Raw genomic sequence first — 57,671 nt, forward strand, 5'->3', positions numbered from 1 at the left:
AGCCATTCACGCCAAATCGCTAACAGGATGGCTAAAATCACTGGGCCAATGAATAGGCCGACCAGACCAAAGCTGGCAATACCGCCTAATACCCCGAACATGATCAAGATAAATGGAATCTGGGTTGCGCCTGAAATCACCAATGGACGAATCACATTGTCTGAGCTACTCACAATCACCACACCCCAAACCACAACCCCAATGGCTTCCATGGTTTGCCCCTGAGCAAATAACCACAGGCCTACTCCAAGATATGAAACAGGTGTTCCAAAAGGAATCAGCGCCAAGATAAAGGTGACCATAGTCAACAGCATTGGATTTGGAACGCCTGCGACAAAATAGCTAAGGCCGGCCAATAGAGCTTGTGCAACTGCAGTTAAACCAACGCCGTATACGACAGCACGAGTCGTTTCCGAAATGGTATCCAAGTAATGATGGACACGTGGGCCAATCACCATTTCTAAGGCACGGCTGACTTGTGCCAAGATCATTTGTCCATCACGGTAGAAGAAGAACAAGGTCATCAGTGCAAAAGTCAGTTTGACCAAGTTACGGCTAATTTCACTCAGGACAAAACGACCATAGCTGAGATGGCTTTGAATCCATTCAGCAATATTCTTGGTGATACTGTTTGGATCACTACTCAGTTCATTAACGGTACGACTGATGTCTTTGCCAATAATCGGTAGATTTTTGATAAATTCAGGAACTTGAACATGACCTGAAAACAGTTGTCGTTGTAAATTAAAATATAAATTACGACCTTCAAGTTGCAACATAAAGATTGCACAGATAAACGGCACACCAATCACGATAATCACCAAGCTAATCATCAGTGTGGCATTCAGTGTCGGTCGGTTTTCACCAAAGAAACGACGCTGTACCCATAGATATAAGGGCCAAGTCATATAGGCAATAATTGCGGCCCAAAGGACAGGGACAATAAAGTATTTGAGAATACTGAATCCCAAAAAGAGCAGGACAAAAAATAGTCCAAACAGCAAAACGCGTTGTAATATGGGAGCGTATTGTTGCACGATAGTATTTCTCAAGTGCTAGAAATTGAATAAAACCATCTTAACTGAAAAAGTAGGCGAGGGAAATTTTCATTTCCCCATTTTAAGATTTGATATCAAAAGATTACGTTTCTTTGCAAAGTCTTAGAACCACTCGCTGGGATCATCGACCAACTGGTTTAAAACAGGCTGCCATTGGCTTTGGATGCTGACAAAGTTTTTCTGGGTCTTATCAAACACACTCAGCCCTTGCATTGCCAATGTACCATAGGCACTACGCTCTGAAATCCATGCCACAGGGTCTTGCTCAATCTTGCTAAAGAAGTCTTGAATATCTTTGGAACTGGCACTGTTCGGTTTGACACGATTGGCGATCAACAAGATTTGTACCTTGCCTTTACGAATACGCTTAATGTCTTGTAAATGTTTTAAGAAGCGGCGAGTACTGTCGATATCAAAGAATGATGGTTGTAATGGCGTTACAATGGCATGTGCTTCGCTGACCAATTGCTCGGCATGTTCGCCTGAGAGTGCACCAGGGGCATCAATAATCAAATAATCTAAATTCTTGGGTGCTTCGCCAATGGACTTTTCATGTCGCCAATCTAGGCTCTGAATACCTGTGACCGTTTCAGGGCGTTGCTTGAGCCATTGCAAAGACGATTTTTGGTTGTCAGCATCTGCTAGCGCAACCTTATATCCTTTTTGCGATAATGCGGCAGCGAGTGTAATAGCTGTCATGGTCTTGCCACAGCCACCTTTTTGATTTGCGATTAATATGGTTTTCATGAAATTAGATTTATTAACTAGGCTCTCGTATTCGTTTATACCTTAGCATCTTTTTCGGTCAAGTGTGTTACACATGACAAAAGTTTCATGTTGCAGTTAAATAGCTGCATTCAAGCAAAGGAAAGTGACTATGTCGGTTTGGTTAGCGATGCTGATTGGTGGTTGTATTGGTGTCGTGATCACCACGATTATTTTATCCAGCACTCGTAATGGGCGGATTCAGGCGGAGTATGAGAAATATATTGCTGAATTGGAGCTGGAACATAAGCAAGCTTTACTCGATGCGCAGAAGCGTAGTGTCAATACCAGCCGTGCGGTATTGAAAGGTAAAATGGCGGAGCAGTTTGCACCGATTCTGCCTGAGTTTCGTTATTTACCCAGTGATGCTAAATTTTTAGGTGATCCTGTCGATTACGTGGTTTTTGATGGTTATACCGACTTTCGAGATGGCGATGGTACAGCCGAAGATATTGAAGTGATTTTACTGGATATTAAAAGCGGTGGCGCACGCTTAAGCAAAGGGCAGCAGGCGATTGCTCAAGCGGTCACTGAAGGGCGTATTCGTTTTGAAACCTTGCGAATTGATTTTGAAGATCAATGAGGCGTTTCTAATTTTTGTACGCGTGCCAACAGCATTGTTTGCGCCACAGATGGGATTCCTTCTGCATCAAAATATTGCTTTTCGATCAATTTAAATTTGGCTTGTAAGAGCTGGCGTTCAATATCCCGATTTAAGTGGCAGCCATCGGCTATCCGTTTCTGAATTGGGGTTAGTAGCGTCTGCAAGGACTGTATTTTTGCCGAGTTTGGATGTTTGACATGCTCAACCAGATGGAAGGTGCCTGTTGGTTTGAGTACCCGATGTATTTCGGCTAAGGCCTGTTCAAGATCAGCAATGCTACACAGTGTCCACGTCGACACAATATGATCTAAAGAAGCGTCGGCAAAGGGGAGTTTTTCTGCACTGGATTGCACATGTTTAATAAAGAAAGGTGCATGTTGTACCCGTTCAACGGCCAATTGATAAATATCAGGATTGGGCTCTAAGGCGTACACTGAATCAACATTGCCATAAAACGGAATATTGAGCCCTGTACCAAAACCAATTTCGAGTACTTCACCTTCGAGTGGTAGTAATAATTCACGACGTCGATCCATCAAGCTAGCGGTTTGCATGACCTGATTGAGCAAATGAGGAAAGATATGACGTTGGTAAAATTGGTAAATCATAGAGATCCATTCGTTGGTTTTAATAAAGAGGATACTTCACTAACAGCACAAAAATATGACTAAAGTGAGTTTGATTGTTACCAAAAAAAGCACTTTTTTTCACCATCTCAGCATACTATCAACAGAAAGGCTTTTCTAATATTTTCGAGGATAATCGAGCCATGAAAAAACGTCTATGGATGAGTTTATGCATGGTGGCTGCAATTGGGCAAACACATGCATCAACGGGTCAGGCAGAATATAATATTGCCAATGGCTTAGCGCCTGTTGTGGAATATCAATCGATTTCGGTATTAAAACCTTTTGATGGTAATTTCCGTATTCTTGGTTCAAAAGTTTATCATGACGATGAGCAAGCCAAATTTTCTCCGATCGACTATGCGGTGAGTTTGGGAGCATTTACTGATCCTGCAATCGCTCGAACGATTGATGTACGTCAATATGATCGTTATTTGAATTGGAAAATGAATACACTGCCTGTGCCACCCGATCAAGCGATCAAACTGGTGTCCAATATGCACATTATTCCTGCCAATCCAGAGATTGCCAAACAAATCAAGCAAGTGAAACGCGGTGACTTGGTTCAACTCAAAGGTGAGTTGGTTGAAATTCGAGATAAGGACTTGGTGTGGAAATCTTCTTTAACCCCAGGTGGGGTAGGCGATGGTGCTTGTGAATTATTTCGTGTGAGTTCAATTCATTGGATTGAGAAGCAGAATATCTAACAATGAATGTGAAATAAAAAAGGGGCTGATGCCCCCTTTTTTTATTTATTTCAGTTACTCAGCTTGCATTTTGCTTTCAGCTGTTTGCGCATTTCTCCAGTGATGCAACTGGCTTTGCGCGTGTAGATATTCATTCAGCTGATTGACCTGCTGATTCGCATCTGTTGTTTGGGCGGTATTGGCTTGTTCCAAGACTTGGGCTTGATGCTCCCAATAATCATAAAGCAAACCTTGAATATAGCGACCCTGTTCAGTTTTGAGTTCTAGCTCTTTGAGCATCTTCAACGCTGAGTTCACATTATCTTTTTGACGTTGCTGCTCGAATTCAGGTGTGAGGCTATTGGCTTCTTTCATCTTGGCCAATTCCATTTCCATACTATCGCTCATGTCGGTAAAACGATGATCATAGTCTTCTAATACGGCAATATCATGCCCATCATCTGCTGTGGCAGGGAATTGCTTGATCGGTGTTTGATTGAGTTGACCAATCGCGTCATTACTTGCGCTGCTTTGCTGTTGTTGCTTTGCAGTTGGCTCTTTGTCCTTATTACACGCACTGAGCACCAGCGCTGAACTGAGTACACAAGTAAGGGCAAATGTGGTTTTTAGATTAGGCATAGCAGAGCTCGTTCAAGAATTAGTTGGATATTTTCTGAAAATGGTAGGCAAAAGTCGTATAGGGGAAACTAATCTGATCTTGCGCAGTTAAGCCTGTAAAATCAAATACAATTTGTTCAAACTTTGCTTTGAGTTGTTGTTGCTCTGTTGAAGGCATTGCGGCAATAAAACTAGTAGACAGCAAGCGTTTACTCACCACCTGTTCGACAGTGCCCTGATGCGCCTGTTGAAAGGTGGTTAATCCATCCAGTTTAAATAAGCTTTGCTCCTCGAACACTTGTTTCCATAACTCACTGTGATAACGAGGGGTATCACCTTCTAAAAGTGCAATTTCATCGGCCAAAGCTTTGACCCAATCGACCGAGGTATCGCGCTGATTCCAGATTAAACCAAGACGCCCTGTGGAACTCAGCACACGATGCATTTCTGTTAGGGTTTCAATATTGGCAAACCAATGGAACGATTGCGCACAGAGAATGGCATCAATTGATGCATCGGCGAATGGTAATTCGCTGCTGAATGCCTGTCGACAATCGATAGTCGGATAAGCTTGTTGAAGCTGCTGTAACATTTCCGTGACAGGCTCGACCGCAATCACTTTTGCCTGTGTCTCAATCAAGTAGGGTAAGAATTTGCCAGTCCCAGCACCGAGGTCAACAACAGTGGAATTTTCACCTATTTGGAGCCGATCTTGCAGCCAAACCGCTATTTCTTGCGGGTAACTGGGGCGAACTTGCTGGTACAGTTCAGCCCCTAAACTAAAGCCTTTTTGAGCAGCAGGATGTAAGGATTGTGTCATTTTTTGCGCTTTTTAATCTGTCTTATCTCTATAAAATAAGATACTCCGCAATTATGGTTTGGCAAAGCCATCATTTGGTGACTTTTTGCTACAGACCTAGGATCAACTTTTCAGTGTGAGCATGGATAAGCAAATAATATTTGAAGATGAGCATATTCGCGTTATTTTTTTAAAAGGTTCAAGTGACACTTTAGTGATTTCGTTTGGCGATTTGATTAGTCGCGCTAAAGGCATGTCAATTAATGCTGAAAAATCCTTAATAAAATATCAATACAATGTGATCGGCATTATGCCGAAGCAAAAATCATGGTTTCCGAAAAGTAGTATGTTGCAGATGCAGCAGCAGATTCAACCGATTTTGCAGCAATTTAAAGGCATTGTTGGCTATGGCGGCTCTATGGGGGGCTACGCAGCAATCAAGTATTCAAATTTATTGGATATGCAAAAGATTGTGGCTTTTGTACCACAATTCTCGATTGATCCTGATGTGGTTGAAGATCGCCGTTACGCCGAATTCTTTGATGCATCTATCCATCAAGATATGCAGATTCAGGCAGATGAGGTTGATTCATCGCGTGAATACATCATCGTCTATGATCCATACTATGCAGAAGATAAAGAGCACTTTCTAAAGATCCAGCCTTTACTGCCTAACATGCATGTGATTCATTTGCCATTTACAGGCCATGAAGCACTTTCGGTGTTGGCAAGTTCTCAGTTGCTGAATGATTTTGTGGTTAAACCATTTGAAATCACTTATTTCTATCAGCGGGTTCGAGAGGTTAAAAAGCAAAGCAAGTTCTACTATCGACATGTGTTGGATGCTTTGTTGCCGCGTCATCATCAGGCTTTATTAAAAATTCTGCAACAGAACGACATTGCCTTAGATGAGCGTTATTTTGATGCGGTACTTAAACAAAAACTGGTACAGCAGCTGTTTAATCTCAAACAAGGCACTGAACAGAATTTATATAAGCTCGGCGTACATCTGCATTTTGTGCAACATACCGAGACCCAAGCTGCCAATGTGGTCAATGCACAGAATCAGTTTTTGGTCTTTAATTTGGCAAGCTTGAAATTAGAGTGCTATAGCACTGAGATTATTGCGGCCAATTCCGCCTATCTATTGCCTTTAAATCTGACGGCCAATAGCTTGGTCAAGCTGAGATTGAATGATGAATACTACTTCCTCACGATGAATGATCGTGGTATTCATAAACTGGTCAAAGAAGGTGAGCCCTTTGCACTGGATCAATCGCCGTTGGTGTTTAAACACTATGCCGATTTTTATAGCCTGAGCTATAAACAACTGAGCCTATGTTGTGATGCACAAGGTTTGACGCATTTCATCGAAAATAATGCAGATGAACAGACCAAACTGCAATTATGTTGAATGACCTTATTTCAATAAAAAAAGCCCTTTGAATATTCAAAGGGCTTTTTTAGATCAGATTTAAATTAGTTGGTACCAATTTTGGCATTGGTATTGACGTTGGCATTCACGCCTAATACTTTCACGCCCACATTTGCACCCGTTTGAAGACTCTTTTTATCTGCATTTAAGCCGGTTTGTGCATTCACGGCTGAAGTTTTACCATTCACTTGCGCCTGAGCATTGGTTTCAGCACCTAAATTTAAGGACTTAGATTGAGTTGCAGTTTTCTTGTCTGCAATGCGCTGTTTCACGTTGGCTGTGGTCTCCGCAGCTAATTCCTTACCATCAACAGCTTTGTCTACTGCATAATGGGTTGTGGTTTTTACCGCTTCACCAGTTTTATTTGCGACCTGTGAACCCACCTGTGTTGCTGTGCTTACGGTTTTTTGAGTTGCTGCAACGCCAGTATTTAGCGCGGTATGACCGACATTATGTGCAGTATGACCAACACCTTGAGCCACTTGACCGACGCCTTGTGCTGTGCCTTTCACTGCACCTGTGACACCTTTAAGCAGGCCACCAGATTGTACATTGACTTGAGCTGAGCCACTGGCATTTGCGCCTACGTTCTGCGCGAAAACTGAAGCAGAAGCAAGGATAGAAGTTGTCACGATAGCTGTTTTGATCATTTTTTTCATTGCGATTTCCTTAAGCGATGTACCGTATTGGGGTACTTCATTAACGCAACTGCATCATAGCGAGCAAAAAATCAGAAATGTGTGATTTTCATCAAACGTTACAACCAGATTACAGCTTAAAAACAATCTGGAGATAAATTGTGGAGAACCGTTATTTTTATAAGAACATGAAAAGTATAGTTTTTTAATGAATATAAATAACTGTGAAAATTCAGTTTTAAAAGCATTGATGGATAACAGTTTGACTATTTTACGGGTTATATTTTATCGCAATGAATATGAAAATTAAGAATATATAAATTGATTTAAAGCGCTTTTAAAAAGATTAAAAAAATGGCATTTTTATTGCTTGGTATATTTATATGGAATAAATATTGCACTTTTTTAATGCAATTTATTTATCCCATCAAGATCATTCTTTGTGCATTAAGGATACTTTTTAAAGCGCAAGCCTGAACCAAAACATCACTGTCTTTTTTGATAGTACGATGACTCCTATCGTATTTTATTTAAAAAAATAGGTGAAATTTAAAGTGAATCTTAACTTGTATTCGTATTATTTATAGAAAAAGAATTGAAAACCAAGTAATGGCCAGTAAATAACGCACTGGAGAATATGAATGAAACAGATTGCAGCATTTCTGCTGGTATTGATCGCGCTGGGCGTGGTGGTCTTCTATTTTGAACCTGCAGAACCGAACAGCTCAACCGATGATACTGCGGTATATCAAATCCATCCTGAACCTTCAGGCGGTATTTCAACTGTATTACATCAAGAGGAGGTGAAAACCACAGAACATACCACATCGCATATGTTAAAAAAATTGGATAAAACGCAAGAAAACAACCAATTTTATGACACCAAAAGTGATCCTTCGATACAACCGATTGATCCTGAAACTGATCCAGCCAATGAAATTAAAAAACTTTAAATCGTCTGGGCTTCTTTTATCCAAGAAAAACAGATATTAAGAACCGTTCTTTATCCAAGAACGATGGAGATCAATAGTGAACAATAAAACCTTACTACTTTTAAGCCTATGTGCTTTTATCACCACAACTACTTCAGCTGCGACACTCAACGCGGTGCAACTCAAACAAAGCCTCAGCTCGGCAGCGTTAAACAAAGTAGAACAAGGCAAAATTAATATTAATGCCTTGGTCGATAATGATTCGAATGATTTATTGATCGAGTATGAAACCAGTGCGGCCAGTTCGGGTTTTGGGCGAGAAAAGCGGAGTCTGATTGCAGATGCTAAAAGTCAGTTTAAAAATAAATTTAGCAAAGCGGCAGGCTTTCAAACCTTGCGAGAATTTAATGGCCTACCTTTAGGTCTCTATCGTATTCAGAATCGGGAGACGCTGGCACAGGTCTTGAATGATCCAAATGTCAAAGGTGTTTATCCAAACCGTAAAAATATCCCGACCACAATGGAAAGCCTCCCTTTAATTAACCAGCCACAAGCGCTCACAAATGGTTTTACTGGAGAAGGCTCAAGCGTGGTGGTGATTGATACTGGGGTGAATTATAAACATGCTGACTTTGGTTGTACTGCAGTCAATACTCCAGCTTCGACTTGTCGTGTGGTTTATGCCTTTGATAGTGCGCCCGATGATAATAGTTTGGATGATGATGGGCATGGCAGTAACGTGTCTGGGATCGTTGCTAAAGTTGCGTCTAAAACCAAAATTATTGGGATCGATGTGTTTAGAAAAGTTCGATCACAAGGGCAATGGGCGAGTACGGCTTATGACAGCGATATTTTGGCGGGGATTAACTGGGCAGTGAATAATGCACAGACTTATAATATCAAAGCCATTAATTTGAGCTTGGGTGTACCCGGTGTGAAATACACCTCAGAATGTAGTAACAGTAGTTATAGCACGGCTTTTGCTAATGCACGTGCTGCAGGTGTTGTCCCTGTGGTGGCTTCAGGCAACGATGCTTTTGCTGATGGGATTTCTTCACCGGCCTGTGTGAAAGGTGCAGTACGAGTAGGTGCGGTGTACGATAGTAATATTGGTGGGGTGTCTTGGGGCAATCCATTGAAATGCTCTGATCCAAACACAGCTGCAGATAAAGTGACCTGCTTTAGTAATGGTGGCTCATTAGTGACTTTACTGGCACCTGGGGCAATGATTACTGCAGGCGGTGAAACTCAGGGCGGTACCTCGCAAGCAGCGCCTCATGTGGCAGGGGCAATTGCCTTATTACGTGCCAATGCTGTGACACCAACAGAGACTATCGATCAAACCGTAAATCGTTTAAGAGTGACAGGTAAGCCGATTACCGATACGCGTACAGGTTTGGTGTTCCCACGCATTGATTTACTGGCTGCAACCAGCGGACTCAGTTCGAATTAAGATGATTTTATAGTTGAAAGATCGATCCAAAAATATTTTAAAAGCCATGACGCGTTGCAACTAGAGATAGATGCAACGCGTTCTTTATTGGCTTAATGACATTGTGTTAGTTTATCCGCACTAAAGTTACTTTGCAGTTTTTGAAAGTTGGCTTGAACAGTCGCATCTTGCACATCAAAAGCAGTTGCGGTTGTGGGCTGAGCAAGCGTTTTATCTTGATAGTGTTGGGTGGTAGAGCTTGCTGAAATTAAACCATTTTGGTTAAACACCCACTGCTCAACGGCCTGACCACCATCAAAATAGCCCGTAAATTCAATGTTGCAGTGTTGACCTTGTTTGCTCAGTTTTGCAGTATTGCCTTCAGTTGAAGGCGTGGCGCCAATATTCTTCACTTGTTGTAATGTTTGTGTGCCATTGTTGGGCGTGGATAATGATGAGCAAGCAGTGAAGCTGATTGCACTGATGCAGGAAAATAGAATGGTTTTAAATTTTTGTTGCGTCATGTGCAAAATTCCAGTCCGATGAATTTATACCATTGAGTCTGTCGATAAAACTCGTGAAGTTCAATAAATGTTTTGAGCGTACACTGTAAATTTAAAGCCTATTTTTCAAATAACTATAACAAATCCGCTGTATATAAATGATATTTTATAGCCCGAAAAAATCTTTATTCTAATGAATCGGCCGCCATAAAAAACCTCTACATGGTAGAGGTTCTTGGGTTTAGTTACTTGAAGGTTGGCTGAGTTCAGCTCGTTCGATCGGGACATTGCCTTCATTGGTGCCAACCACTGCATCTTTAGTGTCTTGCCATTTTTTGGCCGTGTACTGTTTGGCTTTTTCGGTTTGGGCTTGAACAACTTCAGACTGCTCTTCCGTATATTTCTTGGTGTCTTGCCATTTTTCACTGATCTTTTGTGAGGTGTTATCAGATGCACCTTGGATTGAATCGCCTAAATTCTGCATGCCTTTGCCCGTTTTATACAATAAGACACGTCCTAGACTTGGATTATCGCCATAGGGCATGGCTTTTTCAGGGACAGCATTAGAAGCAGTGCTTGTGGTGCTAGTTGGGTCTGCTGCCCAGAGCGAAGACGATGCAATCAGTGCAGTCGCTAAACAGAGTGCGGGTACTTTTTTGATCATCTTTTTGTCCTTTCCGCGATATTGTCGCAATCGAGATTTTATATCTTATCGTTGGTTCGAAGAAAAGAGTTAAGATGATATGAAATTGATACGGTAAGTAACCTTTAACTAAAACTTATGCAGAAAAAGAAGAGAAATAAAAAGCCAAAAATGCCTAAAACAATGAAGTAATCTTGTTTGCGTATATGTGCGAATCGTATGACGGATAAATAGATTGAGCCTAAAAAGATAAATGAGAAAATAAGGATACAAGGGAGTGGCTGATTAAAGAGCAATAGCGTATTGCCAAATAAAATAAAAATGATGCTGCTGCTGATCCAGTAGAGTAAGGCAAATAAAAATTTCTTGAGTGCTAATTGACTGACAGATTGATCTAAACGAGGTAAGACAACTGCCAAAAGAATTAGTGCAATCATTCCACCCAAAATCGAAATGATCATAAAAAACAGGCCACTCATATCGGGTTTGGTTCGAATAAATGGAAATACTGTGTAGCTTGTCCAACTGATTAAGAGTAAAGCGGCATGTATAACGGTCAGAATGATATCGATACGATAATAATTTTTAGGTAGCGTCATTTTTATTAATCAATGTTTATTAAAAAACTGCTATTACTAGCAGGTTTGTTGAATAGCTGCAAATATCAGCTTAACCTTACATACACTTAGCTGCGTCAGCACGATGGCACTTTGAATGAATGCATTCATTGATGAACGAGGTTGAGCAAATTGAGACAGTACTCATTTTCAAAGTTGATTTATTGGATTCTTACAACTTTTTCCACGCGATCAGATGAGTCATAGATCACTTGAATAATTGCTTTGTCTCCTCTAAGCGCTGAGTCTGGGATTGATACCTTTTCTATTAATGCATCAAAGGGCAATGTACTTGCGACTAAACCGTTATATAAAGCTTGTCCGTACATCTTAGCGCTGTTCTCTCTTTTATAGAATATAAAAGTATCAATTCGTTGATCACCGATTAATTTACTTGAGCTTGGTGTAATCACTTTGGTAATAAATTCACTTCGAGCCATGCCAATCGCGATAGGATTCTGTATATTTTGATGGTTTTCTATCTCTGGCTGAGCCCTAGAACTAGGATTTAAAGAACAAGCACTTTGTCCAATCGCTAAAAGAGTAGAGAGCAATAAAGTGTATTTTTTCATGTCGTTATAGTCTTATAAAAAGTGTAAATAAAAAAACCTGCTATTTTTAGCAGGTTTTTTTAAGAGTTTCAAATAAATACAGGTTTAGCCTTGCAATACACTTACATCTGCAATTGCCGTGAATAAATCACGTAATTGAGCGAGTAAACGTAAACGGTTGGCTTTTAACTCTACATCATCTGCCATTACCATCACACCTTCAAAGAAGGCATCAATTGGTGCACGAAGCGCAGCCAGCTTAGACAAGGCTTCTGTGTAGTTACGTGCAGCAAGCAAAGGCTGAACCACAGGCGTGAGTGCAGACAACTCTGCATAAAGTGCTTTTTCAGCAGCTTCAACCAGATTGGCTTCAACCACAGCACCTTCCGGTGTCGCTTCTTTGGCAAGAATATTGGCAACACGTTTATTGGCTGCGGCCAATGCTGCCGCTTCAGGCAATGTACGGAAATGGTTGACCGCAGTTACACGCTTGTCAAAATCAAGTGGCGATTTTGGTGCAAGTGCTTGTACCGCTTGAATCACATCAACCGCAACGCCTTGGTCTTCATATTTGGCACGGTAACGACCTTCAAGGAATGCAACCGCATCCGCACGGGTTTTATCGTGATCTTTAATGATGTCGCCATAACCTTGTAAGGCAAAGTTCACCAATTCTTCAATGGTCACATCAAGTTCATTTTCGATGATTAAACGCAAGATACCGATTGCAGAACGACGTAATGCAAATGGGTCTTTTGAACCTGTTGGTGCTTGACCAATACCGAAAATACCGACCAATGTGTCTAAACGGTCCGCAAGCGCAATGGTTGTACCTGTCTTGGTTTGCGGTAATACATCACCAGCAAATTTTGGTAAATACTGCTCACCTAACGCTTCGGCAACTTCATTATTCTCACCTTCAAGGCGTGCATAGTAAGTACCTGCAATCCCTTGAAGTTCTGGGAATTCACCCACCAGTTCAGAAGTTAAGTCACATTTCGCAAGTAATGCTGCTTTCTCAGCATCAGCAACATTGGCACCCGTAATTGGAGATAATGCCACAGCCAGTTTCGCAATACGTTGTGATTTATCCCACAGCGTACCCAATTGTGCTTGGAACACCATATTGGCTAATTTTTCTTTACGAGACGCAAGCGGTTGCTTTTGGTCTTGTAAGAAGAAGAATTCCGCATCAGACAAACGAGGACGTACAACTTTCTCATTCCCTTCAATAATTTGAATCGGATCTTTCGACTCAATATTTGAAATGGTAATGAAGTAAGGCTGTAATTTACCTTCGGCGTTGATTAAGCAGAAATACTTTTGGTTATCCTGCATGGTGGTAATCAAGGCTTCTTGTGGAACCGCTAAATAACGTTCTTCGAAAGTTGCACGTAAAGCTACTGGCCATTCAACCAGACTGGTGACTTCATCAAGCAAGTCTGCTGGCACAATAGCAGTCGCATTGACTTCATCTGCCAATGTCTTCACTTGTGCTTGAATGGTTGCTTGACGCTTTTCAAAGTTCGCAACCACATAGGCTTGTTCTAGAGTTGCCAAATAGTCATTTGCATGTGCCAAAGTCACAGCTTCAGGCGCATGGAAACGATGACCATAAGTCACATTCCCTGCTTTGTGATCTTGAATGGTTGCGTCAACCACTTGATCATCTTTGAGCAATACCACCCATTTTACTGGACGTACGAATTCAGTACGGCTTGCTGCTGAACGCATACGTTTTGCGATTGGTAAGTTATCCAATGCAGTCTGTAAAATTTGCGGTAGTAAAACATCAAGACTTTGACCTTTGACATCTTTCAAGAAACAAACTTTTTCAACTTTACCTGCTTGGAACGTCGAAAGCTGATCAACCGTAATGCCTTGACCACGCATAAAGCCTTCAAGTGCTTTGGTCGGTTTGCCTTCAGCATCATAAGCCGCTTGCACAGCAGGGCCATCAAAACGTTTTTGTGTATCTGCCTGAGCAGCATCGATATCAACAATTTTCAATGCTAAACGACGTGGCGCAGCATAGGCTTCGATAGAGGCGAAATTTAAGCCAGCCTCTTTTAAGCCTTTTTCAGTTTCTGCTTTAAGTGCATCACGTAAGGTTTTTAAGCTTTTGGGTGGAAGTTCTTCACAACCCAATTCAAATAGTACGGTATGTGTCATTTCCATGTATCCGAAAAAATATGGTGTGGTTGTACAAAGTTGGTTTGGGGTGGAAAATCTGTTTCATCTTTGGGCAGGTATCCCCAAATTCGAATGACATCTTCACGTTGTTCAAACTCTAAACCAATCTTTATCAATAAATTTTTAAATCGAGCCGAGTGGTCAATGATTTTCTTATGTCCCCAAGGCTTTTCCACCTGATGCTCTAAAGTACTTAAGTCTAGCCATAACACCCCTGCAAATGGATAGGGTAAATGACCAAACCATTCAACATCCCAATTGCTGATAAATTTATTGCTGATCCAGCAATAACGATAACTAGGACCCCAGTCATCGTTTTGCATGAATGTGATCAGCTCAGACCACTTGGTATTGTTGGCAGCACTCACCCATTGACCATTTTGAACAGCGTTGGCAATGCTTTGTTGCTGATCGTCAATACCATAATGGACAATAGAGTGCGGATTTTGCATCAGACAGATAACTTTAGTCTTTTGCTTTTAATGAAGCTTCTGCTTCAACTTGTGCTTTAAGTTGAGCCAATACTTCATCACGCAAATGTGGTTCTGCCATCGGGAAACCAAGTTTGGCACGGGCAGCCACATAACTTTGTGCAATTGAACGCGCCAAAGTACGAACACGTAAAATATAACGTTGACGTTCAGTTACCGAAATTGCACCGCGCGCATCCAACAAGTTAAAGCAATGCGATGCCTTGATCACTTGCTCATAAGCAGGAAGTGGCAATTCAGCTTCGATTAAACGAGAGGCTTCAGCTTCATAGAAGTCAAACAATTCAAACATTTTATCGACTGGCGCGTATTCGAAGTTATAGGTTGATTGCTCAACTTCGTTTTGATGGAATACATCACCATAAGTTACGGTACCGAATTGACCTTTGGTCCAAACCAGATCGTAAACTGAGTCTACACCTTGCAAGTACATCGCCAGACGTTCTAGGCCGTAAGTGATTTCACCTGTCACTGGGTAACATTCAATACCACCAACTTGTTGGAAGTAAGTGAACTGAGTCACTTCCATACCATTTAACCAAACTTCCCAACCTAAGCCCCATGCGCCGAGGGTTGGAGATTCCCAGTTGTCTTCGACGAAACGAATGTCGTGAGTTAGGGTATCAATACCGATGGCTTTTAGTGAATCAAGATAAAGCTGTTGAATATTGTCTGGGTTTGGCTTAAGTACCACTTGGAACTGATAGTAGTGTTGTAAACGGTTCGGGTTTTCACCATAACGACCGTCTTTTGGACGACGTGATGGTTGAACATAAGCCGCGTTCCAAGTTTCTGGCCCCAATGCACGTAAGAAGGTCGCAGTGTGGAAAGTACCTGCGCCCATTTCCATATCATATGGTTGTAATACGACGCAGCCTTGCTCCGCCCAATAGTTTTGTAGGGCAAGAATTAAGCCCTGAAAGGTATCAATATGCGATATAGCACGACTCATGGTGCATCCACTGGAATCAAACAAAAATTGTGCTTAAGTATAAGGATTTTGTAGAGGAGTGGCAAAGGCTAGTTGGGGAATTTCAGCTTTGAACAGCTTTTAGATTTATTTGCTGTTCTGACTAATAGGATCCAATTGGTCACGGCAAATGTAAGAGAGAAAAAACAGAGAATAACAAAGAATCTGAATGGGATAATATTGATTTGGGCTGTGTTTAAAATAATGATCAAGCTCGGGACAATAACAGTAAATAAAAGGGCATAAGCCATAATGGAAAAGAAATTCAGCACTTGGTATTTTTGTAGCAACAGTTGCACAAAATAGCTTGGAAGAAAAACAAGAATGAAATAGATCAAGGCAATGTACAGGACAACCAAGAATATCTCATACAATACTTTGAATATTTCTGTGGAAAAGTAATGATCAGGCGCAAAAAAAGCGACAAATATAAAATAGATGGGAACACCTGCATAGAAGGGTGTTTGGATCAAACAGCGCCAAATTTGTGCTTTGCTGACAATCAGTTTTTGAGTGAATGGTTGTGCAAGTTTTTGAAGTATGGGGTTCATGGTATTTTAATCTTTATTTATTTCAATTGTTTATATTTAGGCTGTAGAGTTAATCAAGCCATTGCATTGAATTATCTTAATTTTTGCTTATAACAAGTTCTCGACCCACAACTATACGTCAGCTCATGACGTATAGCATCTCACATGCGCTTAATTTCACAACTTTGAAATGTTAATTTTTAAACGATATTCTCTGTTCTTCTCAGGTCGTTTGAAATGTCTGATCGCATTCGTGAAAAGCTGCAAATTTTAGCGGACGCTGCCAAATATGATGTGTCCTGTTCCTCCAGTGGCAGTGACCGTAAAAATAAAGACAAAGGTCTAGGTGATGCCAGTCGGGCAGGGATTTGTCATAGCTATACCGAAGATGGACGTTGTGTTTCTTTGTTGAAAATCCTGTTCAGCAATGTCTGCATTTTTGATTGTGCCTATTGTGTGTCACGTCGTTCCAATGATGTCAAACGGGCGGCATTTACGGTACAGGAAGTGGTTGACTTGACCATTAATTTCTATCGCCGTAACTATATCGAGGGGCTATTTCTCAGTTCAGGCATTTTCAAGTCCGCCGACCATACCATGGAACGTATGCTGCAAGTGGTGAAGAAACTCCGCTTGGAAGAAAACTTTAATGGCTATATTCATCTTAAAACCATTCCAGGTGCTTCCCCTGAATTAATTCATGAATCGGGCCTGTATGCTGATCGCATGAGTATTAATTTAGAAATGCCTACAGAAGTAGGATTAAAAGCCTTTGCTCCTGAAAAGTCACATCAAGAAGTACAAAAGGATTTGGGGCTGGTTCGGGATCGTTTGATTCAACTTAAAGATGAACGTCAAATTATTAAGCATGTGCCGAAATATGTCCCTGCAGGGCAGACTACACAAATGGTGGTGGGTGCACATCAGGAAACGGATCAAGATGTGCTGTTTATGGCAGATCGGCACTACAAAGAATTTAAATTGAAACGGGTCTATTTTTCAGGCTATATCCCGATTAATACCGAGAATAACTATCTACCTTCGGTGGGTTCTGCACCGCCTTTGCTACGCGAAAATCGACTTTATCAGAGCGATTGGTTGATGCGTTTTTATGGCTTTCAGGTCAATGAAATCGTCAATGAACGATTCCCACATTTGGATTTGGACGTTGACCCGAAACTCAGTTGGGCATTGCGGCATCCTGAACAGTTTCCTGTGGATTTAAATCGAGCTGATTACCTGATGATTTTACGCGTGCCGGGTATTGGAGTGAGATCCGCCAAGAAAATTGTACAGGCGCGTCGTTTTGGCAAAATTCATGTCGATTTATTAAAGCAGTTGGGTGTGGCTTATTCACGTGCACAATATTTTATTCGTTGTGAAGACAGTCCTCGCTTTCGGAAAGAACTTTCTGCTGGTTTTATCCGTCAGCAGATTTTAACCCAAGGCACATCCAAATATATTAAGCCACTTTCTCCACAGTTGAGTTTGGGGTTTTAATGATGTTGAATCAGAAACTCAATTATTGTTTTGATGGCTCAATGTTGGGGTTATTGAGTTGTGTATTTCGCGCATTTCAGTTTAAAGAATTTGAGGTACAACTGTGTTTATTGGGTGAGACACAACATGGTTTATTTTCCGATGTTGTTGATGTCGCCAATCATGAGCCACATGCCCAGCGGGTATGGTCTGCTTTACAACTAAAGCTTTCTCCAGCTGCGCTAAAGCAGATTTATTTTGCTTCATTGTCGGAGTCACTAGAGGCCTATCAGCATCTCTTTAATTATTGCATCTATGTGTTTCAGCAGTCCTATTCGATTGAAAAAGATTATTTACATCCAAGTGTGTTGGCGATTTCACAGTGGACAAAAAAAGTCGGGCGAGAAAAGCATCGGATGGAGGCTTTTGTACGGTTTAAGAAAACCACGGATGGGCTGTTTTTAAGTTTGGTTCGTCCCGATTTTAATGTACTGCCTTTGATTCAACCGCATTTTAGACGCCGTTATCAGGATCAGCGCTGGCTGATTTATGATGAGCAGCGTAACTATGGTCTTTATTACGACCTCAAGCAAATCCACGAAGTGTTTATGGATGCTGATAAGATTGATTGCAATCTGCAAAAGGGCGGTAGCCAAAGTTTTCAGTTAGAGTTGGATGAACAAGAGATCTTATATGATCAGCTTTGGAAAGATTATTTTCAGAGTATCAATATTAAAGAACGGCAAAATATTAAATTGCATGTGCAATATCTGCCGAAACGTTATTGGCGTTATCTGAATGAAAAATATGTTTAGCCTAGTTGGATCCTTGCAAAATAGATTGCTTCACAACCGTGACCAGCCGTATGTGGAAGAATAAAAAAATCAGCATCAGCGTAATTTTTGATTATGATTTGAAAAGATGACAAAAAACAAAAGAGCCAATCAATGACAAAATTAATGTTTAAAGTCGCATTACTGATAATGACCTGTTTGAGTGCTCATGCTTTTGCCAAAGCACAGGATAAAACCATAGATTCTTATAGCCAATGTGTTGACGAAACCATTCAAGAGCTAAAATTGGGTAATATCAACAATGCAGTGGTGGAAATCTGTAGTACCAGAACTAAAACCTTATATACCAAGCAGATTGTACAATTATTGGATCGGATTAAAAAACAGAGTCAGGAGTATAAGCAGCCTGAACGTTATAATGATATTATGAAATCGCAGCAACTCTGGAAAAATTTTGTGGATCAGGAATGTCGTAATGCGGGTGCCTATATCGGTTCACCAATGTATGAATTTTGTCCGATGCAAAAATATGCTGAGCGATTGGAACAGCTAAAAGAATATTTAAATTGATCAGCTTCCTTATTTAATCGTTTTAGTCATTATTTAAAACTGTAATTTAAATACATCTTAAGCTTGAGTAGGCGTATACTGCTGCATCGAATAAAACAACACGATTCCAGCAAGGTGCATTGTGAGCTTGACCCGATCAGACTGGCTAAATTTTCTAAAACCCAACTATAAAGTTCTACCTTTAAAAGAGAGGGGGCTTTCCGCGCTTGGTGCATTATGCGGCTTGGCGATTTCATCACTGATCAGCTGGTATGTGCTGGGTGGGATGAATGCATGGTATATCGCACCGATGGGCGCATCTTCGGTACTGTTATTTGCAGTACCCAATAGTCCTTTGGCACAACCATGGAATGTGATTGTCGGAAATACCTTGGCTGGGTTTATTGGTGTGGTTTGTACGCAATATCTACCCGACTTAACTGGTGCTTTTAGCGTTGCTGTCGGTTTGGCGATCTTCCTGATGATGACAACGGACTCCTTACATCCACCAAGTGGTGCGGTTGCGATTACCGCAGTATTAGGTGGGGATGCGGTGCATCGATTGGGCTTTCATTTCATCTTATATCCAGTGTTATTGAACTCTATTTTATTACTCGTATTTGCGGTGTTCTTTAATCGTTTGATTGGTCGACATTATCCACTCACAGCCCATGTGAATGAGCGTTCTAAAGATCCGACACCGACCCAGAAAGTTTCGATTCAACCCAAAGATATTGAATATGCCTTAGAGCATCACACGGAGCTGTTGGATATTAGCCAGTACGATTTAGAAAAAATTATTCTGGAAGCGCAATCGCATGCCAATGAACGCTTGGTGAATACATTCGTTTGTCAGGATATTATGAGTCGTGATGTGATTAAGCTACATGAGCATGATGACATTCATCAGGCCTTAGATAAGTTTAAGGCGGTGAATTTAATGAGTTTGCCAGTCGTGAATGCCGATGATCATTTGGTTGGGACTTTGGCCTTATATGAAGTAGTTGAATGGTTTAAGGGTGCAACAGATCCACGCAACTCTTGGCAGCATTATGTGCGACAAATCATGAGCCATACAGTCGTGACGGTCAGTCCTACGCAGCCGATTCAGGATTTGGTGCCTTACTTTGTCGAAAAGTCGTTTAACTATATTCCCGTGGTTGAAGAGCAACGCTTGATTGGGATAATCAGCCGTGCGGATATGATTGCAGCCTTGCAACAACAACTGAATCGTCAAGCCTAAATTTTAGCTAAAAAAAAGCTACGGTTGGATTAGGGGTAATTTCAACCGTAGCGACCAAAAAGGTAAAAGAGAATTAACGTTTTATGCTTTGGTCTTCATAAATCGTTTTTACAGGTTGGTTATAACCTTGCACATGATCAACACGGGCTTGCTGTTGTTTTGGAATCACCAACCATAAAATCAAATAGACCAAGATACCCGGGAAGGCTGCACTCATGAGTGAGATCACAACAAAGATCAGGCGTAATAAATTTGCGTTCCAACCAAACCGTTCCGCAATACCGCCCATCACACCAGCGATCATGCTTTGTTGGTTTGAGCGATATAAACCAGAGTTGGCCATCGAGTTTGTCTCCTTAAATTGATGAAACAGCAGTAAAAAATTAAATTATTTCAGTTTAGGATGCTGTTAATTAAGAAATAGGGTCGAACTGAATTTTTTAAAGTTTAAACAGATGGGAAATTAGTTAAGTTGTGTAAATCTTTGATGGAAAAACCAACAGCATCGCCTAAAATGCACCGAATTAAAGCATACTGCTTTGTCAATTTGCTATTTCAGTCCTATCGCATTGGCTATTACCCATTTGGGGAATAGACGAACATGGCAATGATCCCTATATTTTCCGAGGTTCGGGGTCTGTTTGTGAAACGCACGCGATAACGATATTGATGTTAGAGATTTATGAATATGCAGTTCAGGTTATTCTTACAGTATGTGAGTGTAGGAGTTCTATTGAGTCTTGGTTTGAGTGCTTGTGATAGCCATCATCCCGAGCCAATGAAGCAACAACAAGCCCAGATGCAATCGAGTCGTAATGCAAGTGAAGTGCTGACCGATGAACAGGAACCCGTTGCCTCTGATACACAAGGCTTGTCATTGACCCAAGTGGCTGGTCAAGCAACATTGCCATACTCTGCGGACCGTAAACATAATTTGAGTAAGCCTTCAGAAGCCGATTTGGTCTATGCGGGCCGTTATCATGCACGTATTCCTTGTAGTGATGCCTTTGCGGGCTGCGTCAATAATGAGAAAGAAGCGGAATATATTCTGAATTTAATGGCGGATGGCTCCGTATTTTGGACCAATACCAGTTTTAGCCGACTTGGTTCAGACCCGTCACGTAATATTGCCAAGATTGAGCAAACCTGTAAGCAGGTCCAGTGGCATGTGCATAAAGAACTGAATGAAATTATGATTCGTTGTGATGCTGCGGATGTCAATTTGTATTATCAAGTCAGTCCAAATCAGGACTTGGTGATGGATCTGGACAAGATCTGGAATGGCGATAATGGACGTAACCGTAAGTTCTTTAAAGAATATCCATTCCCAGAACAGGCCTATATATTTAAGAAAGTAGATTAAATCACCTATATTCAAAATAAAAAAAAGCGCATTCAGCGCTCTTTTTTATTTTAGTTCCGATTAGTAATCGAAGCTGAAATGTTCAGGTGCAAGTGAAGTCAAGGTGCGAGAGGTTGTCACCATTGATTCCGCATGGCCTTGTGCACGTGGTAATAGGCGGTCGAAGTAGAAATCTGCAACTTTGATTTTTGCTTTATAGAATTCAGGTGTTTCGCTACCGTTACCTGCTTCTAATTTCTCAGAAGCCACCACTGCTTGTTGTGCCCAGAAGTAAGCCATCATGACATAACCAGAGAACATCAAGAAATCAACTGAAGCTGAAGAAACGATGTCACGATCTTTACGTGCAGCAAGCATGATACGGACAGTTAGGGTATTCCATTGTGCGCAAAGCTTAGTTAAGTCCCAAGCAAAACGACGGAGATACTTGTTACGTGCGTGCGTTGCACAGAACTTCAAGATTTCAGCAGTGTAGTCACGAACCACTTTACCTTTTGAGCTTAACAGCACTTTACGGCCAATCAAGTCAAGTGCTTGAATACCCGTCGTGCCTTCATACAAGGTAGAGATACGTGCATCACGTGCGATTTGCTCCATACCCCATTCACGGATATAGCCATGGCCGCCGTAGACTTGCATACCGTGGTTGGCTGCTTCTAAGCCAAGCTCAGTCAAGAAACCTTTTAAGATCGGGGTATAAAAACCAAGTTTGTCATCATAAGCTTCATACGCTGCTTGATCGCCATTGACCAATGCATCTGTCATTTTGTCTGCAAGTTTAGCAGCATGATAGATCATCGAACGACCGCCTTCAGCAATCGCTTTTTGCGTCAATAACATACGGCGAACGTCAGCGTGGTGAATGATCGCATCACCTACACGCTCAGGCTCTTTCTTACCAGAAAGGGCACGCATAGACATACGGTCTTTTGCATATGGTAAAGCACCTTGGAATGAAAGTTCAGCGTGCGCAATACCTTGAACTGCTGTACCGATACGGGCAGTGTTCATAAAGGTAAACATTGCATGTAAACCTTTGTTGATTTCGCCGATCAAGTAACCCGTTGCATTGTCAAAGTTCAATACTGCAGTAGCAGAGGCTTTGATCCCCATCTTGTGTTCGATTGAACCACAAGAAACGGTATTACGCTCACCTACGCCACCATCCTCAGTCGGGATGAACTTAGGTACGATGAACAGCGAAATACCACGTGTACCTGCTGGTGCATCTGGAAGGCGAGCTAATACGATGTGAATAATGTTCTCGGTTAAATCGTGCTCACCCGCAGAGATGAAGATTTTAGTACCAGAGATTTTGTAGGTGCCATCAGCAGCAGGTTCTGCTTTAGTTTTAACTTGACCTAAGTCGGTACCACATTGAGGTTCAGTTAAGCACATTGTGCCAGACCAAGTCCCTTCAACCAGTTTAGGCATATAGGTATTTTTTTGCTCATCTGTACCAAACTGCATGATCGTGTTCATACAGCCTGTGCTCAAACCTGGGTACATGGTGAATGACCAGTTCGCCGTTCCCATCATTTCAGATTTGATCAGGTTTAAAGACATTGGCAAGCCTTGACCGCCAAACTCTTCTGGATAAGAAAGACCTTGCCAACCACCCATAACGAATTGGTCGTATGCTTCTTTAAAACCTTTTGGTGTAGTGACTTCGCCGTTGTTAAACGTACAGCCTTCTTCATCACCAGATTGATTCAATGGTGAAAGTACGTTTTCGCAATAATCTGCTGCACCTTCAAGAATCATATCAACTGTTTCAGCATCCGCATTTTGACCACTTGTCAAAGTTTGGTAATGTGCTGGATAATCTAACATTTCGTTCATTAAGAAACGAATATCACGGAGCGGGGCTTTATAAGCTGGCATAATCTTAATCCTGTATTTGAATCATTTTGGATTATCTGTTTCGATACTTTGATTATTCACAATGGTGATAAAAATACATTGATAATCACTTGGGAAAAGAATGTCAGAAAAGCGAATTTCCTTGAAGATAAGTTCTTAGAAAAACCACATTTCTGTTGGTGTCAAAACGGATATGAAATGTGAAAATTACTCAATTTTAGAATTGAAAATATAATGATATAAAGGTGTTTGGTAAAGCTATGCGTATAAAATATTTAACTTTATGCTTAATGGGTCTGAGTCTTTCTGCATGTTCACAACATGTCATTAAAACCAATACAGCTTCGACCAATCTGGAACAGAAAGCCATCAATAGTATGAATGCGATGTATGAATATCCGAGCTATGATTATCGCGGAAAATTTAATATTCATGTTGAACCGAGTCAACAGCATAGCAATACAAAAGCAGAAAATGCTGTTCTGGATACGGCATTGAAACAAAAAGTCGATCAATATTTACGAGATCAGAAGGTCAATTTAAACGCAAAACAAAAACAAGCGTTGTATGTGGCCTTGGCACAAGAACAAAAAAGCAATGGTCAGACCAAGGTAGATAAGTTTACCCAAATCATGGCCAATGTCCTCAATGACATGCAGTTTGAATATGATGGTTCAGTGCATTATCGCCAGAAAATGGGCTCATTTAACCTGACAGCACGTTATGAAAAGCCAACTTTGCTGGTACAAGCTAAAATACCGATGGTTGTTGATCTGAATAATTATAAATTTTATATCAACTATTTTGCCCTGATGCCGTATTTGGTCAATAAAGACAGTCAGAATAATCTGGCTTATTTAGATTTTTCTAAATATCAGGATATGTTCAAGCACGTGGATTACAAAAAATTTGCTGAATATACGAAAGCTTCTGGCGCCGTCTATTATCGTCTTGCAGATCAAAATAACCTTCAAGCCTTATCGGTTTCTTCTGCTGATCAAGCAGCAGGTGTGGTCGAGAAAATTCGTTTAAAAAGTTCAATTGAAGAACTGATTTTACAAGCCAATTTGTATAGCAAGGTCAATGAAAAATACTTCATGCAAAATGTTCTCAACATTAAGGAAGAGAATCTTGAGAAACTGATTGCCAATGAAGTTGATGCTGCAAGTAAATCAGAAAAAACAGCTTCATTATTGGATAAGAAAAATTCAGCGGATGATGCCAGTGTAGTCAGCCAAGAATTGTATCGCTTGGTGAATAAACACTTTGGTGTGGAGGATGAGGAAACTGAATATGATGCTGAAGCAGTAGATATGGATCAGGCCGAGGAAGATACGGCGTTAGCCGCAGCGGCGCGAGCAGTTGCAGCAGCGGCTGATGATCCAGAAGCATCTGAATATGCTGAAGTATCCGATGATTCAGAAGTATCCAAAGACGAACAGGCGGGTTTAACTGAGGAGCAATGTACAGCTCTGCAAAATACAGCAAAAACCACATATGGCGATGCACAGTATTGCCAAAGTATGTATGACATTGATGTCTTTGGTACGCAAGCTGAATCTGGTTTCTTGAGTTATATCACTAAATTACAAGCGGTCGAAAAACAGTTTGCTGCCTATGATCAAAATCAATTTATTGATGATCAGGCATTTAAGGCACTTTGGATCAAGCATCAAGCGGATATTGCAAAAGCATTGCCACCAGTTGAGAAACGAAATCCATTTACTATGGATATTGGTTTGGATGCCCAAGGGCGTGCGGTTAAATTAGACTATGATTTAAACTATGGCCTATCTGAGTTGAAGTCACGTTTTAGTGTCAAAGCCGATATGTTGATTTCAAATTATGGCAAAGCCACCCCAATTGATCAGGCACAATTGAAACGTGCGAAGAGTTGGTCAGAAGCAAGTAAAGGCTCGATGCTGGAACAAGCAGTGAACAGTTTCTCTGAGAAATTAGGTCAAGCAGGGGTTCAAGAACGTTCAGCAGAACCATATACCATGTCTTTGGAAGATCAACTCAAAGTAATTGCGGAACAACGCTATGATGCAACGCATGCTTATGACCAAACCTATAAAGCAGTATTCATTGCAAAATTAACAGAAAATGCACCACAAATTGTACAGCGTTATTCAAGTCAAGAGTTGCAAGAAATTGCCACTGTATATGCATACTGGTATGCCAATGAAGAGGTTTATAATCCAAAAGGGAAAGCGCTACAAGGCATAGAAGCCTTACAGAAGAAGCATCATCTTGAAAACGAAGACCAGTTTGATGATACATTGGGGCAAGCGGTGAATCGTATTGTACTAGATGCCGTACATGGCGATACAGATCGCCAAGCGTGGAAAAAGCTACAAGCGCAATATAAGCAACCACAGCAGTTATTTGCCAAGCAATATCAAATCCAGTTCGAACAAGAGAACGGCGCTTCAAGTGAGGAAAAAGTCTTACTTGGACAAACCGCAAATATCTTAGGGCATGTGTATGTAGATGCGCGTAAGAATAAACTGTCTGGGAAGTCGATTCAGTCTTTAAAAATCGAGCATAACGAATTTATTGATTATGAGATTTTTAAAGAGGTGTATCAGAAGATGCTGACCGTTAAATAATTTCTTTATCCTCAATAAAAAACCTGCAAAATGCAGGTTTTTTTATTTTGTATTTGGATAATTATAAAAAGTCTTTGAGTTCAGGTTTTACCCCATTCCAGATCGAAAATGCTTCAATGGCTTGACCCACTAGCATGCCAAAACCATCAGTAGACGGGATCTGGCGTTGTTTGGCCTGATCTAGAAAGCTTGAGGGTTTGCCATAGGCCATTTCATAAGCATGATGAAACACTAAGCTTTCAGGCAGTTGTAGCGTATCCCCAGTTAAACTTGCGGATGTTGCATTAATCACAAGATCAAACTCACCTGTCAATTGATCTAAGCCAATAGCTTTCAGCTCAGCTTGCGGGACTGCGTCCTTTAAATCGTCAACGAGTTGTTCAGCGCGGGCAAGGGTACGGTTGGCAATCACAATCTGTTGTGCACCTGCTTGTACCAAAGGGTAGATCACACCGCGGGTTGCGCCACCTGCGCCTAAAATTAAAATACGGCTATTTTCTAAGTTCCAATCCAATGCCTGAATTGCCGCAACCAAGCCTTGACCATCAGTATTATCGCCATAGAGCTTGCCATCCTGCATCCATAACGTATTGACAGCTTTGGCGATCTTGGCACGTTCAGTCAGTTGATCACACAACGCAAAAGCTTGCTCTTTAAACGGTACGGTGACATTCATACCGACGCCATTGTGCGCAAAGAAATCTTTGGCGACATTTTCAAAACCATCTAAGGGTGCAAGGATTTTTTTATAGTGTAGATCGACCCCAGTTTTTGCTGCGAATGCATGGTGGAGCTCAGGTGAGCGGGATTGTTCAATCGGATTTCCAATTACAGCAAATTGTTTGGTCATTGTGCGACGATCAACTGAAGAAAATAGCTGAAGTGTATAAAGTTATTGATTTGATCGCAATCAGATCATGGATACTTTGATGGCTTCAGCCAGCTTTTGGATATTGCGCCAAATTTCATCAGGTTGATGTGCCGCATAACCAAATAAGACTGCGCTTGGGGAATCGTCGGTTTGGCAATATCGAGAAAGGGGTTGAACCGCCAAATCAACCTTTAAGCAGTAAGCAATAAACTCTTGTTCCGTCCAATCTGGATTTAACCAACAGAGTAAATGTATTCCTGAGTCAGTTACTTGAATTGTTAAAATATCTGCGAGATAGGTTTGGATCGCACGAATTAATACCTGTTGACGCTCATAACATGCTTTACGTATTTTGCGGACATGCCTTGCGTAATGGCCTTCTTGGATAAAAAGGCTTAAAGCAACTTGTTCTAAATAAGAACATTGGCTGTCGATTTGCTTCTTTGCAAGACTAAATAGTTCGACTAATGCCTCTGGTATCACCATAAAGCCTAAGCGAAACTCAGGGAACATCATTTTAGAAAATGTTCCTGAGTAAATCACACGTTGCTGATGATCTAATCCTTGTAAGGCCTGAATAGCACGAGAGCCGTAACGAAACTCACTATTATAGTCATCTTCAAAAATCCATTTTTGCTGTTGCGTAGCCCATTCCAACAGCATTAAGCGGCGTTTTAAACTCAATGTACCGCCTAATGGAAAATGATGTGAGGGTGTTGTATAAATCAATTTACTTTGTGCATGATGTTGAACGATGTCTGGAATATTCATCCCTTCATCATCACTTAAAATGGGTTGTGTTTTTGCCCCAAAACTCTGGAAAACTGCTAAAGCTGCATCATAACCAGGTTCATCCATGCAGACCTGATCCTGCTTCTGCAATAAGGCGAAAGCGGTTAAATGGATCGCTTGTTGGGTTCCGTTCACAATCAAAATTTGTTGTGTTGTGCAATTCAAGCCGCGTGTTGAACGAACATAGTTACAAATTGCTTGTCGTAGAGCCAAGTAACCACGAGGGTCATGCGTTTGCCCCAATTGGTGGTATGACTGCCGCCAAGCTCGGCCCAGCAGTTTCTCCCAAAGTTGGTGTGGGAAAAGATCAACACATCCGACTCCTACATGAAAAACTCTTTTTTCTTGTGATGCTTGTTGTAATTGCCAAGTTTTAAGATGTTGGGCCAGATCTTGATTAATATCTAAGTTTTGAGCTGTTATTGAAGAATTAATAGGAGGTTGAGCTTGTGCTTGAATGAATTGGTCGGGGATGAGTGCACTGACATAGGTTCCAGAACTTGGTTTGGTGATGAGATAACCTTCATCCAATAAGCGCTCTAATGCTGCTAAAACCGAGTTACGAGAGATAGACATCATTTCTGCTAATGTGCGACTTGATGGAAGTTTTGTTCCAGCATGAAGCCTGCCATCTAAAATGGCGGTATGTAAGGCTGTGTATAAGGCGTCTTTAATGTTGCCTTGCGCTAAGACGAGATGAGGAAAATGGGCAGCAGATGAATTTTTCATTTCGAGTAAACTGGTACTGTCAAATAAATCAAAACTGTATCTTATAAACCATCCACAATCAAAACTACACTGCTAACTTCATTTCCAAGACCATAAAATTTAAGGAAAATTTCATGCAGTATCAAGACATCCACGTGACTCCTGTGCAACAAGATGACTATCAACAGTGGTTACCCTTTTGGCTGGCCTATCAGAATTTTTACAAGGTGGAACTGTCTAGCGCCGTTACACAAACCACATGGCAACGTTTCCTTGATCAAACTGAGCCCGTCTACTGTGCGGTTGCAAAACAAGGAGATCAGCTTTTAGGTTTTGTACATTACGTCATTCACCATTCAACTTGGGCGAAAAATAACTATTGTTATTTAGAAGATTTATTCGTTTCACCAGCACAAAGGGGGCAGTTGATCGGAAAGCGCTTAATCGAATATGTGCAGCAACAAGCGAGGGAACATCAGTGTGATCGCTTATACTGGCATACACAGGAAACGAATCATACGGCACAGAAACTCTATGACTGGATTGCAGAAAAGCCAGGGATTATTGAGTATCGGATGCATTTAGATTAAGAAAAAAGCCAAAGCAGATGGTTGCTTTGGCTTTTAGATGGTTAAGCATTCAAACCCAACCAATCTCTTGGTTTTAGATAATAATCGGTGAGTCGTTTTTCTGCTGAGTCTGCATCCCATTCCGGACGATACGACCAACCTGCAAGATTCGGCAAACTCACCAAGATCGATTCAATACGGCCACCAGTTTGTAAGCCAAACAAGGTACCACGGTCATAAACCAAGTTATATTCGACATAACGACCACGACGATACAGCTGGAACTCACGTTGAGCTTCAGTATATGGCTGTTCACGATGCTTTTCAAAAATTGGCAAAATCGCTGCTAAATAGCCATTACCTACAGCTTGCATGTATTTAAAGCAAGTTTCGAAATCCCATTGATTTAAATCATCAAAGAATAAACCGCCGACACCACGCTGCTCATCACGATGCTTTAAATAGAAATAGTCATCACACCATTGCTTATGTTCTGCATAAACCGTGTCACCAAAGGGCTGACATAAGTCATACGCAGTTTGATGCCAGTTGAGAACATCTTGCTCGTCAGGATAGAACGGGGTTAGGTCAAAGCCACCCCCAAACCACCACACTGGATCTTGGCCTTCAGGCTCAGCGACAAATAAGCGAACATTGGCATGCGAGGTTGGGATATTGGGATTTTTCGGGTGAATCACCAACGAGACACCTAAAGCTTGTGCTTTCGCGCCTGCAATTTGTGGATGACGTTCAGTCGCAGAAGCAGGTAGCTTGCTGATATTGATGTGGGAAAACATCACCCCACCTTTTTCAATCACTTCACCATTTTGCAAAACGCGAGAGCGACCACCGCCACCTTCGGTTCGCTGCCAATCATCAATGATAAACTCAGCGGTGCCACCGCCAGCACGTTCCTGTTGCTCTAGTCCTGCACAAATCCGTGCCTGTAGATCGAGTAAAAACTCACGAACACGTTGAATATCAGCTGAAGTTGGATGCTGCATGATGATCCTTTTAAAGTGATCTAGGAATTATTGATATCAAAACACAATTCCATAAGAAAAGTAAGGGATTTAGGTCATTTCTTTTTCAATTGCAGCCTGCAATTCGGTCATGACTTGTTTCCGTTTTTTTGTATAAATTACTGCACCGATAATGCCTAATATAGGTAATAAAATCAGTTTAATCATCACGCTGATTACAATGATTCCAACGACCCCTCCCCAAAACAGCTTGCCATAATGATCAGAGGCTAGCTGTCTAATCGCTTGATCATTCCGTTGAAATTTTTTTAAATTCAAATTATTGACGATCACATATGGACCACGATCTTTATTTTCAGGGATCACCCAAATCATTTGAATATGATGACCAATTCGTAAAGTCACATTCCAGTTGGATAAAGTAACATCGTGTTCTTGCCCTTGATCATCGATCAGGAAAAATTGATCGTGGATGGTGGTACTTGAGGTCACAGGTGCGTTACCACCTGTACCCTGATAAGTTGCACCACCACCACCATGCACATGCATTTCTCTTTGTTTATTGCTATCAATTACTTCACCTGTAAATTGATAAATACCGTAATTTTTACCTTGAATTGATACGGTGGTCATTTTTCCCTCATTATATTTTTGCTTTTAAAAAATTTAAATTATAAAAAACTAATATCAAAATAACATTAAAAGTCATCCTTTTTATAGAGATGATCCATACGCTCACGTTTGGTTTTTAAATACTGTTCATTAAATGGGTTTCGACCCACTGTCAATGGGACACGATCAACCACGTTGATGCCTAAATCCGTTAATGCTTTTAGTTTTAAAGGATTATTGGTGATTAATTTCACTTCTTTAACTTGAAGATGATCAAGCATAATGCTGCACATATCATAACGACGCGCATCGGCAGGTAGGTTTAATAACAGGTTCGCATCAACCGTATCATGCCCTTGATCTTGCAAGGCATAAGCACGGATTTTGTTGGTCAAACCGATACCACGGCCTTCTTGGCGTAAGTACAAAATCACGCCTTGACCCGCCTCATTAATTAAGCGTTGAGTGGCTTGGAGCTGGGGGCCACAATCACATTTCAGCGAGGCGAAAGCATCACCTGTCAAGCATTCTGAGTGGATACGCACGAGTACCGGCTGGTCTGGAGCCGTTTCTAAACCTTTGGAAAGCGCCACATGTTCTTCGCCCGTTTTAGGGTCTTGAAACACAGAAATATTGAAGTCACCAAAAGCGGTGGGAAGCTTTGATGTTGCAATAAATTCAATCGGCACAGAGAGCTCACTATGATAATAAAAACAGTTTGAGTATAGCCTAATGTATGAAGATTGCGTGAATTGGAATTTCTGATTTTTCACATAAGTTTTTCTTTTTCATACAAAGCACACAATAATGGTTGATAAACAGTGACATAATTCAGGATAATCTGCGGGCCAGTCATTAAGATTGACATGCAAATGTTCAGCACTGCATCATTTGCTCATGTGGCTGATTGAAGGTAGATCGTATTTAATTGTATGATTGCCCCCATTTAACCCAGCTTCGGATTTGCCAGGCTTAAAAAGGCTTTGCCACATTATGTTGTATACCGAAATTCCAACTCAACGTCCTGTTACGCCATTGTTAGATGGAATTGACCATCCACAACAATTACGTCAGCTCGAACAAAGCCAACTCGAACAAGTGGCGGATGAGTTACGTCAATATATTTTGTATGCAGCAGGACAAAGCGGTGGACACTTTGGTGCAAATTTAGGGGTGATCGAACTGACGGTTGCCTTGCATTATTGTTTTAACACGCCTGATGATCGTTTAGTCTGGGATGTCGGCCATCAAGCTTACCCACATAAAGTACTAACAGGTCGTCGTGAGCGGATCACCACGATTCGCAGTAAGGATGGTTTAGCTGCTTTTCCAGCACGTGATGAGTCTGCGTTCGATACTTTTGGCGTAGGGCATTCCTCAACTGCAATTTCAGCTGGTTTGGGTATGGCCTTGGCGCGTCGCTATCAAAAAGATCCATGTGATGTGGTGGCGATTGTTGGTGATGGTGCGATGACGGCAGGGATGGCTTTTGAAGCCATGAATGATGCGGTTGCACATGATGCCGATTTAATCGTAGTTTTAAATGACAACGATATGTCCATTTCTTGTAGTACCGGTGGTTTTGCCAAGCATTTGGCGGCGATTTGGGAAACAGGTCAATTGATTAATGTGAATGAGCAAGGGGAAGCCTATGTTCAGCCACATCCAAAGTGGACTTATAATTCGCGTTTACATCAATCTGCGACTGATGCCGCTGATAATTTATTTAAAGCGATTGGTTTTGATTATTTTGGACCATTTGATGGTCATGACGTGCAACAGCTGGCACAAGTTTTCCATGCGCTGAAAAAACGGAAAGGCCCACGTTTAGTTCATATTTATACAAAAAAAGGTAAAGGTTTCGCGCCTGCGGAAGCTGATCCAATTACCTATCACGCCATTACCAAGATTGCACCAGTGGTTGCTACCGCTGCAAAAACATCAACGGTAAAAGCGCCACCTAAATATTCAGACGTATTTGGGCAATGGCTGTGTGATGAAGCAGCACAAGACCAACGCTTATTGGCAATTACGCCAGCGATGTGTGAAGGCTCAGGCATGGTTAAATTTGCGCAGCAATATCCTGAGCGTTTCTTTGATGTGGCCATTGCAGAACAACATGCGGTGACTTTAGCGGCAGGTATGGCATGTGAAGGTTTAAAACCAGTTGTTGCGATTTATTCGACTTTCTTACAACGTGGCTATGATCAGCTGATCCACGACGTGGCACTGCAAAATCTCGATGTTACTTTTGGAATAGATCGTGCAGGTCTGGTCGGTGAAGATGGCCCAACCCATGCAGGTGCATATGATTATGCTTATATGCGTACTGTACCCAATATGGTGATCATGGCACCAAAAGACGAAAATGAATGTCGTCAAATGTTGCATACCGCTTACCTTTACCAAGGGCCAACAGCGGTACGTTATCCGCGTGGTGTCGGCACAGGCGTTGAAATTCAGCAGCAGATGACCACGATGGAAATAGGTAAAGCTGAAATCGTGGCTGAATTTAATTTGGATGCTGAACAGCAGATTAGTGTCCTTGCCTTTGGTAGTCGTGTTGCAGCCTCTATCGATGCTGCTGAACAGTTTGCACAAAAACATGCGGTTGCTGTGCGTGTGGTAAATATGCGCTTTGTGAAGCCGTTGGATGAACAAATACTGCGTGATTTAGCACCACGGACTGAACTTTTTGTGACTGTTGAAGAACATGCGGTGATGGCAGGCGCGGGCAGTGCCGTCAATGAATTTTTGGCCCAAGCACGTATTCTCAAGCCGATTTTGAATCTGGGCTTGCCAGATACGTTCTTACATCAAGCTACGCATCAACAGATGCTGCATGATTGTGGTTTAGATACTCAAGGAATCTTGGCTTCAATTGAGCAAGCTTGGTTTTCTCATCACTAAGTTGATGTAAAAGTTAGAATAATTTTTAGCAACATTTTTCCCCTAAAAGCGCTTATATTTGATAGAATATAGGGGCTTTTATGCATTATTCTTTGTCAAAATCTTCAAATTTGTAGTGGGTGTTCAATGGAACCTATGGTGGTTATGGCTGCGCGTGCGGCTCAAACAGTTGGTCAAGAGCTTTTAAAGGCTCATCAAAATCGTCATAAACTCGATTTACAAGTTGAAGAAAAAGGCATTGATGGCCCAGTAACGCGTGTTGATCGTTACTTGGAAGAATTGACAATTGAAACGCTTCGTAAAAGTTATAAAAACCACAGCTTCCTTGGTGAAGAGTTTGGTATGCAAGAAGGTAAAGGTCACGATGCAGATTGGTGCTGGGTGATTGATCCTTTAGATGGTACGCAAAACTTTATCAACGGCTTTCCGCATTTCTGTATTTCGATTGCTGTACAACATAAAGGTGTGACTCAACACGGTGTGATTTATGATCCAGTCCGTGATGAATTATTCTCTGCTAGCCGTGGTCGCGGTGCAGTGATGAATCAACGCCGTATTCGTGTCAATGTAAAAGATAGCTTGGAAAATACTTTCCTTGCAGTAGGTCATCCATATCGTGCAAAGCGTAATGGTGAAATTGTTTCTTATGCAGAACAACATTTCGCTTCATTATTGGCTGTAACTAAAGCAGGCGCACAAATCCGTCGCGGTGGATCTGCTGCATTAGATTTAGCTTATGTTGCTGCTGGTCGTTTTGATGGTTTCTTTGAGTTGGGCTTAAAACCGTGGGATATCGCTGCGGGTGAGTTGATTGTGAAAGAAGCAGGCGGTGTTGTGGCTGATGCGCGTGGTGGGAGTGAGTCATTTGACAATGGTCAAGTGCTTGCATGTTCGCTTAAAATGTTAAAACCATTAATGCAAGCGGTTGTTCCAGCTTGGGGCGATGCTGCAAAATAATTTGTAGATTTCAAAAAAAACCCTCAGTATTTGAGGGTTTTTTTACTTTTGGTTAGTGGAAGTTATGAAGATCATTTATGAGAATGAGCGATTTTATATAAAAACATCTCATGAAATACAGGAGGATAAAATTGAAGAACAAAATATTGATTTTTGGTTAACTGTGAATGGTAAGACATTTTCTGGAAGTGCGTTTACACTCGCTAATATTCAATATTTAATGACTAAAGATAGTAGAACAGGTGAGTCTGCTTTGGGTTCTTATTTTTGGTGCGCCGATATGTTGGTTGTTAAAGAAATGACGATTGAGTGTTTGGTAAGCACTATTGAAAATATATTAAATGATGAATCTTTAGATATAGGAAAAATTTTTACTCAAGTACCTAATTATTCTTAATCTTTTGTTTTTGCTGTGGCTTGGATACAAATATAAAGTGTGATGAAATTGAAAAAACCAATTAAAAAAGGTGACTTTTAAAATTATTCTGCTATAATCCGCCCACGCACTTAAATTCCAGTTCATTACCTGAACATTCAGTTCTATTCATATTAGCGCACGCTGTCCATAGAGAGGACCACATCTTGCGCCCAAATCGCTTAGCGATTCTTCAGGTTGAGGCAGTAATCAAGCGTGCGTTTAGTCCACATCGTCGTTATTCGGATCGCCGCTGAATTTCATCTATTTTCAGCTTGAGTCGCTTTGCCGCTTGTTGCCGATGTCTATTTTTTGTATTTATTAAAATGGAGCACCCACAAGGGTGAAACTCTCTATGAGCAAAACTTTTGCCGAATTTTCTTTGCACGAAACCTTACAACAAGCCCTAGAAGGTTTAGGTTTTACTACGCCAACTCCTGTGCAAGAACAAGCGATTCCAGCTGCGTTAGAAGGAAAAGATTTATTAGTTTCAAGCCAGACAGGTTCTGGTAAAACAGCAGCATTCTTACTTCCTACATTAAACGCGTTAGCGGGTGAAGAAACTTTTGTGCCATTTAAAGAGCGCATGAAAGCTGTTACCCAGCCAACAATTTTAGTTATCTCTCCTACACGTGAATTGGCTCAACAAGTTAGCCAAGACGCGATTGCATTTGTACGTCACATGAAAGGTGTTCGTATTGCTGCAATTATGGGTGGTATGCCTTTTGGTAAACAAATCCAACAGCTTAAAGGTGCACAAGTAGTTGTTGCGACTCCTGGTCGCTTACTTGATCTTGTAAACCGTCGTCAATTAAAACTTGATAAAGTTGAATCTTTAATCGTTGACGAAGCTGACCGTATGCTTGATCTTGGCTTTGCTGAAGATTTAGAAGCAATTGGTGAATTAGCTGCTAACCGTAACCAAACGTTGATGTTCTCTGCAACTTTTGCAGATCGTATTATCCGTCTTGCTGAGCGCATGATGAATGATCCACAACGTATTGCGATTGAAACAGGTCACAGCACCAACACTGATGTAACTCAAACATTACATTGGACGGATGGTTTTGAGCACAAGAAAAAATTACTTACGCATTGGTTATCTGACGAATCAGTAGATCAAGCTGTTGTATTCGCAAGCACGCAAGAAGATACCGATATGCTTGCTGAAGAATTAGCGGAAGCAGGTCACTCAGTTGTTGCGTTGCACGGTGCAATGCCACAAACAGTGCGTAACCGTCGTTTACGTAGCATTCGTGAAGGTCGTGCAAAAATCTTGGTTGCAACTGACGTAGCAGCACGTGGTTTAGACGTACCAACCATTTCTCACGTCATTAACTTCGGTTTACCGATGAAAAATGAAGACTATGTACACCGTATTGGTCGTACAGGTCGTGCTGGCCGTACAGGTCAGGCGGTAACTTTAGCGACTTACCGTGAGCGTGGTAAAATCCGTGCTTTAGAAGATTATTTAGATGCACGTTTGAATGTATCTGAAATCGAAGGTTTAGAGCCATCTCCACCTCCTGCGCGTTCAGGTCGTGATGGCGGTGGTCGTGGTCGCGGTGGTCGTGATGGCGGCGGTCGTGGTCGTGGTGGTTTCGGCGGTGGCCGTCGTTTTGAAGGCGAAGGTAACTTCAAACGTCGTGAAGGCGGTGATGATCGTCCACGTCGTAGCTTCGATGACAAACCTCGTGGTGAACGTCCATCATTTGGTGGTGAAGATCGTCCACGTCGCGAATTTAATTCAGATCGTCCACGCCGTGAAGGTGGTTTCGAAGACCGTCCACGTCGCGAGTTCAACTCTGATCGTCCACGCCGTGAAGGTGGTTTTGAAGACCGTCCACGTCGCGAGTTCAATTCAGATCGTCCACGCCGTGAAGGTGGTTTTGATGATCGTCCAAAGCGTAGCTTTGGTGGTGAAGACCGCCCACGTCGCGAGTTCAATTCTGATCGCCCACGTCGTGAAGGTGGTTTCAATGATAAGCCGCGTTTTGATTCGAATGATGACAACCGTGGTAACCGTGTAGACTACAAACCACGTCGTGAAGGTAGCTTCGGTGACCGTCCAAAACGTGATTTCGGTGATCGTCCACAACGTGAAGGTGGCTTCGGCGACCGTCCAAAGCGTAGCTTCGGTGATGATCGTCCAAAACGCAGTTTCGGTGGTGATGACCGTCCAAAGCGTAAGTTTGGTAGCGATGAGCGTCCAGTACGCGGTTCACGTGAAGAAACTTTCGGTGGCGACCGTCGTCGCAAAAACGATTTTTAATCGTTAAAAACCGATAAAAACAAGAAGCCAGTTGAAAAACTGGCTTTTTTATTTTGTGTTAGTCATGTAAAATTATAAAAATGTGTACTAATTCAAATTTTAAATAAGAAATGAATAGGGTTAAGCAAAATAAAAGTCTTTTGAGTCAAACTTGGTCTTTCATGTGTAGTGAAGGGCTGCCGTGTCTATTTGTCATTTTAATGCTCTGTAATGGCTTATTTTTTGCGTATGCATTGTTTGATACCAATCACTCTGATTCTTTTAATGCCAATTCTCAACATACCACCAGTCAAACTGTTTCAAAGAATAACTACATAAATTAAATAATCTTGATACATCGGTTATCAAAATAAAAACAAGCGTTTAATGTTTCAGTGTATAGTATGCGTGCATAAAAAGTGCAGGAATGAATGCCATTATGAATAACAACTCTCCTCTCGATACAGAAGCCTTAATTGAAGTTAAAAACTTGAGCTTTAGTCGAGGAGAACGCGTCATTTATGACGATATCAGTCTTAAAATTCGACGTGGTCAAATTACTGCAATTATGGGTCCTTCTGGTACAGGTAAGACCACCTTATTGCGCTTGATCGGCGGGCAATTGATTCCTGATCAGGGCGAAGTGCTGCTCGATGGTAAAAACATTGCGACCATGTCTCGCCACGAATTATTTGCTGCGCGTGCGCGTATGGGGATGTTATTTCAAAGTGGTGCCTTATTTACTGATATGTCGACCTACGAAAATGTCGCTTTCCCAATTCGTGCACATACCCAGCTTCCTGAACATATCATTGCTGAATTGGTGGGTTTAAAACTGGAGTCAGTGGGTTTACGTGGTGCTGAACAGTTAATGCCGTCTGAGCTGTCTGGTGGTATGAACCGTCGTGTTGCTTTGGCGCGTGCGATTGCTCTTGATCCTGAATTGATTATGTATGATGAGCCTTTCGCAGGCCAAGACCCGATTGTTATGGGGGTCTTAACTCGTCTCATTCGCTCACTCAGAGAAGCACTCGATTTAACAACGATTATTGTCTCGCATGATGTTGCAGAGACCTTGTCGATTGCAGATTATATTTATGTAGTTGCTGAAGGTAAAATTCAGGGTGAAGGCTCACCTGAACAATTAAAAAATCATGCCTCACCATTTGTACGCCAATTTTTAACAGGTTCAATAGAAGGACCTGTGGAATATCAATTTACACACCAAGCATATTTAGATAACGAGGTTCGTCCATGAATGCGATTGCCTGGTTAGGTAGACTCGTTATTGAGCGGATAAAGGGGATTGGTGCTGCGGCGCTGATGCTCTTACAAGTTTTATTTTCCATGCCATCGAAAGGCGGGTTTCAGCGCTTTATTTATCAGATGTATCGTGTCGGGGTCATGTCCCTGCTGATTATCGCGGTTTCAGGTTTGTTTATTGGTGCAGTACTGGGCTTGCAGATGTACAGCATTTTGGTGACCTTCGGTAGTGAAGCAATGCTAGGTACAGCAATTTCATTGACATTGCTTCGTGAACTGGCGTCTGTGGTTGCTGCATTGCTATTCGCGGGACGCGCGGGTTCAGCATTAACCGCTGAAATTGGTTCGATGAAACAGAGTGAACAACTTGCTAGCATGGAAATGATTGGCGTTGATCCACTCAGACAAATCGTCTCACCTCGTTTGTGGGCGGGGATTGTCAGCTTGCCAATGCTCACGGTGATTTTTGCAACCATTGGTATTATTGGCGGCAAAATGGTTGGTGTTGATTTCTTGGGAGCAGATGAAGGTTCATTCTGGGGAGGTATGCAAAGCAGCGTACAATTCTGGCATGACATTTTTAATGGCACCATCATCAAAAGCATTGTATTTGCTTTAGTTTGTACATGGGTAGCGGTCTATCAAGGTTATGCTTGTGATCCGACGCCAGAAGGTATCGCGACCGCAATGACGAGAACGGTTGTATATTCTTCACTTTGTGTATTAGGTTTTGATTTCGTGTTGACTGCGGTCATGTTCGGAGGGATTTAATGAAATCACGTACTAGTGAGCTGGCCGTAGGTATTTTTGTCATTATCTTCGGTATCGCTCTATTTTTTCTTGCGATGAAAGTCAGTGGTTTAGTCGGTACTAATTTACGTGATAGCTATAGCATGACAGCGCAGTTTGATAACGTAAATGGTTTAAAGGCACGTGCGAAAGTGACCATGAGTGGTGTGACAATTGGTCGTGTGGAGTCGATTACGCTTGATCCTGTGACACGTCTAGCAACAGTCAAATTTGATCTGGATGGTAAGTTGACGAGTTTTAACCCAGAGCAATTAAAAGAAGTGCAAAAGAATGCACTTGAAGAATTGCGCTATAGCTCTGATTATCAACAGGCTGATGCTGCGAAACAAAAAGAAATGGAACAGCAACTTATTGCAAACATGACCTCCATCACAACTTTGGATGAAGATGCTTATATTATGGTTGCAACCAATGGTCTTTTGGGTGAGAAATATTTGAAAGTTGTACCCGGTGGTGGTGTGAACTACTTAAAACGTGGTGACGTGGTTTCAAATACCCAAGGAACAATGGATTTAGAAGATTTAATCAGTAAGTTTATTACTGGCGGTGCTGGCAAAGCCACATCAAGCTCAACTGCGACAGAAAGTTCAGCTTCGCAGCCTGCTGCTGAAGCAGAACCGTCTTTTGTTGAGTAATTCAGGTTAGGAGATTGAAGTGAATACATTATTGAAACAAACTCTAACGGCAAGCGTATTATCAACTATGCTTGCAAGTGCGGCATTTGCAGCACCTACAGAGACCCCGCCTGATTTTGTGAAGCGTGTGGCTGATGGCTTGATTACACGTTTAAAAGCAGATAATGCAAAATTACAGAATAATCCAGCTTTGGTTCGTACCATTATTCGTCAAAACCTTGATCCATATGTAGACTCACAAGCGTTTACTCGCATTGTGTTGGGTACTTATGCAAATAATCAGTACACCACGGCTGCACAGCGTGCTCAGTTTGAACAGAATTTCCGTGCGGTTATTATTGAGAACTATGGCGGCGCTTTCGCGAAATATACCAACGAAAGCTACACCATGCGTCCGTTTAAATCGACCAACAGTAAAAACCCTGTGGTGACTTTAGACTTCTTGCATAATGGCGAAAAAATTCCAGTATCGTTCCAGTTAACCGACAAGGGCAATCAATGGAAGGTACGTAATATCAATGTGTCTGGTATTGACCTTGGTTTACAGTTCCGTAACCAGTTTGCTGCAACGGTTCAACGTAATGGTGGTGACATCAATAAAGCGATTGCAACATTTAAACCAGATGCAGATGCTGCTGTTAGCAAAAAATAAGGTGGTGGTGTGATTCAGTATATTGATCAGCAACTAATTGTTTCTAAAACGATTAATTTTGAAAATGCAGAGCAAATCTATCAGGCAGGTTTAAAGCATATTCAGCAACACAAGAGTTTTCCTTTGGTTGTGGATTTGGCCCAGCTTGAACAAGGTAATACTTTATCTTTGGCGGTTTTGGTGCAATGGTTGCGTCAAACCCCTGAGAATAAAGGGCTGCATTTTAAAAATGTGTCTGAGAAGATGCTGAAAATCATCCAAGCGTGCCATTTACAAGACGATTTGAAATTGATTTGATTGATCTGGCAGCGTAGAAAAAGAGAGCTATTTTTAGCTCTCTTTTTTTTATGCTTAACTTTTGGGAAAAGCAGAAAATAGCGCCTCACAGCTTGGATATTTTTGATGTAACTTTGCTAGATAATAATTTTGATCATATTCTAAAAAACCATCCAATAATTTGATGCTAGATGGGGCATTACTGCAGCTTTTAACTTGTCTATCCCATGCCGTAAAGGGGGCAATGGGATGATCGATCGATATGATGTTTTTCTCACAACCTAATAATGCCAGAGTGCTGATCTGGTAATTGCTGGGGGCGGCAGAATCTGCGGGATAGGCAAGACCAATCACTAAATCATTGGTTTTTATTGTTTTGGCAGGGAAATTGCTGTGCCATTGGGTGGGTTTAGGTGTAAATAACTTGGTGAGAAAATGCTGAAATACAAAGCGAATATGCTGAAATTCAAATTGATTTTGGGTGTCAGAAGACTGCTTTTGTATAGATTGGACACGTGCGATAAACACATCTTTGGGGGAGTGTGGTGCACATGCAAACGCTGTTGAGATTGAAAGGATTATATTCAAAAATAGAAATAATCCTTTCTTGTCTAGATCCATTTTTTCCAACGGAAGTAAAACATGGGTAGGACTAGGAAGGCCATCAGAATACCAATCACAATCCAAAAACTGAGGCTACCGTGCGCAAAGGGCAGTACGTCGGTGTTCATCCCATAAATACTGGCAATTAGCATCGGTGGTGCAAGCATACTGGGTAAAATCGAGAATCGACGAATCGTGTCATTCTGCTCGGTATTAATGAATCCAGAAGTGGTATCCAGTAAGAAGCGTACTTTTTGGAATAAGAAGGCATCATGTTCGACCAGTGAGCGAACATCTTCACTCAACTCGCGAATGTCGGCATCATAAATATGACTGCCTAAGGCACGCGGCCGCGCTAAAAAGGTCAATACACGGCGTAAATCAATTAAACACAGTTGTGCCTTTCCCAGCATATCTTCTTGCTGGGCGAGGCGTGTAATCATGTCATCTAAGTCGAGTATTTTTTCGCGATGGTGGTTATTTAGGACTTCTGTGGAATATCGTTCTAGGTCTTTGTGGATATCTTCTAAGATATCCGCAAGCTCATCCAGTTTCGCTTCAAGTAGGCCGAGCAAGATCCAGGTTGGGTCTTTATAGTCCATATCATAGTCATTACGACGAGCGCGGGCACGAAATGCACGGAATGCAACCAACTTTTCACCACGCATGGTAAATAAGCGATCTTTATGCAAAATAAATGCAACCGTTTGTACCATTGCGAGCATCGGTAAGGAGTCGTCAGTATCACCATCGACTTGAAAGTTTTTATTCTTTGTTAAAAAATAGGTGCTGATATGCAAAATTCCATCATCATCACGGTAAAATCGTGCCGATGATGAAATGTCTTCAAGCGACTTTAGGGTCGGTAAGTTTCGGTCATACGCATCCAGAACCCATTGTTGTTCTTCTTGGGAGGGGGCGATGAGATCAATCCAGACCAGTTCGGGGTGGAGGTCGAAACCTCCGTTGATGGTTGCATCTTCTAGACTACCGCGCTCTGTGGCATAAAAGGCTTCAAGCATGTCTTTTTTCCTCGCGCAGTCGGTGTAATGTTTTCGGTCGTTTACCGAAAAGCAGGGTGTATTTTAGACAAGGATGAAACGAAAAACACTTGCCTAAACGTTATTTTCTCAAAAATCTTGTTACATAGCCTACTTTATCAGCATGACAGTTATATAAAACGGTTTTAATTGTATGAATTCTATATGTGTTTTCTGTGGTTCTTCACTCGGTAATGATCCCATTTATCAGCAAATGGCAGAGGCAACAGGTCAGGCAATTGCTGCACAAGGCCAAACTTTGGTCTATGGCGGTGGCCGTTCTGGTTTAATGGGGGTTGTCGCCAATAGTGCCATACAGGCTGGCGGTCGCGTCATTGGGGTAATTCCTCATGCTTTGGTTGATCGCGAGTTGGCACATACAGGTCTTACCGAGTTGCATGTCGTCAACAGTATGCATGAGCGTAAAACCAAAATGGCGGAGCTGTCTGATGCCTTTGTGGCATTGCCTGGTGGTGCAGGAACACTGGAAGAAATTTTTGAACAATGGACTTGGAGCCAATTAGGGATTCATCAGAAACCGTGTGCCTTTTTAAATGTTGTGGGCTTCTATGATGATCTGCTTAAAATGCTGCAAGGTTCTGTTGAGCGTGGTTTTAGTCAAGAACGCTTTGTCGATAAACTGATTGTTGCAGAGCAGATTGAGGATATTCTGGCGGCATTCTCGGCTTACCAGCCAGTGACACCAAAATGGATGTCCACGACCGAAATTCAAGCTTAAGGAGCAACTTGTGAAAATCATCACTGTGGCGGCTGCTGTGATTTTGAATGCACAAAATCAATTGCTGTTAGTGCGTAAACAAAATACGCATGCTTTTATGCAAGTCGGCGGAAAGCTCGAAATCAATGAAGCACCAGAAATCACGATGCAACGTGAGATTTTGGAGGAAATTGGCTGTGAATGTGAATTGAAACAATTCATTGGTCGTTTTGAAACAGCTGCAGCCAATGAACCAGATCATATGCTGGTGAGTTATGTGTATGCGGTTGAATTAAAACAGGCCCCTCAAATTGCTGCTGAAATTGCTGAAATGAAATGGATTGAATTGGATGATCAAGCCACTGTGTTGGCGCCTTTAACTAGAGAGATTGTGATTCCGTGGTGTCAGCAAAATCAATTAACTTAGTTTGTCGTGGTTGTGCGGCGGCTACGCAAGCACTATAGATGTGTTGGCAGCCGAGTTGGTTTAGGACTTGGGATAAGGCGCTGATTGAGCTGCCTGTGGTCAACACATCATCGACAATGAGGACTTTGCGATAACGTATTGAGTTGGGTGGTGCAGCCACAAATTGTTGCTCAATATTTTCAAGACGTTCTAAACGGGATAGCCCTTTTTGTGAGTGCTGAGCCAAGCGTTGTACGGGTTGCCAGACGGGGACATTCAAGCTTTTGCTCAATGCCTTGGCGAGTAGAAGGGCCTGATTAAAGCCACGTTCTGCTAGACGATCAGCTGAGATGGGCATCGGCACAATTGCCTGCACTTTGGGAAGTTTGAGTTGTAATAGTAGGCCATCTAATATTCTTTGATGATGCAGTTTTTGCTCATATTTAAACTGTTGAATGATCCGATCAATCGGATAGGCATAATCACAGGCGACCAAGACCTGTTGTTGGTTACGTTCAATACTTTGCTTTAGCCACGGCAGTTGTTGCCAGCAACTGTGGCATACACCAAATTGACGTTTCATGCCGATATCACAGAGATTACAAGGCGTAAAATAATCAAAAATCTGCTGTGCTGATGTGCCAAGTCGTTTAAACATAGGCATATCTTGGGGCTTCAGGTAGCCAGCGTTTGAGTAGTCCATCCGCATGCTGTGGATACTCTTTCAGGATTTGCTCAGCCACATAATGTGCTTGGGTCAGCAGATGATCATCGCGTTCTAAACGTGCGACACGAAAGCCCATATCTCCGGTTTGTTTGGTGCCGAGTAATTCTCCCGGCCCACGAATTTCCAAATCCTTTTCTGCGATCACAAAGCCATCATTGCTTTCACGTAAAATCGAAAGGCGTTCCTGACCATTCTGCGATAATGGGGTTTTATACAGTAGGGCACAGAAACTGGCGGTTGCACCACGACCCACTCGACCACGCAATTGATGCAATTGGGATAGACCTAAGCGCTCGGCATTTTCAATCACCATGATCGACGCATTCGGGACATCGACTCCGACTTCAATTACTGTGGTGGCAATCAACAGTTGGGATTGATTGTCTTTAAAGGCCTGCATCACGGCTTGCTTTTCGTCGGCTTTCATTTTGCCGTGGACCAGACCAATATTAATGTCTGGAAAGCGTTCTTTAATTTCTTGATAGGTGGCTTCAGCCGCTTGGGCATCCAGCGTTTCGGATTGCTCTACCAAAGTACAGACCCAATAAGCTTGTTTACCTTCACGACAATTTGTGGCGATGCGTTGTAATACCTGTTCACGCCGTTCTAATGGAATGGTTACGGTTTGAATCGGGGTACGTCCAGGAGGAAGTTCGTCAATAATCGAGGTATCTAAATCCCCATAAGCACTCATGGCGAGTGTACGAGGAATTGGTGTAGCAGTCATGACCAATTGATGTGGTGTAAACTGGTCCGCACCTTTATTGCGTAAGGCAAGACGTTGATCAACACCGAAACGATGCTGCTCATCAATAATCACCAAACCAAGCTTTGAGAAACCGACTGTATCTTGAAATAGAGCATGCGTACCCACGATCAGTTGCGCATGACCTTCTTTAATCTGTTGTTCAGCTTGAGTTCTGGCTTTGCCTTTTTGTTTGCCTGACAGCCATGCAACCTGAATGCCCAAAGGCTCAAACCAGCGTTTAAAGTTTAAATAATGCTGTTCAGCTAAAATCTCAGTCGGTGCCATAAGCGCCACTTGCCAATCGGCTTCCAGCGCATGACAGGCAGCCACGGCAGCCACAAGGGTTTTACCTGCACCGACATCGCCTTGCACCAAACGTAACATCGGTTGATCTTGTTTAAGATCCTGCAAAATTTCTTTGGAAACCCGTTTTTGTGCATTGGTCATTTGGAAGGGCAGACCCTCTAACAGCTTCTTGGCAAGTACTTTACTGCTGCTAAAGCGCGGGGCAGAAATTTGCCGAATATAAGCACGACGGGTGAGTAAACTGATTTGATGAGCAACCAGTTCTTCAAAAATCAAGCGTTGTTGTGCTGGATGTGAACCCTGATTGAGTTGCAACATATTGGCATCAATCGGTGGTTCATGGATGTAATGTAGGGCCTGTTTTAGTTCATAACCATTGCTGTATTTGCTTGGCAATAATTCAGCTAAGTCGTCACTATGATGTTTAAGTGCTTGGCGTACGTATTCACGTAGTTTAGGCTGCGTTAAGCCTTCGGTGCTGGGGTAAATCGCGGTGAGTTGGGTTTTCGGTAAAGCAGTATGTTGTTGAATCACCTGAATTTCAGGGTGGTATAGCTCCAAACCCCGTGCACCGACACGGACTTCACCAAAAATCCGTAGGCGTTGTCCCATTTGGATGCGATCAGTCAGACCTTTATAAATATGATAAAAGCGTAAGGTCACCTTGCCAAAATCATCTTGTAACAGGGCTGCGAGCGATTTCTTTTTCCCCGGTGGAAAATCGACGGAACGAACTTCACCTTCAAGCAAGTAACTTCGTCCAACGATCAGCTGATTCATTGGAATAATAGTGCTACGATCTTCATAGTCACGAGGAAGATGGAATAACAAATCATCCGTGCTAAAAATATGAAGCTTTTCTAAGAGGGTCGCTGCGGCAGCACCAACGCCTTGTAATTGCTGAACTGAAGTCATCTCTGCTCAAAGGTGTGTATGCATATTTTATTTATTGGTTATGGTAAAACATCTCAGCGTGTCGCTAAACACTTATTTGAGCAAGGACACCACATTAGCACAATAAGTGGCAGTGAAAAAACAGATTGTTACGCGACCCATTATATTCAGGATATTCACCAACTTGATTTAACTCGCTTACCACCTATTGATATGGTGTATGTACTGCTTGCGCCCGCACAAAGTGGCATAGCAGCTTATCAACACACCTATGTGGAGAGTATCGCACCAATGGTTGATGCACTAAAAACACATCCAGTACAACGTATTGTTGTGGTGTCTTCCACTCGGGTCTATGGTGAAAATGCAGGTGAGCGGATTGATGATGAGACCGAGATTCGACCTGCTGATGCGCAAGGACATCTGCTGCGCGAGATGGAATTGCTGTGGCAAAAAAATTATCCGCAGCAAAGTATTATTGTTCGTCCTACTGGAATCTATGGAACTTCAATCGCTCGGTTAAAAAAGTTGGCTGAGCAAACATCGACTTATCCTGCAGTGCATTTTAGTAATCGTATTCATATTGATGATTTAGCAAAATTTTTAGCCGAATTAATTAATTTAGCTAAACTTGAATCAAGCTATATTGTTAGCAATAATATACCTTTACCTATGCACGAAATTCTACTTTGGTTTCAACAACAACTAAAGCTACCCACCTTAAAACTATTGACACAACAACAGACAGGCAAGCGGATCTATGCCACCCGATTGTCCGATACTGGATTTCGATTTGACCATTTGATTTGCTTTAATGACTATGCTGCCGCTTTATTGGCACATAGTAATGAAAAATAATTCAATTAGACTGTAAAGAAAGTTTAAAGAGTTGGTATGTATTTTGAATTATAAATACCAATAGATTCCTGAAAGGAACCGCCTAAATTGAGCACGAGGTTTGCTGTGAGGCGTAAAGGGTGATACATGAGAAAAATAATTTGCATGATCTTATTCGGATTGATTACAACCGCAAGTTGGGCTGTAGAGCAGTCTTGGTGCGTATTTGATCCTTTAAGTACACAGGGTGATATCAGCCGTCGTTTACAAGACATCCGTCTGTATGCGCAACAAAATCAAGTTCAGTTAAGCTTTCAAACCTTTAAAAATGAAAAGAAGGCGATACAAGCTTTTGATCAGCGTAAATGTTCAGGCTTGGTGGCATCCAATTTTAATACCTATCGCTATAACCGTTTTATGGGCACAAGTGGGGGGATTGGATTGATTCCGAATAATCGTGTGGCTCGGACATTTTTACAACTGCTGAATAATTCAAATGTCGAAAAACGTATGCTGAGTGGAGATTATGAAGTGTTGGGCATGATCCCGATTGGGACAGCCTATATGATCATGAATACCCAACAGATTAATAAAGTCTCTCAGTTAAAAAATAAAAGCATTGGAATTTTAGAAAATAATCCACCTCAACAGGCATTGGTACAAAGTGTCGGTGCTAAACCCGTCTATGTTGATTTTTCTAATGCGGTGGAATCTTTTAAGCAGAAAAAAATTGATATTTTGGCTGCACCTGCTTATGGGATATTGCCGTATAACTTGAAAAAGGAATTTGGTGCAGACACACAGGTCGTCAACTTCCCTATGGCGTATTTTGCGATGAATATCGTGATTCGGCCACAAGCTTACCCAGCAGGCTTCGGTCATCAAATACGCTCTTGGTTTGTGCGCAACAGCAATGTGCTTGCTGCACAAGCCATTCAATGGGAAAACCATTTACCAGCTTATTACTGGGCGGATATTTCAGGTTATGAAAAACAGGGCTACGACGCGATGGTGGTGAAGATTCGAAATCGTTATGTCGACTCTGGTTATTATGATGCGTATTTTGTATCGCTCATTAAACGACTGCGATGCTTGGATGATCCGAAGTATTTAGAGTGTCGTTAGCGCATTAAAAAAAGGCAACCGAAGTTGCCTTTTTTTGTATTTAAGCTTTCTTGCGTTTTAAGCGACGTTTGGCTTGTTGAGATGCCATAGCCTCTAATGCTTCAGCCAGTTCTTCATCGCTAAATGTAGTGATGTGCTGCAACATTTGTAGCGTCGTCTCATCTAAGACCAACTGTGCACCTGCGGCCATCTCACTGAAATTATCATCGTATTCAATGAAACCTTGCTCATTGTTACGAATATAATTCTGTTGCGTCAGGACTTTAATAAAACTTTGGAATAAGGCTTTATCGAAGAACTCAGGTGAGTTGAATTCATACAGGACGGATAGGCGTTGCCCCAATAAATGACTCAACTCTTCCACTTGCTTGGTTGAAATATTGCCTGAACCACGTTGAGTAATTAGTGCAAGGGTCATGTAGTAACGCTCTAAACTCTGTTTCACTGGCATCGCCAAGGTCACAAGTTTTTGGTGTTCTTCACTGTTTGGCGTTGGGCTGAACAGGTTGTCTTCATGATCTTGGAAAATAATACCAATCTGAACTAAGGCATCAATATAATTATCAATCTGCTTTTGTAGATCAGCAGCTTCCCATTTCATAAATAATTCAGCTTTTAAGAATGGATACAAGGTACGGATCACATTGCTTAAATCGTTCTTGTGAATTTTACCATTGTGCTCAACCAGCGAAGCCACCAATGACGGTAAAACAAAGGCGTGTAAAATGTTATTACGGAAGTAAGTCAGCAATACGGCTTGATTATCTTCAATCGCAATAATATCGCCTAACACATGTTGTACACGTTTGATTAACTTGAGCTTGAGGCCATAAGCAATAATTTCTTTACCTGATAATGAGGTCACTTGTGTGCGCTCATCATATGGTCGTTGTGTTGCCAAGTCACGGTAGATATCCAGTTGCTTGGCGCAAATTTCTTCATCTAAGGTGTGCTTTGGTGTTGCCAATAAAATCAAGGAAAGCAAGGACACTGGGTTAATCACCACAGCGCGGTTGATGTTTTCTAGAATCAGATTGGCTGAACTTGCCACAACGTTAGATATCTCAGTGGTACTTGCGGTCTCGGTTTGAATATTTTCAGCACCTTGTTGCTTCAAAATATCATTTAGGAACACAGGTTCACCAAAGTTCACGTGTACTTTGCCGAAAATACGTTCAATCTTCCGTAAGGTTTTTACAATCCCAAAAATCGACTCGGCTTCTTTCGGTTTACCTTGCATTTCACCGACATAGGTTGAGCCTTCCATCAGACGTTCATAACCAATATAGGTTGGAACAAACACGATCGGTTTGGCTGGGGCGCGTAGATGACCCTGAATGGTCATGGCCAACATCCCCGTTTTGGGCGGCAATAAACGACCTGTACGAGAGCGGCCCCCTTCAATAAAGTATTCAATCGGGGTGTTGCGCGATAGAATACTATGTAAATATTCTTTAAATACAGAGGTGTAAAGTGCATTGCCACGGAAAGAACGGCGAATAAAGAAGGCGCCACCACCCCGTAATAATTGACCTACAAATGGTAGATTCAGGTTGTCACCCGCAGCGATATAAGGAATCATCAAACCACGCTTATAAATCACATAAGACAATAATAAGTAATCAATATGGCTACGGTGGCAAGGGGTGTAGACAATCTCGTAATCTTTAGCCAACTCACGTACGGTACTGAAATTATGTACTTCTACGCCGTCATAGAGTTGCGTCCATAATCGGGTTAAGGCCATGTCGGCAAAACGGACTGCCGAAGCTGAGTAGTCCGAGACGATTTCATTGACATAACCAATGGCGCGGCGTTCAGCTTCAAGCATACTGATTTTATGCTGAATACTTTCACGACGAATGGCATCTTGTACCTCAGCTGACTTGACCACCGATTGCATCACATTACGGCGGTCTGATAGGTCAGGACCAAGCACGACTTCACGTTGCTGGTCTAAATAGGTATCTAAAGAGCTGGCAATATAGGTGGCTGGCGACACATTGGGATGATTACTCTTGGCATAATCTACCAACTCACGTAAAGATTGTGGCTCATGAAATTCTAAAAAAGACTGACGACCATGTAAGCCGATATTCATCAATTGTTTGACGGTACCTGGTGTTGCCCAAGTATCTGAGAATAATAATTTGAACCAAGAATCTTCTTTATCTGGTGAGCGGCCCCAGAGTACTGTTACTGGAACCAGTTGAATATCAACATCAGGTTGTTGTTCAAGCGCTTCTACCAATTGTAAAAGGCGCGGCGGGAAAGTCTGGGTATTAAAAATATTATTTTCGTTGTGGTGTAAAAACAGAACCGAGTTTTTTTCTTGATATGTACCAAAACTCAAAGGATCTAGGGCTGGTTTTAAATTTAGACGACGGGTTTCACCATCCACCACCAATGCATTACTACGTGAATAATTTTGTAATACGTAGCAGACCAACTTATTTGATTCAGTTGTATTTGGCTCTGCTGTGGTGGATTCTGTAGGAACTTCACCAAGAACATGTGGCGTTACCACAAGGTCAAGTAACTTACTCGAAAGTTGGCGATACATTTGACCAAATCCAGTCTTGGACATTACAAACTCCTAAATAATAATCCTGACATCGAGTCATGATGAACCCGACATTCTGCGATATTCTTACATGAAACGATATGTTATTTTCTGACAAAATATAGCGTATTTGGTAGATTTTATCGTTAAAAATCGTATTTTTAGCGGGTATAAATACAATTAACGTGACGGATGAATCATTTTATCCTGACCATTGTCATTTGAATTTGTGGCACAATCAAAATTATCAACCCTGAATGGATTGGTTGATCTCTCCTCATTGATGTTGGAAGGCTATTACATGAATGCGTTAACTCAAGAATTGGTAGAACTGCTGACTCTGGAAAAGTTAGAAGAGCATATTTTCCGAGGCAATAGCCGCAATTTGGTAGGCAAGCGAGTGTTCGGTGGGCAAGTGCTTGGACAAGCATTAAGAGCAGCGTCATATACCACAGATCGTCCTGCACATTCTTTACATGCTTATTTCTTGTATGGCGGTGATGTGAATGCACCGATCATTTATGAAGTTGATCCTTTAAGAGATGGTAAAAGTTTTGCCAGTCGTCAAGTTCGGGCGATCCAACATGGTCGTACTATTTTCTCGGCGATGGTCTCTTTTGCCAATCCGGAAGAAGGGCTGAATTATCAACATAAAGAACCTGAATACCCTGAGCCAGACACATTAAAATCTGAGAATGAACTAAAAGAAAGCCTGATTAATTTTGTGCCTGAAAATGTGCGTGCCAGTTTTATGCGCGAACGTCATGTGGAAATCAGACCGACTCAGTTAATTAATCCGTTTCAGCCGCAGCCAGAAGCGCCGTTTTATGCGCATTACATTCGGACCCATGATGTAATTCCAGCCGATTTGGATGAAATCTCGCTGCATCAGGCGATTGTGGCATTCTATTCAGACTTTACCCTGATGACCACGGCATTGCGTCCACATGGCCTGTCTTGGATTTCACCGAATTTACAATGTGCCAGTATTGACCATACCATTTATTTTCATCGCCCACTGCGTGCAGATGAGTGGATGCTTTACGATATGGAAGCGACCATTAGTGCCAGTTCACGTGGGCTGAACTTTGGTCGTATGTGGCAAAATGGACAGTTGGTGTGTAGTACGGTGCAAGAAGGTTTGATTCGGCTCAGAGAAATCGAAACCCAGTAAAAATGAATCAACCCTAAAGCCATCATTCTGATGGCTTTTTTTATCATAAGGATGTGACAAAAAATTGCTCGATTCTTCCACATGAGCATGCCATAGTACGGCTAAGTTAAAATTTTATCCCTTCACAATGAATCTAAATACACAAATTTTAATTGCAGCTGTACTTGGTGTGGCCTTTGGTTTTTTATTGCTGGCCTATCCACAGACGATCTTTGTTGACTACAGTCTTTATGGCTTGGGTATTTTAAGTAGCATTTTCATTGGTTTGCTGAAAATGTTGCTGATCCCACTGATTTTTAGCTCGATTGTGGTTGGTGTTTCTAATTTGCAGGCAGGCGGACAATTTGGTCGGGTCTGGAAAATTACCGCATTAAGTTGCTTGACCACCACGAGCTTGGCTTTAATTCTAGGAATTAGCTGTGCGCATCTGTTTGAAGTTGGTAAAGGGGTGGATATTCAATTATTCCAAGCCGCAATGGATAGCCATCAAACCCCAGATACCTTAACCCCATCAAGTTTCTTTACGACCTTTATTCAGAATACATTGATCAATCCATTCAAGGCTTTTAGTGAAGGCAATGTGTTGGCAGTGGTGGTGTTTGCCTTATTTCTGGGTGTGGCTTTGGTCAAAGGCGGCGAGCGTTTCGTCTTGGTGCGTAACATCAGTCAGCAATTCTTTGACATTATGATGATGTTAGTGGGCTGGGTAATGAAACTTGCGCCGATCGGGATTTTTGCACTCTTGGCAAAGCTGATTGCGACCGAAGATCTATCTGTACTTAGCCGTTTGGTTGAGTTTGCTGCGGTGGTGACAGGGACGACCATTTTCCATGGTGTGGTGGTATTGCCTGCCTTGTTGTGGATTTTTGGGCGGATGAATCCAATCACCTTTTTTAGAGGGGCGAGAACCGCTTTGGTTACGGCATTTGCCACCAGTTCCAGTTCTGCCACTATGCCACTGAGTATGAAGTGTGCACAGGAAAATTTGGGGGTGCGACCACAAACGGCTGGCTTTGTTATTCCATTGGGTACGCAGCTGAATATGGATGGTACGGCACTCTATGAAGCGGCAGCAGCTTTATTTATTGCCAATTTGATGGGTTTGGATTTGAGTCTGACTCAACAGCTGATTGTCTGCTTAACAGCCATGATTGCATCCTTAGGTGCACCAGGGATTCCAAGTGCTGGGATGGTCACCATGATTATGGTACTACAGTCAGTTGGTTTACCCGCCGAAGCAATTGCAATTTTATTGCCGATTGATCGTGTGCTCGATACAGTACGCACCGTGGTCAATGTACAAGGCGATATGATGATCAGTGTGGTGGTTGATCGTTATGCCAAGAAAGCTGAAGCAGAGTCCAGTTGATTGGATGAAATAAAAAAAGCAGGAAATTATTCCTGCTTTTTTATATTTAAGAGTTAAGCGGCTTGCTGTAAAGCGCGTTTTGCAGCAGGTGAATTGTTCAGATAATTCACAGCGTCTTGGGTGTTGCCTTCTTTGACCGGGTCATACCACGGCATCAGGTAATCAATTTGTTGTGCAACCAACCATGCAGGGCCCGGCAAGATTTTCGCGTCTTTTAATGCGATCTTCGACCATTCGATCCAGATCCATGGTTTAAACAGACTTGGTTTCTTGTCGGCAAAACGAGGATCTTGGCTCATGATATGTGCTGCACCATCGACCCAAAGGCCAAGCACACCAATAATCACAGCAACACTCATGTAGTAACGTGCGATATAACCACCGCCCAAATGACGATAGAGATCAAATGCAACGGTACGGTGTTCAATTTCTTCAGAGCCATGCCATTTAACCAGATCAATCATTTCTGGATCTGCACCGAGTTCTTCCCAACGCTTGTTATACAGAGCATATTTGCCTAGTACACAGGTCATGTGTTCAACAGTTGCAATCACACCTAGACGGAATAAATCCCACTGATGTTCGAGTACTTTCGGAATTTCCTTATCGAAGGGCTTGTCTGCCAAGACCTTGGTAAATAAGAAATCCATGATGTCGAGATTACGCTGGATATCAATATTACGCTGCGTCAAATATTCTTTATTGGCAGAGGTATGTGCAACGGCATGCATTGCTTCTTGGCGAATAAAGGCTTGAACGTCTTGCTTTAATTTTTCATCGGTAATTTTTGGAAGGACTTTGTTATATAAACGGCAAAACCAAAACTCACCAGCAGGTAAAATATTGTTAATTTCATTAATAAAATAGCTGGCGAAAGGTTGGTTTGGAATCCAATCCACTGGCGTATTTTCCCAGTCAAACTTTACTTTGCGTGGGAGGATTTTATAGTCAATCGAAGAACCAAGAACTTTGTTCTTCACAAATGATAGTAATTTCATCGTTTAGTCCTAATCGATAGTGCAATGAACCAACACTAAGCAGTATATGAAAACTACCTAGTGTTTGTGTTTAGCAATTCGGGACAATTAAAAATTATTTTATGCATCAAGTTGCATAAAATGCACTTTTTATTCTTGGATGTCGGTTTCTGAGGCTTCTGGGATCTGACTCAGGTCAAATTCAACGGGTTGATCCAGCGTGAAGTTCAGGCGGCCAGCCATTACACTGGCAAGTTCCTCTAGGCCAATACGATTGAGTGAAGAGAATAATTGGATCGAGAAATCGAGTTTCATCTTCTTCAATTGCTGTTTGACTTCGAGCAACACTTTGTTGGCTGGGCCACGATTGAGCTTATCCGCTTTGGTGAGCAGGATATGCACAAACAAATGGCGTGAATGTGCCCATTCCAACATCATCAAATCAAAGTGTTGTAAAGGATGACGAATATCCATTAACAGCACTAAGCCTTGTAAACTCTTACGATGAATTAAATAGTTTTCCAGTTCTTTCTGCCAGACGATTTTCATGGCTTCAGGAACCGCTGCATAACCATAACCTGGTAAATCGACCAAGCGTTGATCTGGATTGCCCAAGCTAAAAAAGTTGATCATTTGAGTACGACCAGGTTTTTTAGAGGCACGTGCCAATTGCTTTTGATTAGTTAATGTATTGATTGCACTTGACTTACCTGCATTGGAACGGCCTGCAAATGCGATTTCATAACCGGTATCTTCTACGCATAAAGCCAGTTTCGGCGCACTCATCAAAAATTCAGCTTGGCGTAACCATGTCAAAGACTGTACTGCATATTCAGTGATTGCAGGGTCAGCCTTTTTTTCATAACTGATTTTTTGTTTCGGTGCGAGTTTGGCTTTGGTGTCTTTCGATTTTTCACTACGACGCATAGAAGCTTACTTTTGAATAGGAATAGCAACGACCATTATAAAGGATGTGAGGCGTTCGTGCGAATCCTCATCTGTACATGATCTTTAAGCTTTCTGAATAAGCTCTAAAAAGTCGATGCTTGAGCGTGTGGAAGAGGGAATAATACCCTGTTGAACCACTTCGCCGAGTGTATATTGATCTAGGCTTTGATAAAAACATTCAAGTGCTTGATCCAAAATACCTTTCAGTCCGCAGTTGGCTCGCAGGACGCAAGGAGGAGTATTGCACTCAACAATTTGATGGTTACCTTGTAAGGTTCGAACAATTTCCCCGAGTTTCAAATTCTTGGCTTCCGGATTTAAGCGCAAACCACCGCCTTTACCACGAATGGTGACAATCCAGTGTTGTTTACCCATGAAGTGCACCACTTTAACCAAGTGATTTTGCGACACATGCAAGTCTTCGGCGATATCTGCAATCGTGTACGGTACATCACTCGGGCGAGCAACATACATCAGAATCCTGAGTGCATAATCAGTAAATTTATTGAGTTGCATGGGATTTCACTCAATTGATTGCTTAAAATAGAAAGGGCCAGTCTAACATAGACTAGCCCTATGCAAAACGTAGCGTGAATTAGCTGAGTTTCACACCACCTGTACCAAAGGCTTCGCTGTGAATATTGGCAGCAGGAATACCTCGGGCAACCAGCGCCTGATGTTGTGCTGCCATAAACGGCATTGGACCACATAAATAATAGTCGGCATTGCTTGGTAAAAAGGCCGCATCCATCGTGCTTAAATCAAGACGACCAGCAGCATCATAATCTTGACCTAAGACATCTTCTGTATGTGGGAATTCATAGGCTGTGAAGGTACTCAAACGTGGGTATTTGATTTTTACTTCTTCAATATGTTTCTTCATGGCATGCACTTGGCTGCTACGACAGGCATGAATGAAATTCACGGGTTGCGGCATATCTAAAGTCACCAATTGGTTCAACATTGCAATCATTGGAGTGAGACCAACACCACCACTGATAAAGACATTGCGCTTGCTGCTATCGATGAGATAGAAATTACCTGTTGGTGCAGATACTTCAATTTCTGAGCCTTCAGCTAAACCATGTAAGGTGCTAGACACCCAGCCACCTGCAAGTTCACCTTTTTCATCTTCACGTTTCACTGAGATACGTAAATAGTCAGCTTGAGGACTGGTTGATAGGGTGTACTGACGCGGTTGTCTTAAGTTGAGTTCAGGGACAAACACACGGACTGAAATGTATTGGCCTGCTTCATAGTGCGGTAAGGCGCCACCATCAATAGGTGCTAAATAGAAAGAGGTGATTTCATCGCTTTCCACGACTTTTTTGGCAATTTTAAAATTACGCCAGCCTAACCAACTGCCTTGGGTTTGTTGATGTTGATCATAAATCGCTTTTTCGGTGCTAATGAATAAATCAGCCAATTGACCATAAGCCGCAGCCCATGCTGCGATTAAAGGGTCTTCCATCGAGATGCTGAGTACTTCACTAATCGAGTGTAAGAGGTTTTCCCCAACAATGCCGTAATCAGGAGATTGAATATTCAAGCTCACATGTTTATGTGCAATCATTTCAACCACAGGTAGAAGTACCGATGGATCTTCAATGTTTTCTGCATAAGCCAACACAGCACCTGCTAAGGCCTGCGCCTGTGCACCGCTACGTTGATGTCCCATATTAAAGGTTTCTTTTAAATCGGGATGATTGCCCAACATACGGTTATAAAAGTATCCAGTCAGTGCAACGCCATTTTCACGTAGAACAGGAACAGTGGCTTTTACTAGGTCAATTTGCTGCGGAGTCATAAGTGATCTCTCTTGGCGATTGTTTATAAGATGTATTTAAAATACATCTTATAAAGTATATTTGCAATGCATATTTAAATAAAAGCCATAAAAAAATTAAGGGATAACGAATTATCCCTTAATTTACAATTCATTATACTTTTATTATTTACCGAAGAGTGAACCCAATAAGCCGCGGACAATTTTCTGTCCTGTGCTGCCACCTAAGCTACGTGCTGCGCTTTTGGCAAAGGTTCCGACGATATCTTGGGTGAGTTTTTCACGATCACGTTGGGATTTTTCTGCGGCTTTTTGCTGCTCACGGGCGAAGCGTTCTTGCTCTTTGGCTTGTTGCTTGGCTAAAGCATCTTGCTCTTTTGTTTGTTGTTTGGCTAACTCATCGGCTTGTTTTTGCTGAGACTGTTGCAGTACTTTTTTCTGCAGCATTTCATAGGCACTGTCCCGATCCACCGCTTGGTCATAGACGCCTGCGACAATACTTTGCCCAATAATGACTTGGCGCTCTTCAGGGGTGATTGGGGTAAAGGAAGAATAAGGGGGCATTACCCAACCACGTTCCACAATCTGTGGCGTTCCTTGTTCATCTAGGCAACTAATCAATGCTTCACCGACGGCAAGTTCGGTAATCGCTTGATCGACTTTAAACTCAGGATTGGCACGGAAAGTATCTGCTGCGGTTTTGACTGCCTTTTGATCTTTAGGAGTAAATGCACGTAAGGCATGTTGCACAC

57 protein-coding genes (2 of these 57 cut by a window edge) are annotated in these 57,671 nt (G+C 41.9%); 27 read left to right on the forward strand and 30 right to left on the reverse strand.

The genetic code is table 11. The annotated features are described in order from the left end of the window. Together F957_RS18270 and F957_RS18265 are read right to left on the reverse strand one after the other, a co-directional pair. On the reverse strand, window positions 1-1,037 hold the 5' portion of the coding sequence (locus tag F957_RS18270; protein WP_005201278.1) for an AI-2E family transporter. The gene continues 58 nt to the left of window position 1, outside the view; 1,037 of the gene's 1,095 nt are visible here — the first part of the coding sequence; it begins with the start codon at window positions 1,035-1,037; its stop codon lies beyond the left edge, outside the window. A gap of 123 nt (window positions 1,038-1,160) precedes the next feature. After that, window positions 1,161-1,805, reverse strand: coding sequence for a ParA family protein (locus tag F957_RS18265; RefSeq protein ID WP_004657565.1), 645 nt, complete (start codon window positions 1,803-1,805; stop codon window positions 1,161-1,163). A 130-nt stretch (window positions 1,806-1,935) separates the two neighbouring features. On the opposite strand from F957_RS18265, the gene F957_RS18260 reads away from it, so the two are divergent. Continuing rightward, on the forward strand, window positions 1,936-2,406 hold the full coding sequence (locus F957_RS18260; protein ID WP_004657567.1) for a Holliday junction resolvase-like protein: 471 nt from the start codon (window positions 1,936-1,938) through the stop codon (window positions 2,404-2,406). Here F957_RS18260 and F957_RS18255 read toward each other — a convergent pair. Next, entirely contained in the window at window positions 2,400-3,035 is a 636-nt protein-coding gene (locus F957_RS18255; RefSeq protein WP_016542780.1) for a class I SAM-dependent methyltransferase, read from the reverse strand. The two genes, F957_RS18260 and F957_RS18255, sit on opposite strands and share 7 nt — an antisense overlap. Window positions 3,036-3,196: 161 nt before the next feature. Here F957_RS18255 and F957_RS18250 point away from each other — a divergent pair, with 161 nt between their 5' ends. Next, window positions 3,197-3,760 carry a hypothetical protein gene (locus tag F957_RS18250; protein ID WP_016542781.1) on the forward strand — a complete coding sequence of 188 codons (564 nt, stop codon included), beginning with the start codon at window positions 3,197-3,199 and terminating at the stop codon, window positions 3,758-3,760. 54 nt (window positions 3,761-3,814) lie between these two features. Here F957_RS18250 and F957_RS18245 read toward each other — a convergent pair whose 3' ends face one another. Together F957_RS18245 and F957_RS18240 are read right to left on the reverse strand one after the other, a co-directional pair. Then, window positions 3,815-4,378: a hypothetical protein gene (locus tag F957_RS18245; protein WP_016542782.1), complete on the reverse strand. Its 564-nt coding sequence runs from the start codon at window positions 4,376-4,378 to the stop codon at window positions 3,815-3,817. 19 nt (window positions 4,379-4,397) lie between these two features. Then, entirely contained in the window at window positions 4,398-5,177 is a 780-nt protein-coding gene (locus tag F957_RS18240; RefSeq protein ID WP_016542783.1) for a class I SAM-dependent methyltransferase, read from the reverse strand. 121 nt (window positions 5,178-5,298) lie between these two features. Here F957_RS18240 and F957_RS18235 point away from each other — a divergent pair, with 121 nt between their 5' ends. Next, window positions 5,299-6,570 carry a hypothetical protein gene (locus F957_RS18235; protein ID WP_016660127.1) on the forward strand — a complete coding sequence of 424 codons (1,272 nt, stop codon included), beginning with the start codon at window positions 5,299-5,301 and terminating at the stop codon, window positions 6,568-6,570. 65 nt (window positions 6,571-6,635) lie between these two features. On the opposite strand, the gene F957_RS18230 is transcribed toward F957_RS18235, so the two are convergent. After that, window positions 6,636-7,250 carry a hypothetical protein gene (locus F957_RS18230; RefSeq protein WP_016542785.1) on the reverse strand — a complete coding sequence of 205 codons (615 nt, stop codon included), beginning with the start codon at window positions 7,248-7,250 and terminating at the stop codon, window positions 6,636-6,638. A 620-nt stretch (window positions 7,251-7,870) separates the two neighbouring features. On the opposite strand from F957_RS18230, the gene F957_RS18225 reads away from it, so the two are divergent. After that, window positions 7,871-8,182 (forward strand): hypothetical protein, encoded by a 312-nt coding sequence (locus F957_RS18225; protein ID WP_016542786.1) that lies wholly within the window; start codon window positions 7,871-7,873, stop codon window positions 8,180-8,182. Window positions 8,183-8,258: 76 nt separating this feature from the next. Then, a complete protein-coding gene (locus tag F957_RS18220; protein WP_016542787.1) occupies window positions 8,259-9,614 on the forward strand; it encodes a S8 family peptidase in 1,356 nt (451 codons plus the stop codon). Between the two features lie 92 nt (window positions 9,615-9,706). Here the strand turns inward: F957_RS18220 and F957_RS18215 are convergent, their stop codons facing one another. From F957_RS18215 to glyQ, 7 genes are all read right to left on the reverse strand, one after another. Continuing rightward, on the reverse strand, window positions 9,707-10,117 hold the full coding sequence (locus tag F957_RS18215) for a hypothetical protein (RefSeq protein ID WP_016542788.1): 411 nt from the start codon (window positions 10,115-10,117) through the stop codon (window positions 9,707-9,709). Between the two features lie 220 nt (window positions 10,118-10,337). Then, on the reverse strand, window positions 10,338-10,760 hold the full coding sequence (locus tag F957_RS18210; RefSeq protein WP_016542789.1) for a hypothetical protein: 423 nt from the start codon (window positions 10,758-10,760) through the stop codon (window positions 10,338-10,340). Window positions 10,761-10,864: 104 nt separating this feature from the next. After that, entirely contained in the window at window positions 10,865-11,338 is a 474-nt protein-coding gene (locus F957_RS18205; protein ID WP_016542790.1) for a hypothetical protein, read from the reverse strand. Window positions 11,339-11,517: 179 nt separating this feature from the next. Next, complete coding sequence (locus tag F957_RS18200; RefSeq protein WP_016660128.1) at window positions 11,518-11,928, reverse strand: hypothetical protein; 411 nt, start codon at window positions 11,926-11,928, stop codon at window positions 11,518-11,520. Window positions 11,929-12,012: 84 nt separating this feature from the next. Next, a complete protein-coding gene (glyS, locus tag F957_RS18195) occupies window positions 12,013-14,079 on the reverse strand; it encodes a glycine--tRNA ligase subunit beta (protein ID WP_016542792.1) in 2,067 nt (688 codons plus the stop codon). Continuing rightward, on the reverse strand, window positions 14,076-14,552 hold the full coding sequence (locus F957_RS18190; RefSeq protein WP_016542793.1) for a DUF6678 family protein: 477 nt from the start codon (window positions 14,550-14,552) through the stop codon (window positions 14,076-14,078). Before F957_RS18190 ends, glyS begins: the two co-directional genes overlap by 4 nt. Window positions 14,553-14,565: 13 nt before the next feature. Beyond that, complete coding sequence (glyQ, locus tag F957_RS18185) at window positions 14,566-15,543, reverse strand: glycine--tRNA ligase subunit alpha (protein WP_004657598.1); 978 nt, start codon at window positions 15,541-15,543, stop codon at window positions 14,566-14,568. A gap of 785 nt (window positions 15,544-16,328) precedes the next feature. On the opposite strand from glyQ, the gene F957_RS18175 reads away from it, so the two are divergent. From F957_RS18175 to F957_RS18160, 4 genes are all read left to right on the forward strand, one after another. Continuing rightward, the gene (locus tag F957_RS18175) at window positions 16,329-17,591 is read left to right on the forward strand and encodes a putative DNA modification/repair radical SAM protein (protein ID WP_016542794.1); all 1,263 of its coding nucleotides are present in this window, start codon (window positions 16,329-16,331) and stop codon (window positions 17,589-17,591) included. A gap of 2 nt (window positions 17,592-17,593) precedes the next feature. Beyond that, a complete protein-coding gene (locus F957_RS18170; protein ID WP_171068253.1) occupies window positions 17,594-18,385 on the forward strand; it encodes a TIGR03915 family putative DNA repair protein in 792 nt (263 codons plus the stop codon). A 132-nt stretch (window positions 18,386-18,517) separates the two neighbouring features. Next, on the forward strand, window positions 18,518-18,934 hold the full coding sequence (locus F957_RS18165; protein WP_016660130.1) for a lysozyme inhibitor LprI family protein: 417 nt from the start codon (window positions 18,518-18,520) through the stop codon (window positions 18,932-18,934). A 121-nt stretch (window positions 18,935-19,055) separates the two neighbouring features. Further along, window positions 19,056-20,156, forward strand: coding sequence for an HPP family protein (locus F957_RS18160; RefSeq protein ID WP_016660131.1), 1,101 nt, complete (start codon window positions 19,056-19,058; stop codon window positions 20,154-20,156). 73 nt (window positions 20,157-20,229) lie between these two features. On the opposite strand, the gene F957_RS18155 is transcribed toward F957_RS18160, so the two are convergent. Then, window positions 20,230-20,499, reverse strand: coding sequence for a PspC domain-containing protein (locus tag F957_RS18155; RefSeq protein ID WP_005276002.1), 270 nt, complete (start codon window positions 20,497-20,499; stop codon window positions 20,230-20,232). 345 nt (window positions 20,500-20,844) lie between these two features. Between F957_RS18155 and F957_RS18150 the strand changes: the two genes are divergently transcribed. Beyond that, on the forward strand, window positions 20,845-21,519 hold the full coding sequence (locus tag F957_RS18150) for a hypothetical protein (protein ID WP_016660132.1): 675 nt from the start codon (window positions 20,845-20,847) through the stop codon (window positions 21,517-21,519). 60 nt (window positions 21,520-21,579) lie between these two features. On the opposite strand, the gene F957_RS18145 is transcribed toward F957_RS18150, so the two are convergent. Next, complete coding sequence (locus F957_RS18145) at window positions 21,580-23,403, reverse strand: acyl-CoA dehydrogenase C-terminal domain-containing protein (protein WP_016542800.1); 1,824 nt, start codon at window positions 23,401-23,403, stop codon at window positions 21,580-21,582. 239 nt (window positions 23,404-23,642) lie between these two features. On the opposite strand from F957_RS18145, the gene F957_RS18140 reads away from it, so the two are divergent. Beyond that, a complete protein-coding gene (locus F957_RS18140) occupies window positions 23,643-25,994 on the forward strand; it encodes a hypothetical protein (RefSeq protein WP_016542801.1) in 2,352 nt (783 codons plus the stop codon). Window positions 25,995-26,055: 61 nt separating this feature from the next. Here F957_RS18140 and aroE read toward each other — a convergent pair whose 3' ends face one another. Together aroE and pdxR are read right to left on the reverse strand one after the other, a co-directional pair. After that, complete coding sequence (gene aroE, locus F957_RS18135) at window positions 26,056-26,844, reverse strand: shikimate dehydrogenase (protein ID WP_016542802.1); 789 nt, start codon at window positions 26,842-26,844, stop codon at window positions 26,056-26,058. 60 nt (window positions 26,845-26,904) lie between these two features. Beyond that, window positions 26,905-28,386, reverse strand: a complete 1,482-nt coding sequence (pdxR, locus tag F957_RS18130; RefSeq protein WP_016660133.1) for a MocR-like pyridoxine biosynthesis transcription factor PdxR — start codon at window positions 28,384-28,386, stop codon at window positions 26,905-26,907. A 113-nt stretch (window positions 28,387-28,499) separates the two neighbouring features. On the opposite strand from pdxR, the gene F957_RS18125 reads away from it, so the two are divergent. Further along, complete coding sequence (locus tag F957_RS18125; RefSeq protein ID WP_016542804.1) at window positions 28,500-28,955, forward strand: GNAT family N-acetyltransferase; 456 nt, start codon at window positions 28,500-28,502, stop codon at window positions 28,953-28,955. Between the two features lie 41 nt (window positions 28,956-28,996). On the opposite strand, the gene hemF is transcribed toward F957_RS18125, so the two are convergent. The 3 genes from hemF to ribA form a co-directional block, all read right to left on the reverse strand. Next, entirely contained in the window at window positions 28,997-29,938 is a 942-nt protein-coding gene (gene hemF, locus F957_RS18120; RefSeq protein ID WP_016542805.1) for an oxygen-dependent coproporphyrinogen oxidase, read from the reverse strand. Between the two features lie 69 nt (window positions 29,939-30,007). Then, on the reverse strand, window positions 30,008-30,550 hold the full coding sequence (locus F957_RS18115; RefSeq protein WP_016542806.1) for a hypothetical protein: 543 nt from the start codon (window positions 30,548-30,550) through the stop codon (window positions 30,008-30,010). A 65-nt stretch (window positions 30,551-30,615) separates the two neighbouring features. Continuing rightward, window positions 30,616-31,218: a GTP cyclohydrolase II gene (ribA, locus tag F957_RS18110; protein ID WP_016542807.1), complete on the reverse strand. Its 603-nt coding sequence runs from the start codon at window positions 31,216-31,218 to the stop codon at window positions 30,616-30,618. Window positions 31,219-31,522: 304 nt separating this feature from the next. Here ribA and dxs point away from each other — a divergent pair, with 304 nt between their 5' ends. The 9 genes from dxs to F957_RS18065 all read left to right on the forward strand — a co-directional run bounded on the left by dxs (window position 31,523) and on the right by F957_RS18065 (window position 40,719). Beyond that, a complete protein-coding gene (gene dxs / locus F957_RS18105) occupies window positions 31,523-33,439 on the forward strand; it encodes a 1-deoxy-D-xylulose-5-phosphate synthase (protein WP_016542809.1) in 1,917 nt (638 codons plus the stop codon). 126 nt (window positions 33,440-33,565) lie between these two features. Beyond that, a complete protein-coding gene (locus tag F957_RS18100) occupies window positions 33,566-34,396 on the forward strand; it encodes an inositol monophosphatase family protein (protein ID WP_016660134.1) in 831 nt (276 codons plus the stop codon). A gap of 64 nt (window positions 34,397-34,460) precedes the next feature. Beyond that, window positions 34,461-34,793, forward strand: a complete 333-nt coding sequence (locus F957_RS18095) for a hypothetical protein (RefSeq protein WP_016660135.1) — start codon at window positions 34,461-34,463, stop codon at window positions 34,791-34,793. 373 nt (window positions 34,794-35,166) lie between these two features. Further along, the gene (locus F957_RS18090) at window positions 35,167-37,083 is read left to right on the forward strand and encodes a DEAD/DEAH box helicase (RefSeq protein WP_016542811.1); all 1,917 of its coding nucleotides are present in this window, start codon (window positions 35,167-35,169) and stop codon (window positions 37,081-37,083) included. A 418-nt stretch (window positions 37,084-37,501) separates the two neighbouring features. After that, on the forward strand, window positions 37,502-38,320 hold the full coding sequence (locus tag F957_RS18085; protein ID WP_016542813.1) for an ABC transporter ATP-binding protein: 819 nt from the start codon (window positions 37,502-37,504) through the stop codon (window positions 38,318-38,320). Continuing rightward, entirely contained in the window at window positions 38,317-39,096 is a 780-nt protein-coding gene (gene mlaE, locus F957_RS18080; protein WP_016542814.1) for a lipid asymmetry maintenance ABC transporter permease subunit MlaE, read from the forward strand. The genes F957_RS18085 and mlaE overlap by 4 nt, the downstream gene beginning before the upstream one ends. Next, window positions 39,096-39,770: an outer membrane lipid asymmetry maintenance protein MlaD gene (gene mlaD / locus F957_RS18075; protein WP_016542815.1), complete on the forward strand. Its 675-nt coding sequence runs from the start codon at window positions 39,096-39,098 to the stop codon at window positions 39,768-39,770. The genes mlaE and mlaD overlap by 1 nt, the downstream gene beginning before the upstream one ends. Before the next feature lie 19 nt (window positions 39,771-39,789). Further along, window positions 39,790-40,422 (forward strand): MlaC/ttg2D family ABC transporter substrate-binding protein, encoded by a 633-nt coding sequence (locus F957_RS18070; RefSeq protein WP_016542816.1) that lies wholly within the window; start codon window positions 39,790-39,792, stop codon window positions 40,420-40,422. Window positions 40,423-40,431: 9 nt separating this feature from the next. Beyond that, entirely contained in the window at window positions 40,432-40,719 is a 288-nt protein-coding gene (locus F957_RS18065) for an STAS domain-containing protein (RefSeq protein ID WP_016542817.1), read from the forward strand. Between the two features lie 54 nt (window positions 40,720-40,773). Here the strand turns inward: F957_RS18065 and F957_RS18060 are convergent, their stop codons facing one another. Next, complete coding sequence (locus tag F957_RS18060) at window positions 40,774-41,319, reverse strand: hypothetical protein (RefSeq protein ID WP_016542818.1); 546 nt, start codon at window positions 41,317-41,319, stop codon at window positions 40,774-40,776. Continuing rightward, window positions 41,310-42,323 carry a magnesium and cobalt transport protein CorA gene (locus F957_RS18055; protein ID WP_004657647.1) on the reverse strand — a complete coding sequence of 338 codons (1,014 nt, stop codon included), beginning with the start codon at window positions 42,321-42,323 and terminating at the stop codon, window positions 41,310-41,312. The genes F957_RS18060 and F957_RS18055 overlap by 10 nt, the downstream gene beginning before the upstream one ends. Window positions 42,324-42,495: 172 nt before the next feature. Between F957_RS18055 and F957_RS18050 the strand changes: the two genes are divergently transcribed. Together F957_RS18050 and F957_RS18045 are read left to right on the forward strand one after the other, a co-directional pair. Beyond that, entirely contained in the window at window positions 42,496-43,080 is a 585-nt protein-coding gene (locus tag F957_RS18050) for an LOG family protein (RefSeq protein ID WP_016542819.1), read from the forward strand. Between the two features lie 10 nt (window positions 43,081-43,090). Next, a complete protein-coding gene (locus tag F957_RS18045; protein ID WP_016542820.1) occupies window positions 43,091-43,486 on the forward strand; it encodes an NUDIX hydrolase in 396 nt (131 codons plus the stop codon). Here F957_RS18045 and F957_RS18040 read toward each other — a convergent pair. Both F957_RS18040 and recG read right to left on the reverse strand, forming a co-directional pair. Continuing rightward, the gene (locus tag F957_RS18040; RefSeq protein WP_016542821.1) at window positions 43,440-44,123 is read right to left on the reverse strand and encodes a ComF family protein; all 684 of its coding nucleotides are present in this window, start codon (window positions 44,121-44,123) and stop codon (window positions 43,440-43,442) included. The genes F957_RS18045 and F957_RS18040 overlap by 47 nt on opposite strands. Then, the gene (recG, locus tag F957_RS18035; RefSeq protein WP_016542822.1) at window positions 44,116-46,161 is read right to left on the reverse strand and encodes an ATP-dependent DNA helicase RecG; all 2,046 of its coding nucleotides are present in this window, start codon (window positions 46,159-46,161) and stop codon (window positions 44,116-44,118) included. The genes F957_RS18040 and recG overlap by 8 nt, the downstream gene beginning before the upstream one ends. A gap of 18 nt (window positions 46,162-46,179) precedes the next feature. Between recG and F957_RS18030 the strand changes: the two genes are divergently transcribed. Then, on the forward strand, window positions 46,180-46,998 hold the full coding sequence (locus tag F957_RS18030; protein ID WP_016542823.1) for an NAD-dependent epimerase/dehydratase family protein: 819 nt from the start codon (window positions 46,180-46,182) through the stop codon (window positions 46,996-46,998). Window positions 46,999-47,124: 126 nt separating this feature from the next. Then, a complete protein-coding gene (locus F957_RS18025) occupies window positions 47,125-48,102 on the forward strand; it encodes a putative solute-binding protein (protein WP_016660137.1) in 978 nt (325 codons plus the stop codon). A 40-nt stretch (window positions 48,103-48,142) separates the two neighbouring features. Here the strand turns inward: F957_RS18025 and plsB are convergent, their stop codons facing one another. After that, on the reverse strand, window positions 48,143-50,689 hold the full coding sequence (gene plsB, locus F957_RS18020) for a glycerol-3-phosphate 1-O-acyltransferase PlsB (protein WP_016542825.1): 2,547 nt from the start codon (window positions 50,687-50,689) through the stop codon (window positions 48,143-48,145). 277 nt (window positions 50,690-50,966) lie between these two features. Between plsB and F957_RS18015 the strand changes: the two genes are divergently transcribed. Beyond that, entirely contained in the window at window positions 50,967-51,839 is an 873-nt protein-coding gene (locus F957_RS18015) for an acyl-CoA thioesterase (protein ID WP_016660138.1), read from the forward strand. Between the two features lie 127 nt (window positions 51,840-51,966). Continuing rightward, entirely contained in the window at window positions 51,967-53,208 is a 1,242-nt protein-coding gene (locus F957_RS18010) for a dicarboxylate/amino acid:cation symporter (protein WP_016542827.1), read from the forward strand. A gap of 53 nt (window positions 53,209-53,261) precedes the next feature. Here the strand turns inward: F957_RS18010 and F957_RS18005 are convergent, their stop codons facing one another. The 5 genes from F957_RS18005 to F957_RS17985 form a co-directional block, all read right to left on the reverse strand. Then, window positions 53,262-54,206, reverse strand: a complete 945-nt coding sequence (locus F957_RS18005; protein WP_016542828.1) for a metal-dependent hydrolase — start codon at window positions 54,204-54,206, stop codon at window positions 53,262-53,264. A 129-nt stretch (window positions 54,207-54,335) separates the two neighbouring features. After that, window positions 54,336-55,112, reverse strand: coding sequence for a ribosome biogenesis GTP-binding protein YihA/YsxC (yihA, locus tag F957_RS18000; RefSeq protein ID WP_016542829.1), 777 nt, complete (start codon window positions 55,110-55,112; stop codon window positions 54,336-54,338). An 84-nt stretch (window positions 55,113-55,196) separates the two neighbouring features. Beyond that, window positions 55,197-55,649, reverse strand: a complete 453-nt coding sequence (locus tag F957_RS17995) for an RrF2 family transcriptional regulator (RefSeq protein ID WP_016542830.1) — start codon at window positions 55,647-55,649, stop codon at window positions 55,197-55,199. Window positions 55,650-55,728: 79 nt separating this feature from the next. Next, window positions 55,729-56,940: an NO-inducible flavohemoprotein gene (gene hmpA / locus F957_RS17990; protein ID WP_016542831.1), complete on the reverse strand. Its 1,212-nt coding sequence runs from the start codon at window positions 56,938-56,940 to the stop codon at window positions 55,729-55,731. A gap of 144 nt (window positions 56,941-57,084) precedes the next feature. Further along, a protein-coding gene (locus F957_RS17985; RefSeq protein ID WP_016542832.1) for a helicase HerA-like domain-containing protein crosses the window boundary here: on the reverse strand, window positions 57,085-57,671 show its 3' end. The gene runs 961 nt beyond the window's last position; only the last 587 of its 1,548 coding nucleotides appear in the window; its start codon lies off the right edge, out of view — the gene reads right to left on this strand; its stop codon occupies window positions 57,085-57,087.

Source organism: Acinetobacter gyllenbergii CIP 110306 = MTCC 11365 (assembly GCF_000413855.1).
GTDB lineage: Bacteria > Pseudomonadota > Gammaproteobacteria > Pseudomonadales > Moraxellaceae > Acinetobacter > Acinetobacter gyllenbergii.

What these genes read in the sequence shown, in the direction of transcription:
- glyQ (WP_004657598.1), bottom strand. Translation starts at nt 15,543, where the DNA reads ATGAGTCGTGCTATATCGCATATTGATACCTTTCAGGGCTTAATTCTT.
- mlaE (WP_016542814.1), top strand. Translation starts at nt 38,317, where the DNA reads ATGAATGCGATTGCCTGGTTAGGTAGACTCGTTATTGAGCGGATAAAG.
- F957_RS18040 (WP_016542821.1), bottom strand. Translation starts at nt 44,123, where the DNA reads ATGTTTAAACGACTTGGCACATCAGCACAGCAGATTTTTGATTATTTT.
- F957_RS18085 (WP_016542813.1), top strand. Translation starts at nt 37,502, where the DNA reads ATGAATAACAACTCTCCTCTCGATACAGAAGCCTTAATTGAAGTTAAA.
- pdxR (WP_016660133.1), bottom strand. Translation starts at nt 28,386, where the DNA reads ATGAAAAATTCATCTGCTGCCCATTTTCCTCATCTCGTCTTAGCGCAA.
- recG (WP_016542822.1), bottom strand. Translation starts at nt 46,161, where the DNA reads ATGACTTCAGTTCAGCAATTACAAGGCGTTGGTGCTGCCGCAGCGACC.
- F957_RS18155 (WP_005276002.1), bottom strand. Translation starts at nt 20,499, where the DNA reads ATGGCCAACTCTGGTTTATATCGCTCAAACCAACAAAGCATGATCGCT.
- F957_RS18150 (WP_016660132.1), top strand. Translation starts at nt 20,845, where the DNA reads ATGCAGTTCAGGTTATTCTTACAGTATGTGAGTGTAGGAGTTCTATTG.
- F957_RS18250 (WP_016542781.1), top strand. Translation starts at nt 3,197, where the DNA reads ATGAAAAAACGTCTATGGATGAGTTTATGCATGGTGGCTGCAATTGGG.
- F957_RS18215 (WP_016542788.1), bottom strand. Translation starts at nt 10,117, where the DNA reads ATGACGCAACAAAAATTTAAAACCATTCTATTTTCCTGCATCAGTGCA.
- F957_RS18115 (WP_016542806.1), bottom strand. Translation starts at nt 30,550, where the DNA reads ATGACCACCGTATCAATTCAAGGTAAAAATTACGGTATTTATCAATTT.
- F957_RS18145 (WP_016542800.1), bottom strand. Translation starts at nt 23,403, where the DNA reads ATGCCAGCTTATAAAGCCCCGCTCCGTGATATTCGTTTCTTAATGAAC.
- F957_RS18260 (WP_004657567.1), top strand. Translation starts at nt 1,936, where the DNA reads ATGTCGGTTTGGTTAGCGATGCTGATTGGTGGTTGTATTGGTGTCGTG.
- F957_RS18265 (WP_004657565.1), bottom strand. Translation starts at nt 1,805, where the DNA reads ATGAAAACCATATTAATCGCAAATCAAAAAGGTGGCTGTGGCAAGACC.
- F957_RS18230 (WP_016542785.1), bottom strand. Translation starts at nt 7,250, where the DNA reads ATGAAAAAAATGATCAAAACAGCTATCGTGACAACTTCTATCCTTGCT.
- F957_RS18100 (WP_016660134.1), top strand. Translation starts at nt 33,566, where the DNA reads ATGGAACCTATGGTGGTTATGGCTGCGCGTGCGGCTCAAACAGTTGGT.
- F957_RS18010 (WP_016542827.1), top strand. Translation starts at nt 51,967, where the DNA reads ATGAATCTAAATACACAAATTTTAATTGCAGCTGTACTTGGTGTGGCC.
- F957_RS18095 (WP_016660135.1), top strand. Translation starts at nt 34,461, where the DNA reads ATGAAGATCATTTATGAGAATGAGCGATTTTATATAAAAACATCTCAT.
- F957_RS17995 (WP_016542830.1), bottom strand. Translation starts at nt 55,649, where the DNA reads ATGCAACTCAATAAATTTACTGATTATGCACTCAGGATTCTGATGTAT.
- F957_RS18025 (WP_016660137.1), top strand. Translation starts at nt 47,125, where the DNA reads ATGAGAAAAATAATTTGCATGATCTTATTCGGATTGATTACAACCGCA.
- dxs (WP_016542809.1), top strand. Translation starts at nt 31,523, where the DNA reads ATGTTGTATACCGAAATTCCAACTCAACGTCCTGTTACGCCATTGTTA.
- F957_RS18235 (WP_016660127.1), top strand. Translation starts at nt 5,299, where the DNA reads ATGGATAAGCAAATAATATTTGAAGATGAGCATATTCGCGTTATTTTT.
- F957_RS18255 (WP_016542780.1), bottom strand. Translation starts at nt 3,035, where the DNA reads ATGATTTACCAATTTTACCAACGTCATATCTTTCCTCATTTGCTCAAT.
- F957_RS18205 (WP_016542790.1), bottom strand. Translation starts at nt 11,338, where the DNA reads ATGACGCTACCTAAAAATTATTATCGTATCGATATCATTCTGACCGTT.
- F957_RS18140 (WP_016542801.1), top strand. Translation starts at nt 23,643, where the DNA reads ATGCGTATAAAATATTTAACTTTATGCTTAATGGGTCTGAGTCTTTCT.
- hmpA (WP_016542831.1), bottom strand. Translation starts at nt 56,940, where the DNA reads ATGACTCCGCAGCAAATTGACCTAGTAAAAGCCACTGTTCCTGTTCTA.
- F957_RS18015 (WP_016660138.1), top strand. Translation starts at nt 50,967, where the DNA reads ATGAATGCGTTAACTCAAGAATTGGTAGAACTGCTGACTCTGGAAAAG.
- F957_RS18165 (WP_016660130.1), top strand. Translation starts at nt 18,518, where the DNA reads ATGACAAAATTAATGTTTAAAGTCGCATTACTGATAATGACCTGTTTG.
- plsB (WP_016542825.1), bottom strand. Translation starts at nt 50,689, where the DNA reads ATGTCCAAGACTGGATTTGGTCAAATGTATCGCCAACTTTCGAGTAAG.
- F957_RS18190 (WP_016542793.1), bottom strand. Translation starts at nt 14,552, where the DNA reads ATGCAAAATCCGCACTCTATTGTCCATTATGGTATTGACGATCAGCAA.
- F957_RS18200 (WP_016660128.1), bottom strand. Translation starts at nt 11,928, where the DNA reads ATGAAAAAATACACTTTATTGCTCTCTACTCTTTTAGCGATTGGACAA.
- F957_RS18240 (WP_016542783.1), bottom strand. Translation starts at nt 5,177, where the DNA reads ATGACACAATCCTTACATCCTGCTGCTCAAAAAGGCTTTAGTTTAGGG.
- F957_RS18090 (WP_016542811.1), top strand. Translation starts at nt 35,167, where the DNA reads ATGAGCAAAACTTTTGCCGAATTTTCTTTGCACGAAACCTTACAACAA.
- F957_RS18055 (WP_004657647.1), bottom strand. Translation starts at nt 42,323, where the DNA reads ATGCTTGAAGCCTTTTATGCCACAGAGCGCGGTAGTCTAGAAGATGCA.
- F957_RS18030 (WP_016542823.1), top strand. Translation starts at nt 46,180, where the DNA reads ATGCATATTTTATTTATTGGTTATGGTAAAACATCTCAGCGTGTCGCT.
- F957_RS18245 (WP_016542782.1), bottom strand. Translation starts at nt 4,378, where the DNA reads ATGCCTAATCTAAAAACCACATTTGCCCTTACTTGTGTACTCAGTTCA.
- F957_RS18125 (WP_016542804.1), top strand. Translation starts at nt 28,500, where the DNA reads ATGCAGTATCAAGACATCCACGTGACTCCTGTGCAACAAGATGACTAT.
- F957_RS18170 (WP_171068253.1), top strand. Translation starts at nt 17,594, where the DNA reads ATGTTGAATCAGAAACTCAATTATTGTTTTGATGGCTCAATGTTGGGG.
- F957_RS18175 (WP_016542794.1), top strand. Translation starts at nt 16,329, where the DNA reads ATGTCTGATCGCATTCGTGAAAAGCTGCAAATTTTAGCGGACGCTGCC.
- mlaD (WP_016542815.1), top strand. Translation starts at nt 39,096, where the DNA reads ATGAAATCACGTACTAGTGAGCTGGCCGTAGGTATTTTTGTCATTATC.
- F957_RS18210 (WP_016542789.1), bottom strand. Translation starts at nt 10,760, where the DNA reads ATGATCAAAAAAGTACCCGCACTCTGTTTAGCGACTGCACTGATTGCA.
- F957_RS18060 (WP_016542818.1), bottom strand. Translation starts at nt 41,319, where the DNA reads ATGGATCTAGACAAGAAAGGATTATTTCTATTTTTGAATATAATCCTT.
- F957_RS18005 (WP_016542828.1), bottom strand. Translation starts at nt 54,206, where the DNA reads ATGAAATTACTATCATTTGTGAAGAACAAAGTTCTTGGTTCTTCGATT.
- F957_RS18050 (WP_016542819.1), top strand. Translation starts at nt 42,496, where the DNA reads ATGAATTCTATATGTGTTTTCTGTGGTTCTTCACTCGGTAATGATCCC.
- yihA (WP_016542829.1), bottom strand. Translation starts at nt 55,112, where the DNA reads ATGCGTCGTAGTGAAAAATCGAAAGACACCAAAGCCAAACTCGCACCG.
- aroE (WP_016542802.1), bottom strand. Translation starts at nt 26,844, where the DNA reads ATGACCAAACAATTTGCTGTAATTGGAAATCCGATTGAACAATCCCGC.
- hemF (WP_016542805.1), bottom strand. Translation starts at nt 29,938, where the DNA reads ATGCAGCATCCAACTTCAGCTGATATTCAACGTGTTCGTGAGTTTTTA.
- glyS (WP_016542792.1), bottom strand. Translation starts at nt 14,079, where the DNA reads ATGACACATACCGTACTATTTGAATTGGGTTGTGAAGAACTTCCACCC.
- F957_RS18225 (WP_016542786.1), top strand. Translation starts at nt 7,871, where the DNA reads ATGAAACAGATTGCAGCATTTCTGCTGGTATTGATCGCGCTGGGCGTG.